This window comes from Streptomyces sp. NPDC001914, assembly GCF_042891215.1.
GTDB lineage: Bacteria > Actinomycetota > Actinomycetes > Streptomycetales > Streptomycetaceae > Streptomyces.
This window is the reverse complement of the sequence record NZ_JBIASW010000002.1, coordinates 511,856-567,457: the sequence shown is the minus strand read 5'-3', so window position 1 is coordinate 567,457 and position 55,602 is coordinate 511,856. Positions and strand designations below refer to the sequence as shown.

Below are 55,602 nucleotides of genomic sequence, written 5' to 3'. Positions count from 1 at the left end.
GCCGGATCACCGCCCTCGCCCACCACCGCGACCTCCCGGGGACCGTCGAGCAGCGCCTCGGCCACCGCGAGCCCCCACCCGATGAAACGCGGCGCCCGCGGCCCGAGCGCCTTCACCACACCGAGCGCCCGCTCGGCGGCGGTGCGATGGGGCTCCGCGCCGGTCTGCGCGGCGTACGACAGCAGCGCCCCGGCCGCCGCGCTCCACCCCGAGGGCGTGGCGTTGTCGGTGGGGTCCTGCGGGCGGCGGATCAGCCGCTCCGCGTCGGCCGCCGTGTCGTACAGGGCACCCGACTCGGCGTCCGTGAACTGCGCGAGGACGTGGTCGAGCAGGAACCCGGCGAACTCCAGCCAGACCCCTTCCCCGGTCACGGACGCCAGCGCGAGGAAGCCCTCGGCGACGTCCGCGTAGTCCTCCAGCACCCCGGCATGGGCGCCGGCCCGGCCGTCCTTGCTGGTACGGGCCAGCCGCGCCCGGTCGTCCATGTGCAGCCGTACGAGGAGGTCGGCGGCGCCGATCGCGGCCTCCACCAGGTCGGGGCGGTCGAAGTAGGCGCCGGTCTCCGCGAGCGCGGCCACCGCGAGCCCGTTCCAGGCCGCCACGACCTTGTCGTCGCGCCCCGGGGCGGGACGCCCGTCCCGCGCCGCGAGCAGCCGCTCGCGAACCGAGGCGAGCCGGCCGGCGTCGAAGACCTCCTCCTGCTGCGGCAGCTGGAGGACGGAGGCACCCTCCTCGAACGTGCCCTCCTCGGTGACCCCGAAGTACCGCGCCGCGAACCCGGCGTCCGCGTCCCCCAGCACCTCACGCAACTGCGCCGGCGTCCACACGTAGTAGGCACCCTCGACGTGCCTGCCCGTACCGTCGTCACTGTCCGCGTCCAGCGCCGAGGCGAACCCGCCCTCAGCAGTGCGCAGTTCACGCACCATGAAGTCCGCGGTCTCCAACGCGACCCGCCGCGCGAGCTCGGACCCGGTGGCCCGCCACAGATGCGCGTAGACGCGACAGAGAAGAGCGTTGTCATAGAGCATCTTCTCGAAGTGCGGCACCACCCAGTCCCGGTCGACGGAATAGCGGGCGAAGCCGCCGCCGAGCTGGTCGTAGAGACCGCCGCGCGCCATCCGCTCACAGGTGTCCACGGCCATCTGCAGGGCGCCCTCGGAGCCGGTCCGCGCGTGGTGGCGCAGCAGGAACTCGATCACCATCGACGGCGGGAACTTGGGCGCGCCGCCGAATCCCCCGCGCGCCGCGTCGTAGTCCCGGGTGAGTCCGAGCAGCGCTCCGGCCAGCTCCTCCTCGCCCGGCACCCGGCTGTCCCCGAAGGACATCTCCCGCTCGGCCAGATCCCGGGTGATCTTCCCCGCGACCTCGGCGACCTCGTCGCGCCGCTCGGTCCAGGCGCTCGCCACACCCTCCAGCACCTGCCGGAAGGACGCCATGCCGTGGCGGGGCTCGGGCGGGAAGTAGGTGCCGAAGTAGAAGGGCTCGGCGTCCGGGGTCAGGAACACGGTCATCGGCCAGCCGCCCTGCCCGGTCGCCGCCTGCACCGCCTCCATGTAGACGGCGTCGACGTCCGGCCGTTCCTCACGGTCGACCTTGACGCTGACGAAGTGCTCGTTCAGATAGGCGGCCGTCGCCTCGTCCTCGAAGGACTCGTGGGCCATGACATGGCACCAGTGGCAGGCGCTGTAGCCGACGCTCAGCAGAACGGGCCGGTTGCTTCTGCGGGCCTCGTCGAAGGCCTCGGCCGACCACGGCCACCAGTCGACTGGGTTGTCGGCGTGCTGGAGCAGATACGGGGACGTCTCATCGGCCAGTCGGTTCACCCTGCCACTCTCCCACGGTGTCCCGGACGGCACGAATGATCGACGCCCCCTCGCGTTCGCGTCGTCGCCGAAGGACACTCGTAGGCCAGGGAGTTGCTGCCGGAGGGGGACGTGACATGCGGGACGGCCATCGGGCGGAGGCCGAGACGCTGTTGGTCCGGGCCGTCGAGGAGGAGGTGCGGCGCACAGGGGGGCGTGCGGACGGCAGTGCCCTGTTGTCGCGGGCGCGGGCCTCGCTCGACGCGATGGCGGAGACGGCCGCCGAGGAGTACACGGCCTACGCACGCGCGCTGGAGGAGTCCGAGGCCGGACGGCAGACCTTCGGGCAGCGCTTCGCCCGCGAGGGATCCGGAACTCCGCTGCTGGTGGCCGCGGTCGGCGCGCTCGCGGCCGTCGCCTGCGACCTGGCCCTGGGCACCGGCGCCGGCACCGCCGTCGGCACCGGCGCGACCGTGGCCGTCGCGGGCGCGACCGCCACCGTCCTCAAGGTGACCGCCGCGCACCTGCCCGCCGCGAGCCGCCGCGCCGGAGCACTGGGGCAGCCCGGCGGCCCCGAGCAGCTGCGCCTCCAGTGGCTGACGGCCCTGGAGGTACGGGGCGTACGCCCGTTCCTCGACCAGCAGCGGGTGCTCAGCGCCACCACCGGCGCCAAGAAGGGCGCCCCCCAGCTGCGGCGCACCGACAAGAGCGCGGCCGCCCGGCGGCGCAGTGTGCTGGAGCAGTCGTTCGGTCAGCTCCCGGAGCAGGAGGGCCCGTTCACCGGGCGCCGCGGCGAACTGTCACGGATCGCGCAGTGGGTCCACGCGGCCCGGGCGAGCACGGAGACGAAGCCGACCGTCGTCGTGCTGCACGGCGCCCCCGGCTCCGGCCGCAGCACCCTGGCGGTCCGGGCGGCGCACGCCCTCAAGGACCAGTTCCGCGGCGCGTGCGTGGTCGACCTGCGGGGCGACAGCCCGGACGATCCGCCGCTCACCACCCGCGACGCGCTGCTCCACCTGCTGAACCGGCTGGGCGCCCCGCGCGAACAGCTCCTCTTCCGCGAGCGTTCCTCGCAGGACCAGCAGGTCAAGCGACTGAGCGAGCTGTATCACCAGCATCTGACGGGCCTGCCCGTCACGATCGTGCTGGAGGACGCGAGCGACGCCGAGCAGGTGCGCACCCTGGTCCCCGAGCGCTCCGACAGCCTGGTCCTGGTGACCGCGCGGAAGCCTCTCGGCCTGCCCGGCGATCTGGCCGCCTGGGTGCACCAGCTCCCCGTGGAGGCGCTGGACGCGGCGGGCTCCGAGGAACTGCTGAGCGCGGCGGCCCAGGACGCGTCGGGCCCGTACGACGGCGAATCCGCCGAACGGATACGGGAGTTGTGCGGCGGCCTGCCGCTGGCCCTGCGGGTCGCGGGCTCCTCGCTCGGCCCCCGCACCCCGCGCGCCCTCGCCGGCGACCTCGCGGCGTACGGCCCGGTGGAGCCCGTGGAGCGGGTGCTGTGGCTGCGGTACACGGACCAGTCGGACATGGCGCGCCGGCTGCTGCGCCGGCTGGCCCTGGCCGGCCGGGCCTCGCTGGGCGCGGCCGCGGCGGCCTCGCTGCTGGCGACGGACGAGGCCGAGGCCGTGCGTCATCTGACCGCGCTGTCCCGGGCGGGTCTGATCGACCACGTGCGCGGCAGCCGCTACCGCCTGCACGATCTCGTCCGGACCTTCGCCGCGGCCCGTCTCCTCGACGAGGAGGAGGCCTCGGAGCGCACGGCGGCGCAGGAGCGTCTGATCGTGAACTACGCGGAGCTCGCCGACTCGGTGATCCGCCTGGTGGACGGGAAGACGTCGACGCGCGCCGACCAGTTCGGGCCGCACGGCTTCACCTCCCTGGACGCCGCGCTGCGCTGGCTGGACGACGAGTCGAGCTTCATCACGGCGGCCCTCAGACACGCGGAGGGGGTGGACCAGGCGGCGGTGCTCCATCTGCTGGGCGCCCTGTGCGACTACTGCCTGCTGCGCGGCGACCTGTACCGGCTGGGTGAGATCAGCGAGCTGACCCAGGCCGTCGACCAGGGGCTCCTGGTCCGCTCGGTGCAGTGGCGCACCGGTATCGCGGCCCGCCAGCTCGGCGAGCTGGACAAGGCGCGGACGACCCTGGCCGCGGTGGTGGACCTGTATTTCGAGGCCCATCACGACGCGGGGGCGGCGAGGGCGCTGTGCTCGCTCGGCATCACGCTGCACCACCAGGGCGGTCTCGTCGAGGCGGCGGCCAAGCTCCAGGAGGCCATGGACCTGCAGGCCTCGCCCGAGCTGGCGGCCGACCGGGCCTGGACGATGCACGCGCTCGCGGCGGTGGAGCGCGACAGGTCCCGGCTCGGCCAGGCCCTCGCGCTCCTCACCGAGGCGCTGGTCCTGCACCGCGAGAGCGGCTCGGTGCACGGCGAGGCCTGGGCCCACTTCCAGCTCGGCCAGCTCGGTCTGCGGATGGGCGACGTGCCGCGCGCGGAGCGTGAGCTGCGCGAGGCGCTCGATCTGTACGGCCGTACGCGCGACGCCCGCGGGGAGGCATGGGCGCTGACGCAGCTGGCCCGGGCGAGGCTCGTCGAGGGGGACCCGTCCGCCGCGGTCGACGGGTTGCGCCAGGCGGCGTCCCGGCATCGCGAGAACGAGGACGCGCGCGGCGAGGCCTGGACGGTCTACTACCTGGGCCAGTCCCTGGAGGAGACCGGCAGCCTGGACCAGGCGGTGCGGGAGCTGGAGCGGTCCCGGACGATGTTCTCGCGCATGCGGGACGTCTACGGGCTCGCCTGCGCCCGCCACCACTCGGCCCGTGTGACCCGCGACCAGCGTGCCGCGCAGACGGGTTCCCTGCGGAACTCGGGCTTCGCCCGTCAGCTCCTGGTCGACGCCCGGGCGGACTTCCAGCGCATCGGGGTGGCGCACGGCGAGGCGTGGACCTGCCTGGAGCTCGCCGTCGTGGACGCGGGGAACGCCCGTACCCAGCAGGCGCTGACGCTGTGCGACGAGGCCGTCGGGCTGTTCGCCTCGTACGGCGACCGCCGCGGGGAGGACTGGGCCCGCTTCCTGCGCTGCACCCTGCTCCCCTACGCGGCGCCGGGCGGTCACGAGGTGGGTGCCGCGGTGGCCTTGGAGGAGTTGTCGCAGCTCGGCCGGGCCGGCCACGCCACCCGTGACGGCAGGCTGGACGACTTCATCGGGGCGTACCGGCTGCTGCTGGAGCGGGGGGTGGATCTGGACGCCGGCTGGCAGGCGTGGCGCCTGGGCATGGTGCCGGGCCGACACGCCCGCGACGTGATGGGCGTACCGGTGACGACGTGAGGCGGCCGGTCCCGCGGGGGCATGCCGAAGCCCGGTGTGCGCCCGCGGGGCTCACACCGGGTCGGCGGTCGTGCCTTGTGGTCCGGCGGAGGCCGGAGGCACCGCCGGGCTCGTGACCTGGGCCCCGCGGGTGCCGTGGTCAGGAGTCCCGCGGGTGCCGGTGCAGGGTCCCGCGGCGGGTGCCCACCGGACCCCTCGCGGGCGCCCTCTCAGCCCTTCGCGGGAGCGGTCCCGCCGGAGCCGTCGGCGGACACCGCCTTGTTCTCGGGGTCCTGCTCGAAGTCGACCTTGCCCATGTGCTTGCTCATGGACTTCATCAGGCCCCAGACGGCCAGGGCCATCACCGCGAAGACGATGAAGCCGAGGACGCCGGGGGTGACCTTGTTCTCGTCGACCTCCTTGGCGAGGGGGACGAGGTGCGTCAGTGCCAGGCTTGCGCTCATGTCAGGCATTGTCGCGGATGCCCGCAAAGAGGTCGTCCTCGGGGAGGGATGTGTCCACGAGCGACTTCGCGAGCTCGTACTCCTCGGTCGGCCAGACCTCCCGCTGGATGTCCATGGGGACCTTGAACCAGCCGCCGTCGGGGTCGATCTGCGTGGCGTGCGCGATCAGCGCCTTGTCGCGGATCTCGAAGAAGTCCGCGCACGGAACGTGCGTGGTCAGCGTGCGCTCGGTGCGCTCGAACTCGCTCCAGCGCTTCAGCCAGTCCCCGTACGGCGACTCCATCCCGCGGTCCAGGAGCGCGTGGTGCAGCGCCTCGGTGCGCGGGCGGTTGAAGCCCTGGTTGTAGTAGAGCTTCTGCGGCTGGTAGGCCGGTCCGAACTCGGACTCCGGGTACTTCTCGGTGTCCGTGGCGCCCTCGAAGGCCACCATCGTGATCTTGTGGGTCATGATGTGGTCGGGGTGCGGGTAGCCACCGTTCTCGTCGTACGTGGTGATCACCTGCGGGCGGAACGAACGGATCTGCTTGACGAGCTCGCCGGCCGCCTTGTCGACGTCCTCCAGGGCGAAGCAGCCCTCGGGAAGCGGCGGCAGCGGGTCGCCCTCGGGAAGACCCGAGTCGACGAAGCCGAGCCACTCCTGCTTGACGCCGAGGATCTCGCGGGCCTCGTCCATCTCCTTCTTGCGTACCTCGTGGATGTTCTCCTCGATGTACTTGTCGCCCTGAAGCTTGGGATTGAGGATGGAGCCGCGCTCCCCGCCCGTGCAGGTCACGACCAGCACGTCCACCCCCTCGGACACGTACTTCGCCATGGTGGCCGCACCCTTGCTCGACTCGTCGTCGGGGTGGGCGTGCACGGCCATCAGTCGCAGCTGGTCAGTCAAGACTCAATCCTCGGTCGTTCGGCTGTCGCCCCAGTGGGTCGGCTGTCGGCGCCCGGCGTGATTCCGCGCTGCGGGCGGCTTCTATAGTGACGGAATCGGGGGGCGATTAATTCCGGGGTCCGGTCCGGTGACCCCAGCCGAGAGGACGATCATGAGTACGTCGAGCACGCGCCTGCCCGAGGGCCGTTACGGCCGCTCCGCGGACGAGCGCGCCGACCGGAAGCTCAGGATCGTCGGCGGCGTCCTCGGTGTCGTCCTGATCGGCGTGGTCGGCTGGTTCGGCTACGACTACATCGCCGGGTCCAAGATCAGCGCGCAGGTGATCACCTTCAAGGCGGTCTCGGACCGCGCGGTCGAGGTGCACCTGGAGGTGCACAAGGACGCCGGTACGAAGGGTTACTGCACCCTGCGTTCGCAGGACGCCGACGGCCTGGAGGTGGGCCGCGCGGACTTCCGCTTCGACCAGGACTCCTCCCGCCTCGACAAGGTGGTCACCCTGCGTACGACGGCCCGGGGCACCACGGCGGAACTCCTCGGCTGCCACGCGGGCTGACCAGCGTTGATGCAATTCTGATGTCTTATGTCCTCCCCTCAGAGCCGCTGAATTGTTAGGCTCGTGGTTTCGCCCACCCGTGAGAGAACATGCTTCTGGGTAGGGCGATGCTTTGTATTCCCAGTACCTACGAGGAGCACCTGTGACCCAGACCAGTGAGAACGTCACCTGGCTGACCCAGGAGGCGTACAACCAGCTGAGGGCCGAGCTGGAGTACCTGTCTGGTCCTGCGCGCACGGAGATCGCCGCCAAGATCGCGGCCGCGCGCGAGGAGGGCGACCTGCGCGAGAACGGCGGGTACCACGCGGCCAAGGAAGAGCAGGGCAAGCAGGAGCTCCGTGTGCGCCAGCTGACCCAGCTCCTGGAGAACGCCAAGGTGGGCGAGGCTCCCGCGGCGGACGGCGTGGTCGCACCGGGCATGATCGTGACCATCGCCTTCGACGGCGACGAGGACGACACCCTGGACTTCCTGCTCGGCTCCCGCGAATACGCGAGCTCCGACATCGAGACGTACTCTCCGCAGTCGCCGCTGGGCGCCGGAGTGAACGGCAAGAAGGTCGGCGAGGACGCCCAGTACGAGCTGCCCAACGGCAAGCTCGCCTCGGTGAAGATCCTCAAGGCCGAACCGCACCGGGGCTGATCCCGGGACCAGCGACGACGATGCCCCCGGCAGCACGCCGGGGGCATCGTCATGTCCGCGTCGATCGCGTCCCGTCAATCGCGTCCCGTCGATCGCGTCCCTTTCACGCGGTCGCCGGGCGGGACCTCACGCCGTCGCCGAGCGGTACTTGCGGACGGCGAGCGTCCGGAAGATCACCACGATCAGGACGGAGTAGATCACCGAGGCCCAGACGGGGTGCTGCATGGGCCAGGCCTCGGACGTCGACACGCCGGGGTTGGCGAACAGCACCCGGCATGCCTGCACGGTGGCGCTGAACGGGTTCCAGTCGGCGACATGGCGGAGCCAGGGGGTCATGTTGCTGGTGTCCACGAACGCGTTCGAGATGAACGTGACCGGGAAGAGCCAGATCAGCCCGCCGGAGGTGGCCGCCTCGGGCGTCCGCACGGACAGGCCGATGAGCGCGCCGATCCAGGTGAACGCGTACCCGAGGAGGAGCAGCAGCCCGAAGGCCCCGATGACGCGGAACGCGTCGGTGCTGCCGTTCGAGCCGACCCGCCAGCCGACCAGTACGGCGACCACCGCGAGGACCAGCAGGGTCAGCGCGGTCTGCACGAGGTCGGCCAGGGTGCGGCCGGTGAGCACCGCGCCCCGCGCCATGGGCAGCGACCGGAAGCGGTCGATGAGGCCCTTGTGCATGTCGTCCGCGATGCCCGCGCCGGCGCCCGCGGTCGCGAAGGTGACCGTCTGGGCGAAGATGCCGGCCATCAGGAAGTTCGTGTACGCGGTGGCGCTGGTGCTGCCGCCGATCTTCATGGACCCGCCGAAGACGTACGTGAACAGCACCACGAACATGATCGGCTGGATCAGTCCGAAGATGACCATCTCCGGGATCCTGGACATTCTGATCAGGTTCCGTCTGGCGATGACCAGGGAGTCCCGGATGGACTGGTAGACCGGGTTCGAGGGTGCCGTGACCTGCACGGCGTCGCTGACGGCGCTCACTTCACGGCCTCTTTCCCGCTCTTGTCGGTCCGGGCGTCCTTGCCCTTGGTGCCCCGGCCGTCCGCCCGGCCGTCGTCCTCCGCCGCCTTCTCCTCGGCCACGTGGCCGGTGAGCGAGAGGAAGACGTCGTCCAGGGTGGGGCGGCGCAGGCCGATGTCGTCGATCTCGATGCCGCGGACGTCCAGCTCGCGGATCACCTCCGCGAGGAGCTTGGCGCCGCCGGTGACGGGCACGGTGAGCTTGCGGGTGTGTTCCTCGACCGTCGTCTCGCCCTTGCCGAAGCCGGCCAGCACCTCGGATGCGGTCGCGATGTGCTCGCGCTCGTGCACGACGACCTCGACGCGCTCGCCGCCGGTCCGCGCCTTGAGCTCGTCCGCGGTGCCGCGGGCGATGACGCGGCCGTGGTCGACGACGCAGATGTCGTGCGCCAGGTGGTCGGCCTCCTCGAGGTACTGGGTGGTCAGCAGCAGGGTCGTACCGCCGGAGACGAGCTGCTTGATGACGTCCCACAGCTGCTGGCGGTTGCGCGGGTCCAGACCGGTCGTGGGCTCGTCCATGAACATCACCGGGGGCGACACGACCAGGGCCGCCGCGAGGTCCAGACGGCGCCGCATGCCGCCCGAGTACGTCTTCGCGGTGCGGTCGGCGGCGTCGGCGAGGTTGAACTGCTCCAGGAGCTCGTCCGCGCGGACCTTCGCGGCCTTGGCCCGCATCTGGTAGAGCTGGCCGACCATCTGGAGGTTCTCGCGGCCGGTCAGGTATTCGTCGACCGCCGCGAACTGTCCGGACAGGCCGACCCTGCGCCGGACCGCGTCGGGGTCCTTGAGCACGTCGACGCCCGCGACGACGGCCTTGCCGCTGTCGGGGCGCAGCAGGGTGGTCAGACAGCGGACCGCGGTCGTCTTGCCCGCGCCGTTCGGCCCGAGCAGGCCGAGCACGGTGCCTTCCGGGACATCGAGGTCGACGCCGTCCAGAGCCCTTACGTCACCGAAGGTCTTCACCAGGCCTTCGGCGTAGATGGCGCCTGGCATGAGTGTTCTCCACGTCGTTGGGGATTTTCGGATGTGCGCGTGTTTTTCGGCTGTGCGCGTGCTTTCGGATGTGCGCGTACTGGGGACCTGTGCACGACGAGAAACTCATCGGCCCGGCCCCGCCGACGCCGATCCGACACCCACCGTAACGCGATGTATCGCGTCACTCAATGGATTTTCCCCGAGTGGGACGACCGGGCTCCGCGGACGGCTCCGGCGTCAGTCGATGACCGTGTACCCCGCCTCGCGCAGCGCCGCGTTCACCTCGGCGCAGTGCTCGTGCCCCTTGGTCTCCAGGTGCAGCTCGACCTCCACCTCCGTGAGCCCGAGCCGCGGATCGGTCCGTACGTGGCTCACATCGAGGACGTTAGCGTCCGCCACTGACAACACCCCGAGAAGCGTGGCCAGGGCGCCGGGCCGGTCGGTGAGCCGCAGCGTGACCGCCAGGTAGCGGCCGCCCGCGGCCATGCCGTGCCGCAGGATGCGCTGCATCAGCAGCGGATCCACGTTCCCGCCCGACAGCAGCGCCACGACCGGCCCCTCGAAGGCGCCGGGGTCGCGCAGCAGGGCCGCGACGGAACTCGCGCCGGCCGGTTCGACGACCAGCTTGGCGCGCTCCAGGCACAGCAGCAGCGCGCTGGACAGGTCGTTCTCGGAGACCGTACGGACCTCGTCGACCAGCTCCTCGACCAGCCGGAACGGCACGTCGCCGGGGCGGCCGACCTTGATGCCGTCGGCCATCGTGGCCGGGTTCTCGACCGACATCGGCCGCCCGGCCGCGAGCGAGAGCGGATAGGCCGCCGCGCCCTCCGCCTGCACACCGATGATCCGTACGTCCGGGCGCAGCGACTTCACGGCGAGGGCCACGCCCGCCGCGAGCCCGCCGCCGCCGATCCCGAGGACGATCGTGCGCACCTCCGGGCACTGCTCCAGGATCTCCAGGCCGACCGTGCCCTGCCCCGCGATGACGTCGGGGTGGTCGAAGGGGTGGATGAACACCGCGCCGGTCCGCCGCGCGTACTCCTGCGCGGCGGCCAGGGTCTCGTCGACCACCTGCCCGTGCAGCCGCACCTCGGCGCCGTACTCGCGGGTGGCCGCGACCTTGGGCAGCGGGGCGCCGTTCGGCATGAACACGGTGGACCGCACCCCGAGCAGCGAGGAGGCGAGCGCGACGCCCTGCGCGTGGTTGCCCGCGCTCGCGGCGACGACACCCGCGGCGCGCTCCTCCGGCAGCAGGCCCGCGATCCGCACGTACGCGCCGCGCAGCTTGAACGATCCCGTCCGCTGCAGGTTCTCGCACTTGAACTGCACCGGCGCGCCCACGAGCTGCGACAGATACCTGCTGCCCTCCATCGCGGTCACCCGCGCGACACCCGAGAGCATCTTCTGCGCGCCGCGCACGTCGTCGAGAGTCACACTGGGAAAGGAGTCAGCCGTGCTGTAGCTCATGACCGTCAGTCTCGCAGTTCACGCGGGCGCACTCCCGTGGTGACCACGCTCCGAGACTCGGTTTGCGCAGCGCCGGTACGGCCCGCGCCCCGGCCGCGTAACCTGTCCCCCAACCCAGCTCCCCACGCATGAATTGAGCCCCCGGCCATGCCCACTACACCAGAGATGTCGATGGACATGACGACCGTCGGTGACACCGGTCTTCTCGAAGCCCTTCAGCACGAGGTCGCGGTCTTCGCGCGCCGCGCGGAACAGACCCGGCTCGGCGGGGTGGGGCAGGTGCGCAACTCCATGGACCGGGCCGCCTACCTGCTGCTGAACCGCCTGGACAAGGAAGGCCCGATGGGCGTCAAGGCGCTCGCGGCGAGCATGGGGATCGACTCCTCGACGGTGACACGGCAGGTCGCGCCGCTGGTCGACACGGGGCTCGTCAAGCGCACCTCGCACCCCGAGGACGGGCGCGCCGTGGTGCTCCAGCTGTCCCCGCGCGGTCAGTCCCGGCTCGACGAAGTGCGCACCTCCCGGCGTCAGTTGATGGCCGAGCTGACACACGATTGGGCGCCGGAGGAGCGCGAGGCGTTCTGCGCGCTCCTCACCCGCTTCAACGGCGCGCTCTCCGCCCGCCAGGCGGCCCAGGGCCTGCCGGCGCCGGAGGCCGAGCCGGCTTCCTGAGCCGCGCCGGGGGCGGGCGGTGGACGGCACCCGGGGCCCGGGGTGTCCGCCGCCCGGCACGCGCGCGTGCATGTGCTCCGAACTCTTGACCGGAAGGTACCGCCTGGCCTCATATGAGACCGGGTCCTCGTCGTACGGGGTGCGACGGGTCGCACGCGGCCGCGGGCCTTCTCAAGGTCACCTCAGGCGGGAGGCAGGGTGCGAGAACGACGTGCCTCCCAAGGCGTTCGCCGGGCCCGGGAGTTCGAGGCGTTCGTGGCCGGTGCGGCGGGGCGGCTGCTGCACACCGCCACGCTGCTCACCGCGGAGCCCCGGGACGCCAACCCGCGCGCGCGGCGGCTGCTGACCCAGTCCCTCGCCCACACGTACGCCTCCTGGGACCGGCTGCACGGGGAGGACCCCTACGACAGCGCCCGCCGGCAGCTGGCCGCGCGCTTCCAGCGCACCGCCTGGCACCAGTACGGGAGCTTCGGTCGGCGGCGCACCTCCCCGGACCACGTCCTGGCCGCCCTCACGCCCCAGGAACGGCTGATCCTCGTCCTCAGGCTGTACGAGGGAGTGGCCGAGGAACAGGCGGCGGCGCTGCTCGGGCTCCCCGCGGAACGGCTGCGGGCGATCTGCGCCCGCGCCATGGCGACGCTGCTGCATCCGCCCCGCGGCCCGGCGCAGGCCCTGGAGGTGGCGCCGTCGTGAATCTGTCGGAGCGCGAGGCGACCGTGCGGCGGATGCTGGAGCAGACACCCGCGCCCGTGGTGCCGCCCGACCTGTACGGCGAGGTCGTACGCCGCGGCAGGCGTGTGCAGCGCCGTGCGAGGGCGGTGCGGCGGCTGCTGTGGCTGGCGCTGCTCGGCGCGGTCGTCGTCTTCGCCGTCTGGGCGGCGACGGCCCGCCCCTGGGTGGAGCCGCCCTCGGAGACGACTCCACCACTGACGGGTTGGTGACCGGGTCTCGCGGCCGACTGGCGGGGGACCCGGATCTCGACACTGACCGGCAGGTGACGGTCCAGCCGCCGACCTGCAGGTGACCCGGGTTCGCGTCCGACCGGACCGATGACCGGGGCTCGCGGCCGATCAGGCGGGCGGGCAGGCGCCCAAATCTCGCAGCTGACCGGGCGGATGACCGTCTCGCTGAGCGACGGATGACCGGTCTCGCCGCCGACCGGGCGGGCGGATCGCACCCCTGACCGGCGGGGGACCCGGATCTCGATGCTGACCGGGCGGTGGGTGACGGTCCGGTCGTCGGCCGGGCGGCGGGTGACCGGTCCGCGACCCTGACGGGCCCGTGACATGGCACCGCCGCCCACGCCGGTGGTGCGGCGCGCGGGCGGCGGTGTCGGTTGTTCTGTGTTCCAAGGGCGGGCGGTGCCGGGGGCCCGGGAGCCGCCGCCCTCCGCTCAGCCCAGGGCCTGCTGCAGGTCCTGGAGGAGGTCGTCGACGTTCTCGATGCCCACGGAGAGACGGACGAGGTCGGCGGGGACCTCCAGCGCCGAACCGGCGGCCGAGGCGTGCGTCATGCGTCCCGGGTGCTCGATCAGGGACTCCACCCCGCCCAGCGACTCACCGAGCGTGAACACCTTGGCGCGGTTGCAGACCTCGACGGCCGCCTCCTCGCCGCCCTCGACCTGGAAGGAGACCATGCCGCCGAACGCCTTCATCTGCTTGGCGGCGATCTCGTGACCGGGGTGCTCCGGGAGACCGGGGTAGAGAACACGCGTCACGCGCGCGTGCCGGGTGAGCATGTCGGCGATCCGGCCCGCGTTCTCGCTGTGCCGGTCCATGCGCACGGAGAGCGTCTTCGTGCCGCGCAGCACCAGCCAGGAGTCGAAGGGCCCGGCGACCGCGCCCATCGCGTTCTGGTGGTACGCCAGCTCCTCGCCGAGTTCCTGGTCACCGGTGATCAGCGCGCCGCCCACGACGTCCGAGTGGCCGCCCATGTACTTGGTCAGGGAGTGCACGACGACGTCCGCGCCGAGCGCGAGCGGCTGCTGGAGGTAGGGGGTCGCGAAGGTGTTGTCGACGACGAGCCGGGCGCCCGCCTCGCGCGCGATCTGCGCGACCACGGCGATGTCGGTGATGCCGAGGAGAGGGTTGGAGGGCGTCTCGACCCAGACGACCTTGGTCTTCGGGGTCAGTGCGGCCCGTACGGACTCGGGGTCGCTGGTGTCGGCCACCGACCATTCCACACCCCACCGGGAGACGACCTTGGCGAAGAGCCGGAAGGTGCCGCCGTACGCGTCGTTGGGGATCACCACGTGGTCACCGGGGCTGAGCAGCGTACGCAGCAGGCAGTCCTCGGCCGCGAGTCCCGACGCGAAGGCGAGACCGCGGCGGCCGCCCTCCAGGGCTGCGAGGTTCTCCTCCAGTGCGGTCCTGGTGGGGTTGGCGCTGCGGCTGTACTCGTAGCCGCCGCGCAGGCCGCCGACGCCGTCCTGCTTGTAGGTGGAGACCTGGTAGATCGGCGGGACGACCGCTCCCGTGAGGGGATCGGCGGTGTTGCCCGCGTGGATCGCGAGCGTCTCGAAATGCTGACTGATGTGCCTGTCGCTCATGAGTCCCGAGCGTAGTGCTCCCCGCGGGTTCGTGACGGCGTACACCCCTCGGCGGAGCGGACCTTCGCCCACAGCGTGACGGACCGGGTTGGCCAATTGTCCGACCGGTCTGGTTCGCTTGAGGCATGCAGATTCTCTGGGTCCTGATGGCGCTGGCCATGTTCAGCATGGTCCTGCTGCCGGTGTTCCGGCGCAGGCGCTCCGGTATACAGCTCGTCACGCCCGGTGACCCGGACGCCGCGGACCCGGCGAACTACGGCTTCCTGCGCCAGGAGGAGCTGGACATCCGCATGCCGGGACCGGACGCGGACCTGCTGAACGTCCTGGACGTGGTGCAGCGGACCCAGGACTACCGCGCGGCCTCGCAGCTCCTGGCCGGCACGGAGACCGAGGGGGAGCTCCGCTGGCAGCGGGTGCAGGCCTTCGCGGGCGCCGCGTCGCTGGAGCTCCAGCAGCGGCCCGGCGGGGTGAGCGAGACGCCCGGCGGACAGTGGCTGCGGGTGTGGCGTGCCGAGGCCCCCAAGGACGCGGGCGGCGCCGCGGTGCACGCCGAGTTCCTGGTGCAGCAGGCCTGGCGGACGTCGACGCCGGGAACCGACGACTTCCGGATCATCATGGAGGAGGCGCGGTCCGCGTGCGGCGACGCGGCACTGCTGGCCCCCGGTGACCCGATCCCGTACGTCGTCGAGCTGTCCGTGGCCCGTGGACTGAACTACTCCCAGCCGGAGTTCGAGAAGCTCTGGCTGAAGATCCTGGACCGCGCGCCCTCCCACATGGGAGCGCATCTGGCGGCCCTGCACTACTGGTGCGAGAAGTGGCACGGCTCGCGGGAGACGGCGTACGCGTTCGCGGAGGCCGCGGCGGCACGCGCCCCGGAGGGCTCCCTCCTCGCGGCGATGCCGCTGTTCGCGGTCTTCGAGCACCTTCCCGAGGTGAACCTGGTCCGCGGCTTCTACCAGAGCGAGGTCGTGACCAAGGCCGTCCACGGCGCGCTGTACGCGGTCCACGCGGCCCGCCCCGACGACCCGATGCTCGCCCACGTCCGCCATCTGCTGATCTGCTTCCTGGTCCGCGGCGAGCGCTGGTCCGAGGCGATGAACCAGCTCGTGCACGTGGACGGCCACGTCGGCGCCCTGCCCTGGACGCTGAGCGCCGACCCGGCCTCGGACTACGCGATATACCGCGCGCTGGCGGTGGCGGGATACGAGGCCAACGGCGGCAGCCCGGCGACGCTGTCGCACTGACGGCGCCGCGCGAGGCGAGAGCCCGCGGTCACCCCGGTGCGCCAGGGTGCCTGCGGGCCGGGGTGACCGCGGGCCCGGGGATACGGTTGCCTTCGCGGCACCCCCGGGCTACAAACCACACATGGCCGACATCCAGGGCTCGTACGACGACCTCTTCATCGCTGTGCCCAACGCCTTGTCCACGATGCTGGACGAGGGCGACGCCGGTGCCTCGGTGGCCGTCTTCGTGGACGGCGAACCGGTGGTGGACGTCTGGGGCGGCTTCGCCGACGCCGGCCGTACGGTCCCGTGGCAGCGGGACACGATCACCAACGTCTGGTCCGTGACGAAGACGATGACGTCGCTGTGCGCGCTCGTCCTGGTCGACCGGGGCGAGCTCGACCTGGACGCTCCGGTCGGCCGCTACTGGCCGGAGTTCGCCGGGGCGGGCAAGGAGAAGGTGCTGGTGCGGCACGTGCTCGCGCACACCGCGGGCCTGCCGGACTGGGACGGAACGGTCGGGGACCTGTACGACTGGCCGTCCGTGACGGCACGCCTGGAGGCGCAGACCCCGCAGTGGGAGCCGGGCACCGCGGCCGGGTACCACTCGCTGACCCATGGGTTCCTGGTGGGCGAGCTGGTCCGCCGGATCACGGGCCGCACCGTGGGCGAGTTCTTCGCGCGGGAGGTGGCGGGCCCGCTGGGCGCCGACTTCCACATCGGGCTGTCCGCCGAGGACGACCACCGGGTGGCCCTCACGATCCCGCCGCCCGGCCGGGACGAGGACTACACCGCGAGCGCGCCCGGCGGCACGGACCCGGTCACCACGACCGCGAGCGTACGGGTCCGTGACGGCAACGGCGTGGCCTGGCGCCGCGCGGAGATCCCCGCGGCGAGCGGCTTCGGCAACGCCCGCTCGGTCGCCCTCGTGCAGTCGGTCATGGCCTGCGACGGAGCGGTGCGCGGCACCCGGCTCCTGTCACCGGCGGGCTGCGGGCTCGCGCGGCGGGAGCAGTTCAGCGGCGAGGACCGCCGGCTGGGCATGCCCGTCCGCTGGGGCCTCGGCTACGGCCTGTTCGACACCGGCCTCGGCTGGGGCGGCTGGGGCGGTTCCCTGGTCGTGGTCGATCCCGGACACCGGATGGCGGTGGCCTACGTGACCCACGCGATGCGCGAACCGTCGAACGACCAGCGGGGCATGGAACTGCTTGCGGCCGCCTACGACGCCCTCCAGGCCCCGCCCCCCTGACGGACACCCACCGGCCCTCGTTCTCCCCTGCCACTCAGGAACTCATCGGGATGCAGTCCGCGGACGTAATGCGACAGGCAGGCATGACGCAGCGCCCAGTCGAAGCCGTCACGCGTGATCTCGACGGCGAGGACGGTCTCCTGTCCCCCCTTCGTCCCCCATCCGGAGCGGTACATCATCCACAGGAAACTGGGCTTGATCCACCACGCAAGCCGCGCGCATAGACCTTTGCAGCAGGTTCAAGGGGCCGACCGGACGGATGGAGCTGATCCCGTCACCAGCCGACCTGTGCGTCTCCCAGCACGGTGCTGCCGAGGTGTGCGGCGAGTTTCTCCGCCCGTGGAAGATCGCCCCATTTGCCCACATGGACAAAAACGGTGTGGTGGTCGGCCGGCTGAGACAAGTGGACATCGTCGCCGTTGAAGACGACTTCCACGCCGTCGTAATTGGCGGCGCCGGGCAGCTCCGCCTCGGCGTCGTCCGGCCATCTGCCGCCCCAGCCGATCGAAGCCATTCCTTTCCCAACGGCCCGCACGAACTGCTCCTCCACGGTGCCTGGTCGAACGTAGTGCAGGACTTCCAGGGGCAGTTCTGGCTCCAGCGTGGAATCCTCCGCGGTGGCGATCGCCAGGTTGAACTCCGTGTAGTCGTGTGTCACGGGGTCCCTCCGGGGGTGGACGTAGCAGAACTCGGCATCGGGAAGCACCGCCGCCATCCGTCGTGTGTCCTCGACAGTCAGCATGTCGGCCATCAGGATCACCTCGTCGTCGTGCTCCTCCAGCAGAGCTTTCAGGCGCAGCGCCTGCGTCCATGCCTCGACGGCGTCGCTGGTGCGGAAGACGGGATACGCCCGCGAATTACCCATGTGCCCCACTCTCACACTGGGCAAGAATGCGGTGCTATCGGATTCTGCCGGGGCGTCCTGTCAGCTTCGGCACTGTGAGGGTCGCGATGCTCGACCCTCTGAGGTCCGCCGCCTTGCGGTCACGTCGGTGCCTCGCGTGCGGCATTGCCAAGATGTCGCTCAATGCGCCGGACGCGATTGGGCTCGCACAGGCGACTGTTGGATTGAGCAGCGGGTGGAAAATCGGTGGTCCGTCGAGCCGGCCTGGGCCCACGCTGTACGCCATGGAAGAACCGCTCCGCAGGATCCGCGCGCTCCACACGGCGTCCACGATCACCGTCTATCAGGCCTACCGCCCGGAGATCGGCGGCCCCGCCGCCCGAAAGGGCCGTTTCCCCGCCGCGTGGAAGCCCGACCGCATGACGTGGATCAAGCCCAGTTTCCTGTGGATGATGTACCGCTCCGGGTGGGGGACGAAGGAGGGACAGGAGACCGTCCTCGCCGTCGAAATCACGCGTGACGGCTTCGACTGGGCGCTGCGCAACGCGTGCCTGTCGCACTACGTCCGCGGACTGCATCCCGATCGCAGCGCCTGGCAGCGTGACCTCAAGCGCGCTCCGGCCCGCGTCCAGTGGGATCCCGAACGCGATCTGCACCTGCGTCCCCTGCCGTACCGCTCGCTGCAACTGGGGCTCTCGGGCGAGGCGTCCGCGCGGTACGCGGACGAGTGGATCGTGTCCATCAGTGACGTAACCCCGCTCGCCCACGAGATCCATGCACTCGTCAAGGACGGAGACCTGGACGCGGCGAGCCGACTGCTTCCCCAAGAGCAGGAATACCCCGCCGGTGACGAACTCCTGGCCCACCTGAGCTCCTGACCGGCAGCAGGGGCACAACCGCCGGGACCACCAACGGGCCGCACGCGGCAAAGGTCTGCGAACGCTGCTTGATGATCCACGTCAAGCAGCGTTCACAGACGTCATTGCTGCCGACGCGCCTCGCGGGATCAATGATGTGACGGGCGACCGCGTGGGCACTGCGGGCCTGTACGACCCTGGAGGTTTCATGCGGCCGGTCCGCACGCCGTCATGCGGAAGCCACTACCTCGCCGGCCATGACGTGGGGAGGATTGGGGAGCAGTGACGCAAGGTTGTCCCGCACGAAGTCCGCGGCCCTCGAGATCGATTCCTCGGCACCGGCCTGGTCCTGGAAGACGCTGGTCGAGACCATCACGCCGTCCCCGGCATCGATCCAGTAGTAGGCCACGAAGCCGGGGACCCGGCGCATGAGTGCCACGAACCCCTCGTTCACGAGACGTGCCGCCTCGGCCGAATCGGTCACCCCTTCGTACCGCCGGACTGCTGCGTACATCGCCAAGCTCCTCACGGCGTTCCGGGTTCGTTCCCTGCCGAGACGTCGTACCCCTGCGGCGGCCGCCTGGCTCATGAGACGTCCGGCAGTCACCTGAAGGGCCGCCTCGGGTGATCCGAACGGCGGCCGCCGGCCTGGACACACGACCCTGCGCATGTCTGCCACGAGACGGCCTCGACGTGAAGTGGAACAGCCTCGGACGGTGACTGCCCTCAGCACGGAAGAGGCTGTGAACGCTGCATGATGATCCACGTCACGCGGTCGGGCTTCCACGCGGCGGGGAAACGGTCCTTGCGGGCGGCGGGGGCGCCGATCTCCGGGCGGTAGGCCTGATAGACGGTGATCGTGGAGTCCGTGTGGGCCGCGCGGATCTGACGTTGCGGTTCTTCCATGAGGTACGGCGTGGGCCCGGCCGGCTCGGGTGACCACCGATTTTCGACCCGGCGTTCGATCCGACGAGGCACTCGGGCGGGCGGAGGCACCCGAGTCGCGGCCCTCCTTCTCGCGTGCGAGCCTGAATTCATGATCAGGCGAACGCCTGTCTGCCCGTTCGGGTGAGGGCAGCTGTGGATGGCCGCCGGGCGGGGACGCCCGAAAGGAGTTTGGCCACATGATTCCTGGCACCGCGTCATCCGTACGAGTCGAGGCGTTCGTCGATCCCCGGCTGTCCAGGTGGATGTGGCTGGTGAAGTGGTTCCTGGCCATCCCGCACTACATCGTGCTGTTCTTCCTGTGGATCGCGTTCTCCGTCGTGACCTTCGTCGCGTTCTTCGCCATCCTGTTCACCGGCCGCTATCCCCGGTCCCTCTTCGACTTCAATGTCGGCGTGCTGCGCTGGAACTGGCGTGTCGGCTATTACGCCCACACCGCGCTCGGCACCGACCAGTACCCCCCTTTCACCCTCGCGGACGTACCCGACTACCCGGCGCGTCTCGACGTCGCCTATCCCGAGCGCCTCTCGCGCGGTCTGGTCCTGGTGAAGTGGTGGCTGCTGGCCATCCCGCAGTACATCGTCGTCGGGATCCTGGTCGGCGGCTGGGGCTGGGGCGACGAGGACAGCTGGCGCGGCGTCGGCCTGATTCCCTTTCTCTCCCTGGTCGCCGTGATCATCCTGACGTTCACCGGCCGGTACCCGGCTCACCTCTTCGACTTCCTGCTCGGCCTGGTCCGCTGGGTCGCACGGGTAGCCGCCTACGCCGCGCTGATGACCGACGAGTACCCGCCCTTCCGCCTCGACCTGGGCGGCCGGGAATCCCCTCTCACGAAGATCCCGCCGACCGAATCCCCTCGGTAGTACGAGCGGGGAAGGCACCCACGGCGGAGGAGATGAGACAGGTCAGTGGGTCTGGAGCAGGCCCGTTGCTCCGCCGATGAACGCGCTGGTCAGCATCGCGGTGATCAGTACGCCCAGCAGGACCCGCAGTGCGCGGGAGCCGGTCCCCGGGCCGGGTCGGGCTCGTGCGGCCGTGGCCGTGGCCATGGCGCCCAGGAGCAGCACCACCAGGCCGAGCAGGGAGAGTGCCAGCCAGCCGAACGTGGCATCCACGCCGATCTGTTCGTAACCGCCGGAGGACGTCCGCCGCAGTGTCGCCGTGCTGCCGACGGGCAGTTCGGTGTCGACCGTGGCGTCGGTGTCCACCACGGTCCCGTCGTCGGAACGGAAGATGCCGTGGCAGTGCGGGTACCTGTGGGCTCCCGTCTCGGTGTACGAGCACGACTGGACGCTGAGGTGACCGGAGGTGCCCGCCACCCCCGTGGCGTAGGCGAGATGCGTCACCGCGAGCCAGGTGACGCAGGTGCCCACGGCGAACAGTCCCGCGATCACGAGCAGCGGGCGTCCCTCTCGCGCCCCTTCCCGCACTCCTTCCCGCGCCTCTGCCATGGGACGGGCCCGGGGCACGGCCCTGAACAAGCCCCGGAGCCGGGTCCAGCGCTTCGTCCGTCCGTTCATCACGTCCCCCTCGCGTCCCCGACCCTCCGGTAACCGGCGGTCCCTCGCGGTACCCGGCGGTCCCTCGCGGTACCCGGCGGTCCCTCGCGGTACCCGGCGGTCCCTCGCGGTACCCGGCGGTCCCTCGCGGTACCCGGCGGTGCCTCGGCGGGCCCCGATTCCCGCGGCGTACAGCAGACACACGAGTGCGGCCGATGGTTGCGGGCCGCGGCGACCGGCGGCACGTCCCGGCTCCCCGTGGCTCCGATCGAGTGGACTTGCCGGAACGCTGATCGGACCGGAGCCCGTGGCGGGGGCGCGGATGGTGGTGTTGCCGTCTGTTCCCGTGACCTGGACCTGATCCGGAAGAGGCGCCCCCATGCGACGTACCTCCTACCGCCGTCCGTTCGCCGCGGCACTGCTCGCGGCGTCCGTACTGGCCCCGATGACGACGACGCCCGCCGCGGCCTTCCACGCGACGGACGTCCGCCCGGCCGGAGCCCACACGGCCGGCGTCCGCGCGACGGGCGCGGGCGGATACGGCGACGACGGCACGGGCAGCAGCCTCGGCCCGGCGCTGACCGCCCGGCTCGACAAGGCCGTCGCGGACGTGCGCAAGCAGGCCGGCATCCCGGGCGTCGTCGTCGGACTGTGGATGCCCGGCAAGGGGAACTACGTCCGCGCGACCGGAGTCGCCGACAAGCGCACCGGCAGGCCGATGTCCGCCGGCGACTACGTCCGGATCGGCAGCGAGACCAAGACCTTCACCGTCACCGCGCTGCTCGAACTCGTCGACCGGCACAAGGTCCGGCTGGACGACCCGATCTCCCGCTACGTCCCCGGCGTGCCCGGCGGCCGCCGGATCACGCTGCGCCAGCTCGCCGAGATGCGCAGCGGACTGTTCCCGTACACCTCCGACGCGGACTTCGAGCACGACCTGCTCAGCGACCCCCAGCGGGTCTTCACCCCGCGCGAGCTGCTGGCGTACGGCTTCAAGCATCCCAACACCTTCGCCCCGGGCGCGCAGTTCGAGTACTCCAACACCAACCTCATCCTGCTGGGCCTGGTCGTGGAGAAGGTCACCGGCCACAAGCTCCGGGACGTCATCGAGCGGCGGGTCCTGCGCCCGGCGCAGCTGCGCCACACGCTGTTCCCGAAGGGGAACGAGTTCCCCAAGCCGCACCCGCAGGGCTACACCAACCAGACGCTGAGCGGCGAGGTCGAGAACTCCACCAACTGGAACCCCAGTTGGGCCTGGGCGGCCGGAGCGATGATCTCGAACCTGCAGGACCTGCGGCACTGGGCCAAGGTCGTCGCCACCGGCACGCTGCTCAGCCCCGAGACCCAGGCACAGCGCCTCAGGACGCTCCCGACCGGCTTCCCGGGAACGACGTACGGCCTCGGCATCTTCAACGCCAGCGGCTGGATCGGGCACAACGGCTCCCTGCCGGGGTACGAGACCGTGACCGTCTACCTGCCCTCGAAGAAGGCCACCCTGGTCGTCATGCTCAACACCGACATCACCTACCAGGGCCAGGAACCGTCCACGCTGGTCGCCAGGGCCGTCACCGAGATCGTCACCCCCGACAACGTCTACGCCGGCGCCGTCGTCAACCCCTGAGACCCGCATCCGAACCCCTGAGGCCCGCATCCGGCAGAAGGGCGCCGTCCCGGTCGTACGACCGGGACGGCGCCCTCGTGGATCACGCTCGGTGAGGCGGCCCGAGCGGCCGCCCCCGGCCGGGGCTAGCGGATCGTGGCCGTGTCGATCACGAAGCGGTAGCGCACGTCGCTGGCCAGGACCCGCTCGTACGCCTCGTTGATCTCGGACGCCTCGATCAGCTCGATCTCGGCGCCGAAGCCGTGCGCGGCGCAGAAGTCCAGCATCTCCTGGGTCTCCTGGATGCCGCCGATGCCGGAGCCCGCGAGGGTCTTGCGGCCGCCGATCACCGAGAACAGGTTGAGCCGGACCGGCTCCTCGGGCGCGCCCACGTTCACGAAGGCGCCGTCCGTGCGCAGCAGCGCGAGGTAGGCGTCCAGGTCCAGCGGGGCCGAGACGGTGGACAGGATCAGGTCGAACGTGCCGCGCAGCGCCTTGAAGGTCTCCGGGTCGCTGGTGGCGTGGTAGTGGTCGGCGCCGAGCTTCAGGCCGTCGTCCTTCTTGCGCAGCGACTGGGAGAGGACGGTGACCTCGGCGCCCAGGGCGTGCGCGATCTTGACGCCCATGTGGCCGAGACCGCCCATGCCGAGAACGGCGACCTTCTTGCCGGGACCGGCGTTCCAGTGCTTGAGCGGGGAGTACGTGGTGATGCCGGCGCAGAGCAGCGGCGCGGCCACGTCCAGGGAGATGCCGTCGGGGATGCGCAGGGTGTAGTTCTCGTCGACGACGATCTTCTGGGAGTAGCCGCCGTAGGTGGGCTCGCCGTCCTTGCCGACGGAGTTGTACGTGCCGACGCCGCCGCCGGTGCAGTACTGCTCCAGACCGGCCAGGCAGTTGTCGCACTCGCGGCAGGAGTCGACGAGGCAGCCGACGCCCACGCGGTCGCCGACCTTGAACTTGGTGACGCCGGGGCCGACCTCTTCGACGATGCCGGCGATCTCGTGGCCCGGGACCATCGGGAAGGCGGCCTTGCCCCAGCCCTCGCGGGCCTGGTGGATGTCGGAGTGGCAGATGCCGGCGAACTTGATGTCGATCAGGACGTCGTGCTCCCTGACCGCGCGACGCTCGATGGTGGTGCGCTCCAGCGGAGCCTTGGCGGCGGGCGCGGCGTACGCAACGACAGTGGTCATGCCGGGGTTCTCCTCGGGAGGGGGGTGGTCCGTGCCCGGCTGTCTCGTCGGGCACGGCGTCCAGCCTGCCCGATCCCCCGCCTGTCACCCAGACCACGGTTCTGCGTACGTTCGCCGGTCCTACCACTGGCAGGGTCAGGCTCGGCGGCGTACGACCCGTTGATACTGGAGGCATGGATGAACAGCCCTCCGCAGAGCCCGCCGGGGAGACGGCCCTCCCCCTGGACCGGCGTGCCGAGCTGAGCGAGTTCCTGCGCAGCCGCCGTGCCCGGCTGAAGCCGGAGGACGTCGGGATGCCCGACTTCGGGCGGCACCGCCGGGTGCCCGGTCTGCGCCGTGAGGAGCTGGCCCAGCTCGCCGGGGTGTCCGTCGCGTACTACACGCGTCTGGAGCAGGGGCACGGGCGCAATGTGTCGGCGGAGGTGCTGGACGCCATCGCGAAGGCGCTGCGGCTGACGGACGCCGAGCACAACCACCTCACGCACCTCGCGAAGCCCAAGCAGCACAAGAAGAAGCAGGCGGCGCGGCCGCAGCAGGTGCGGGGCTCCCTGCGCCAGCTCCTCGACACCCTCGACGGCGTCCCGGCGTACATCACCGGACGGCGCTCCGACGTGCTCGTGTGGAACCGGATGGCCGCGGCCGTCTTCGGCGACTGGTCGGAGCTGCCGCCGCAGGAACGGAACTGGGCGCGGATGGTCTTCCTGCGGCCCGAGTACCGGGACCTGTTCGTGGAGTGGGAGCAGAAGGCGATCGACATCGTGTGTCTGCTGCGCATGGACGCGGGCTGCCATCCGGACGATCCGCGGCTGGCCGCCCTGGTCGGGGAGCTGTCCGTGAAGAGCGAGGACTTCCGGCGGCTGTGGGCGACGCACGACGTGAAGGAGAAGAGCCACGGGGTGAAGCTGCTGCGGCATCCGCTGGTGGGTGACCTGGCGTTGCAGTTCGAGTCGTTCCGGCTGGTCGGTGACAGCGAGCTGGCGCTGGTCACGTATCACGCGGAGCCGGGGTCGGGCTCGGCCGAGGCGCTGCGGCTGCTGGCGTCGTGGGGGACGGACGCGACCCGCGCGGGCACGTCCTCACCCCACTGACGGGGCCCGGCCCACTGAGACGGGGCCCGGCCCACCGACCGGGCCCCCGCGGGCAAAGGCGCGCCCGGCTCAGGGCCGGTACGGCGGCGCGGCCCCCCACGTCCACTTCGGTACGGGCTGCTCCGCCGGCGGCGTCGCGTCCGGGCCGGAGAAGTACACGGCGAGTCTCGTGCCCCACTCGGCGTAGGCGAGGAAGGCGGAGCGGAACTCGGCGTCGGTGGGGAGTCCCGCCTCGTCGGCGGCGTCCTGGAGGAGGTTCACCCAGCGGCGGCGCTGCGGCTCGGTGATGCCCTTGCCCAGGTGTTTGGCGACCATGTGGCCGTGGCCGCCCTGGGTCTCGGAGTATGCAGGGGGTCCGCCGAAGACCTCGCCGAGCCAGAGGGCGACATGGGCGGCGTGTTCGGGCGCGAGGTCCGCGAACAGCGGCGCGAGGAGGTCGTCCTTGAGGACCTTGTCGTAGAACGCCTCGGTGAGACGGGCGAAGGCCTCGGCGCCGCCCGCCCAGGCGTAGAGCGTGGGCACGGAGGCGCCCTGCCCCCGCACGGAGGTCGGTTTGTAGTGGCGCATCTCCTCGATGCTGCCGATGTACGGGCGGATCTCGGCGAGGAAGTCCGCGAAGAGCTCGGAGGCGCGGAAGCCCTCGATGTGGTCCTCGGTCGAGGTCCAGGTGATCCTCAGGATGAAGTGCTCGAAGTCCTCCTCGCAGCGGGCGAGTTCGTAGTCGACGCACTGCGGGGCCGCGGCGAGCTGGACGGCGGCGCGGGTGTAGGCGGCCAGGAACGCGGCCGACTGGTCCTCGGGAATGCGGTACCGGATGTATTCGACTGTCGAGACGGTCATGTCCCCACACAAACACGGAAGGGCCACCGGAAGCTCTGTTTCCGGTGGCCCTTTCGCTGCGGGCTCACTCCAGCGCCGAGGGGCGCGCGAGGCTCACTCCGAGGGGGAGCGAGGCTCACTCCCGCGCCGAGCCGGGCGCGTGCCGCGCTACCGTGCCGCGTTCTCCTTGACGGTGATCTTCCCCTTGCGGATCGTCGCGAGGCGCGGAGCCTTCTTCGCGATCGCGGAGTCGTGCGTGACCATGATGAAGGTCAGCCCGTGCTCCTTCCACATGGCTTCGAGCACCTCCATGATCTCGTCGCGCATGCCCTCGTCGAGGTTGCCGGTGGGCTCGTCGGCGAGCAGCACCTTGGGCTGCTTGACCAGGGCGCGGGCGATCGCCACGCGCTGCTGCTGGCCGCCCGAGAGCTCGGCGGGCAGGTGTCCGAGGCGCTCGGCGAGCCCCACGGACTCCAGGGCCGCGGCGGCCCGCTCACGCCGTTCCTTCGCCTTGATCCGCAGCGGTACGAGCGCGGTCTCGACGTTCTCCTGCGCGGTGAGCGTGGGGATCAGGTTGAAGCTCTGGAACACGAAGCCGATGTTCTCGCTGCGCACCTTGGTGAGCTTGGCCTCGGACAGCTTCGCCATGTCGACGCCGTCGAGTTCGACGCTGCCCGCGGTGGGGCGGTCGAGCCCGCCGAGCATCTGGAGCAGGGTGGACTTGCCGCCGCCGGTGGGGCCCTGGATGACGAGCCGGTCGCCGTCACCGATCGTCAGGTCGATCCCGGCGAGCGCGCTGATCGATTCCTTGCCCCGCGTATAGCGCTTGGTGACGCCTCTGAGTTCGTACATGGTGTTACTCCTGGGATACGTAAGTACGTAAGGGGCGGGGCTTATTCGACGCGGCGCAGCGCGTCGGCGGGACGCAGCCGGGAGGCGCGCCAGCCGCCGAAGGCACCGGCGATCAGGCCACCGGCCACGGCCAGGCCGACCGCGATGACGATGGTGTTGACGCTGACGGGCGCGGTGAGCGCGACGTCGAGGGCCTTGGACGCGCTCTGCCGCGCCGGGCCGCCGAAGCCACCGCCGCCGCCGGGACCGCCACCGCCGGGGCCGCCGCCGAGACCGCCACCGCCGCCCGTGCCGCCCACCTGGGCCTGGAGGGTGGGGCTGATCTCGGTGACGACATAGGCGCCCGCGAGGCCGAGGGCGATGCCGAGGACGCCGCCGACCAGTCCGTTGACGATGGCCTCGCCGACCACCTGGCGGGTCACGCGGCCGGACTTCCAGCCGAGCGCCTTGAGGGTGCCGAACTCGCGCACGCGGCGGGAGACGGCGGAGGAGGTGAGCAGACCGGCGACCAGGAACGCGGCCACGAGCACCGCGATCGACAGCCACTTGCCGACGTTCGAGGCGAGGTTGGAGGCGGTGGACAGGGAGCCGGAGACCGTGTCCGCGAGGTCGGCGGAGGTGGTGACCGTCGTGCCCGAGATGTTCTTCTGGATGGTGCTCTTGACGCCGTCGATCTGCTGCGAGTCGGAGGCCTTGACGTAGATCGTCGTGACCTTGTTCTTGGAGTCGCTGAGCGTCTGCGCCTGCTGGAGCGGGATGTAGAGGTTGGCCGCCGCGTCGCCGCTGTCGGGCGTCGCGATGCCGACGATCTTGAACTTGACGCCCTTGATGGTGACGGTGCCGCCGAGCTTGAGCTTCTTCTCCTTGGCGTACGACTTGTCCGCGACGACGACCTTGGCGTTCGTCTCGGAGGTCTTGAACGTACGACCGCTGGTGATCTTCGACGAGGTCAGCGGGCCCAGGGCCGGCTTGGTGACGTCGGTGCCGTAGACCGAGTAGTTGTTGACGTCGAAGTTGGCTCCGCCGCCCTCGACACGTCCCTGCGGGGACTGCTGGGCGCCGGGGCCGCCCTGCCGGTTGCCGCCGCCGCTGTTCGGGTCCTGCTTGAACTGACCGCGGGTGAACTGGCCGTTGATGCGGATGACCTGGAGGCTCAGGCCGCCGACGGAGTCCGCGACGCCCTTCTGCGCGTCGACCTTGGAGACGGTCGAGGAGGCCAGGGTCTGGAAGCCCTGGACCATGACGCGGTCGCTGCTCTGCTCCTTGTCGGAGTCGCTGTCGTTCGCGTCGAAGTTGAAGCGGGGGCGGTCGCTGGTGTTCTGGGCGGCGGCGGCCTTGGTGACCGTCATGTCGGTACCGAGCCCGTACAGCGACTGCAGGACCTTGCCCTGGGCCTTCTCCATGCCGGAGGACACGGAACTGACCACGATGACCAGGGCGATGCCCAGGGCGAGCCCGGAGGCGACGACGAGGGCCGCCTTTCTGCGGCGGCGCAGTTCGCGCCTCAGGTAGGTGAAGAACATGCGCCGCAAGTTAGTTACGGCGCGTGATGAAGGAATAAGGCCGAAATAAGAGAACCATGAGAAGGCTGTGGCCGGGCCCAGAAATCTTTGGGAGACGCCGATGCGGCGGCGGCCCCTGGGGGCCGCCGCCGCATCGGTGTTCGCTCGCCCGCTGGCGCCCCGGCCTCGGCCGGGCGGTCGCGGCCCTGGGTCAGACGGCCGAACCGGCCTTCCAGGCCGCCCAGTCCAGGTTCCAGCCGTTGAGGCCGTTGTCCGGGGCGATGGTCTTGTCGCCGGTGTTCTTGACGACCACGACGTCACCGATCAGCGAGTGGTTGAAGAACCAGGAAGCCGGGGTGTTGGGGTCGTTGGCGCCCTTGGTGTCGGACAGGCCGACACAGCCGTGGCTGGTGTTGACGGAGCCGAAGATGGACTTCGCGCCCCAGTAGTTGCCGTGGATGAAGGTGCCGGAGTTCGACAGACGCATCGCGTGCGGCACGTCCTTGATGTCGTACTCGCCCTTGCCCTTGTCGTCCGTGAAGCCGACGGTCGAACCGTCCATCCGGGTCTCCTTGAACTTCTCGGAGATCACCATCTGGCCCTGGTACGTCTTGTTCTCGGGAGCGCCCGCGGAGATCGGGATGGTCTTGACGACCTTGCCGTCCTGGGTGACCTTCATCGTCTTGGTGCTGGCGTCGACGATGGAGACCTGGTTACGGCCGATCTTGAAGGTGACCGTCTTCTGCTGCACGCCGAAGACGCCGCTCGCCCCCTCGACCCCGTCGAGGTTCAGCTTCAGGGTGACGGTGGAGCCGCCGGTCCAGTAGTCCTCGGGGCGGAAGTCCAGGCGGTTGGCGCTGAACCAGTGCCCGACGACCTCCTGGCCGCTGCTGGAGCTGACCGTGATCCCCTTCTGCACCGCGGCCTTGTTCGTGATGGCCTTGTCGAAGTTGATCGAGACCGGCATGCCGACGCCGACGGTGGAACCGTCCTCGGGCGTGAAGTTGCCGATGAAGCTGTTGGCCGGGGAGACCGTCGTGAACGACGCGTTCTCGTGGGCCGTGCGGCCCTCGGAGTCGGCGGCCTCGGCGGCGATCTTGTACGTGGTGGCGCGCTCCAGGCGGTTCAGCGGCTTCCAGCTCTTCTTGTCCGCCGATATCTGACCGGCGACGGCGGTGCCGGACGCGGTCTTCATCGTGACGGACGTGAGCGAGCCCTTGCTGACCGTGACGGCGGTGCCGTTGTTGATCGAGGCGTTGTCGGAGCCGTCCTTGGGCGTGATCTTGATCAGGGCCTCGGACGTCTTCTTGGCCGCCGCCTCGTCGACCTTGGCCTGCGACGTGGAGTCGCCGCCGTCCGATGCGCCGGCCTTGTCCCCGTCCCCGCTGCACGCAGAGAGCACCAGCACCCCGCCGAGCAGTGCGGACGCCGCCACAAGACGCTTGCGCCGCTTACTGATCGTCATCACACGCTTCTCCATCGTCGCCGATTCCCAAAAGGACCACGGGACTCCCGTAACCAGTTAGAACGCCGCAACCGGTTACCTCCGTTCCACTTCCCGCAGAAGTGTGTCCCACGCCACGCCCCCTTTCCGGGGCACGGTCCGAAAACGGTACGGAGGCGTGATGCGGGGGTGGTTCGGAGGCGGCCCGGGCCGCGCCGGGGGTAAAGGGCCCCGGACGGCGGCCACCGGCCGGGGTCGTGACTCCCGGACCGCGTCAGCCGCGCACGTCCTCCTCGTCGTCCTCTTCGGCATCATCCTCGTCGATGTCCCAATCCGGCGAATCGGGGTCGTAGTCGATGGGCTCGCTGCTCCACGACGCCTGCGCGAGCTCGACCCCGGGCACCGCACTGACCAGGTCGAACGGGTCCACGAGATAGGCCAGGGCCTCCGCAGTGTCTTCCGTCACTGCGCCCTCGGCGTGCGCCCTCTCGTCGGCCGGCATGTCCGCGTCGTCGCCGATCCGGCCCAGCGCGGCCCGGGTGACGGCGTCGGCATCGTCGATCTCCAGGACGAGTTCGACACGAAGCCGGACAAACTGTGAAGTCTCAGGGGTACTCATGGGAGGGAGCGTACGGCCCGTGGTCTGCGCGACTTTCCCGCGACCCGCGCCTTTCACTAGCATCGGCCCGCACGGCCAATTCGCAAGCGCCACAAGGGGATCGATATTTCGTGTCCGCCGCACGTCGATCGTTGCTGACCGCCACCGCAGCGGGGACCCTCCTGGGTGCCCTGTGGTTCGTCCCGTCCGCCAACGCGACCCAAGACGTACCGTCACCGGCCGCGACGGCGTCGGCGTCCGCGGCACCGACCGACACGTCGACGACGCGGATGTCCGCCGGTCCGGGCACGGCCCGTACGGTCTCCGACGGCGACGGGGCGGACAGCCTTGCCGGCCAGGACGGTCCGCGCACGCTCTCCGGCGACGACGGGACCCGGCTCGCGGACACCGGCGCCGTGAACACCACGCCGTACGTCGTCGGCGGCACGCTCTTCCTCTGCCTGGGCGCCGGATTCGTGGCCTATTCCGTGCGCCGAGAGCGCATGATTGCCTACTGAGCGCATCGACCGCGTCACGGACAACCCACGGGGAAGCCATGCGAGAGCTGAGCGAGCTGACCGACGTCGAGGAACCGGCCTGGCCGCTGCTGTCCAAGACGCTCGCCGCCAGCGGGGTGTCCATGGAGGTTCCTCCCGTGGACCCGGACCTGGCCCGCGCGAGCCTGCTCCAACTCCAGGTCACGGCAAGGTCCTGGCTGGGCGGGATGGTGCTCAACTGCGGCGGCGTGGTGTTGGACAGCGGATGGCTGCGGATCTACGGCAGTCCGGCCGAGGACTCCTCCACGGGACTGCCGGGCGGCTCGACGGACCTGCCCTCGCTGGCCGAAGTCAACGAGTTCCCCGAGTACTTCGATCCCGGCTGGCGCCCGCGGGACGGCGGGCTCGTCGTCGGCCACGACGTGCTGGGCGGGGTGTTCGTCCTCAACGGCGCCGACCCGGAGTCGGTGGGACGTCCCGGTCATCCCGGCGAGGTCGTGTACTTCGCGCCGGACTCACTGAAGTGGGAGGCGCTCGAAGTGGGCCACGGGGAATGGCTCCAGTGGCTCCTGCGCGAGGGCACGGACCATTTCTACGACACTCTGCGCTGGCCCGGCTGGCGGGCCGAGTCCGGCGCCCTCACGGGCACGCAGGGGCTGTCCGTGGTGCCGTTCCTGTGGTCGGCGGAGGCGCGGCGCGACCTGATGTCGACCAGCCGCCGGGCGGTGCCGCTGGCCGAAGTGCTGAGCCTGCACCGGGACTTCGCCCTCAAGCTGGACGGAGTGGACCCGGGCTTCCTCGGCGACGTCTGAACGCCCGCGGCACGAGGCCCGGTCAGGGCGGCAGCGGCAGCGGCAGCGGCAGCGGCAGCGGCAGCGGCACGCAACGATCCATCGCCCCCCGGCAGCCACGGAGACCGAACCGTCTGCTCGGGCGGCCACGGAGACCGAACCCTCTGCTCCGCCGGCCACGGAGACCGAACCCTCCGCTCGGGCAGTCGCGGGGCCGATCCCCGGCTCCAGCAGCCACCCCGCCGGTCCGCGGGCCGGGAGCGGGCCGTTCACGCGACGGCCCCGCAACCCGGGGCGTGAGCCGATGGGTTGCGGGGCCGCGGCGAAGCCGGACGGATCCGGCCGGTCGGGTCAGGCGGCCCTGCGGCCGCCGCCCTGGGCGCCGTTCTGGCCGCCGCGCTGCGAAGCGCGACCGCGCCCGCCGGAGCGACCCGCACCCGCGCCACCACCGGCGTCCGTACGGCGACCGGCGCCGCCGGAGGACTCGCCACGACGACCCGCGCCGGCACCGGCGTCCGCACGACGGCCTCCGGTGCCACCGGTCTCGGTGCGGCGGCCCGCGGCCGCTCCGCCCGCTTCCGCGCGACGGCCGGCACCGGTGCCCGTGCGGCGTCCGGCGGGAGTGCCGCCCGTCGCGGCACCCGCGTCCGTGGCCGGACGTCCGGCGCGCCTGCGGCGCGCCTGACCGTCGGAACCGGTGCTCGCGCGTCCGACCGTGCCGCCGTCGGCGGCGGCCGGGCGCCTGGCCCCGCCGCCGGTGGCCCGCCGCGTCTTGGGCCGTGCCTTCGGCTGCTCGACCGGCTGCGGGACCTCGATGACGACCGGGACGCCGGAGGGCTCGCGGGCGCCGGTGAGACGGGCGAGTTCCTCGTCGCTGGACTTCACGCGGGCGGTGCGCGGCGTGATGCCCGCGTCCGCCATGAGCCGCGTCATCTCACGCTTCTGCTCGGGGAGCACCAGGGTGACGACGCTGCCGGACTCTCCGGCGCGGGCGGTACGGCCGCCGCGGTGGAGGTAGTCCTTGTGGTCGGTCGGCGGGTCGACGTTGACCACGAGGTCGAGGTCGTCGATGTGGATGCCGCGGGCCGCCACGTTGGTGGCCACGAGCGCGGTGACCTGACCGTTCTTGAACTGGTCGAGGGTGCGGTTGCGCTGCGGCTGGCTGCGCCCGCCGTGCAGGGCGGAGGCCCGGACACCGCTGGCGAGCAGCCGCTTGGTGAAGCGGTCCGCGCCGCGCTTGGTGTCGACGAAGAGGATGACCCGGCCGTCGCGGGCGGCGATCCGCAGGGCGACGGCCTTCTTGTCGGTCTCGTCGGCGACGTGCAGCACGTGGTGCTCCATGGTGGTCACCGCGCCCGCGGACGGGTCGACGGAGTGCACCACGGGGTCGGTGAGGAACATCTTGACGAGCCGGTCGATGTTCTTGTCGAGCGTGGCCGAGAACAGCAGCCGCTGGCCGCCGGGCTCGACCTGGTTGAGCAGCGCGACGACCTGCGGCATGAAGCCCATGTCGGCCATCTGGTCGGCCTCGTCCAGCACGGTGATCGCGACCTGGCCGAGGGCGCAGTCGCCCCGCTCGATGAGGTCCTTGAGCCGGCCCGGCGTCGCGACGAGCACCTCGGCTCCGCGGCGCAGGGTGCCGGCCTGCCGGCCGATCGACATCCCGCCGACGGCCGTGGCCACGCGCAGGTTGACGGCGGTGGCGTACGGCGTCAGCGCGTCGTCGACCTGCTGGGCGAGTTCGCGGGTGGGGACGAGGACGAGCGCGAGCGGGTGACGCGGCTCGGCGCGGCGGCCCGCGGTGCGGGCGAGGAGCGCGAGCCCGAAGGCGAGCGTCTTGCCCGAGCCGGTACGTCCGCGGCCGAGCACGTCGCGCCCGGCGAGGGAGTTGGGCAGTGTGGCGCCCTGGATCGGGAACGGCTCGGTGACGCCCTGGGCCGCGAGGGTCTTCGTCAGGGCGGCCGGCATGTCCAGCGCGTCGAACGAGTCGACCGCGGGCAGCGCCGGTGTGATCGTCTCGGGCAGGGAGAACTCCTGCGGAGGCGCGACCTTGCGGGCGCCGGCGCGGCCTGCGCCCCGGCCCGTGCTCCGCGCGGAGCCGCCGGACTGTGCGGCACGTGCGTTCGCCGGCCGCTTACGGACGGGACGTTCGGATCGAGTCATGCTGGATCTGGATTTCCTTCCTGGGCCCACGGACTGCACACACAGCGCTCACCGACTGCATGAGCTGTCACAGCGCTGAGCCGGGACCCGCACCCGAAGGCGCGGGACCCGGCTCTGGAAAAGCGCGTTCGAACTAGGCGGGAACGATGTTCTCCGCCTGCAGGCCCTTCTGGCCCTGCGTGACCTCGAAGGAGACCTTCTGGCCCTCGATGAGCTCACGGAAGCCGGAGCTGGCGATGTTCGAGTAGTGGGCGAAGACGTCCGGGCCGCCGCCGTCCTGCTCGATGAAGCCGAAGCCCTTTTCCGAGTTGAACCACTTCACGGTGCCAGTAGCCATGTTGTTCTCCTGAACAGGTAGTTGGGCCCCCATCCGGAGATGCACCGGGTAAAGCCGGAGATGCCGGTAAAACAAAACGCGCCTGCGGAGGATTCCGATCAGGCGCACAAAGTAAATGGGTACCAAAAACGTATCAATGAGACAGTAGCACACCCTGGTGCGGAGGGGCGAGGAGAGGCATGTGGGCCGGGACACACCCGGCCCACATGCGGGAACTCCGTCAGGCGAGCGGGCCGGTGACCGGCTCCACCGCGGCCACCACACCGCCCGCGCGCACGAACGCGTCGGCCGCCTCCAGGTCGGGGGCGAGGAAGCGGTCCGGGCCGGGGCCCTGGACGCCGGCCGCGCGGACCGCGTCGATGACCGCCCGCGAGGCCGGGGCCGGGGTCAGACCCTCGCGCAGTTCGATCGCGCGGGTGGCGGCGTACAGCTCGATCGCCACGATCCGGGTCAGGTTGTCCACGGAGGTGCGCAGCTTGCGCGCCGCCGACCAGCCCATGGAGACGTGGTCCTCCTGCATGGCGGAGGAGGGGATCGAGTCCGCGGACGCCGGGACGGCGAGCCGCTTCATCTCGCTGACCAGCGCGGCCTGCGTGTACTGGGCGATCATCAGGCCCGAGTCGACGCCGGCGTCGTCCGCGAGGAACGGCGGCAGGCCGTGGCTGCGGTTCTTGTCGAGCAGCCGGTCGGTGCGGCGCTCGGCGATCGAGCCGAGGTCGGCGGCGGCGATGGCGAGGAAGTCGAGGACGTAGGCGACGGGGGCGCCGTGGAAGTTGCCGTTCGACTCGACGCGCCCGTCGGGCAGCACGACCGGGTTGTCGACGGCGGCGGCCAGCTCGCGCTCGGCGACCGTGCGGGCGTGCGCGAGGGTGTCCCGGCCGGCGCCGGCGACCTGCGGGGCGCAGCGCACGGAGTAGGCGTCCTGGACGCGCGGGGCGTCGTCCTGGTGGTGGCCGGTGAGCTCCGAACCCTTCAGCACGGCCAGCATGTTGGCGGCGCTGGCGCTCTGGCCGGGGTGCGGGCGGATGGCGTGCAGCTCGGGGGCGAGGACCTTGTCCGTGCCGAGGAGCGCCTCGAGGGAGAGCGCGGCGGAGACGTCGGCCGACTTGTACAGCGTCTCCAGGTCGGCGAGGGCCATGACCAGCATGCCGAGCATGCCGTCGGTGCCGTTGAGGAGGGCGAGGCCCTCCTTCTCGCGCAGCTCGACGGGGGTGATGCCGGCCTCGGCGAGCAGCTCGCCCGCGGGGCGCACGACGCCGTCGGGGCCTTCGGCGTCGCCCTCGCCCATCAGGGTCAGGGCGCAGTGGGACAGCGGTGCCAGGTCGCCGGAGCAGCCGAGCGAGCCGTACTCGTGGACGACGGGGGTGATGCCCGCGTTCAGGATGTCCGCCATGGTCTGGGCGACCTCGGGCCGCACACCGGTGTGTCCGGAGCAGACGGTCTTGAGGCGCAGGAACATCAGCGCGCGGACGACCTCGCGCTCCACGCGCGGGCCCATGCCGGCGGCGTGCGAGCGGACGATGTTGCGCTGCAGCTGGGCGCGCAGTTCCGGGCTGATGTGCCGGGACGCCAGGGCGCCGAAACCGGTGGAGACGCCGTAGACGGGCTCCGGCTTCGCGGCCAGCGCGTCCACGATCTCGCGGGCCGCGGCGAGGGCCGCCACCGCCGCGTCGGAGAGCTCGATCCGGGCGCCTTCGCGCGCCACGGCGAGAACGTCGGACGCGGTCACTCCGGACGTCCCCACCACCACAGTGTGCATATCCATATTCAGGAGCGTACGCAGTGAATTCGATGGTGTCACTAGTGGGCGGCGGGTTGACCCCTTACTCCGGCGTACGTCACAACGGCGGCTCCGTACGTCGCGACGGCGGCCTCATGGGCCACGGCAGCGGCCTCGTACGTCACCGAGGGCACGGGGTCCGGGGCGGCGGGCACGTCACGCGCGGGGCCTGTCGCGTCCGCGGAACCTGCGGCGTTCGCCCGCCGTGGGCGAGGGCGCGTCCGCGAGGCGTACGACGGGATCGTCGGGGCCCTCGCGCCCGGCGACCACGGGCTTCGCGGCCCGGACGGCCTTCGCGCGGTACTGGGCCGCGTCCGCGAGCCGGAACAGGCGGCGCGCCGACCGTACGGGGCCGATCGCGTCCCCCGTCGAGGCGACCCCGCACGCCACTCCTTCGCCGAGCTCCAACTCGGCCGCCCGGCAGCAGAGTTCGCCGGCGATCCGGACCACGTCGTCCGCCGGCGGGCCCACCGCGAGCAGACAGAACTCGTCGCCGCCCAGCCGTGCCGCGAGGGTGCCGGGGAGCATGGCCCCGCACAGCGAGAGCACCGACCCGAACCGTTCGAGGAGCCGGTCGCCGACGGCGTGCCCCCGGGTGTCGTTGACGCGCTTGAGCCCGTTGAGGTCGCAGACGACCAGACTGACCACGGCGCCCTCCTCCTTGTGCCGCTCCACGGCCTCGTCGAGCCGTACGTCCACGGCCCGGCGGTTGGCGAGCCCGGTCAGGGAGTCGGTGTAGGCGAGACGCCGGGCCTCCTCCAGACGCTCGGTCTGGGCGATCCCGGCCGCGACGACGGAGGCGAGGACGGTCGCGAAGTCGGCGTCCTGCGGGCCGAACACCGGCGCGCCCGCCGCGCGGGCCACGTAGAGCTCGCCCCAGGCCCGGCCGTGCAGCACGATCGGCGCGACGACGCAGCAGCCGCGGCCGCGCCGGCGCAGCGCCGCCACGCGCTGGTGGCAGTAGCCGAAGGCGCCGACCGCGGGGCCGTCGGCGGTCTCGACCCAGGCGTTCGGCTCGCCGCCGCCCGCCCAGCGCTCGTGCAGGAACTCGGTGATCTCGGGGAACTGGTGCACCGGGTAGGCCTCCCCGTCGGGGAACTCGTCCTCGTCCGGGGCCCGGTCGCCCACGTTGGCCAGCACGCGCAGCCGCCCGAGTTCGCGCTCCCACACGGAGAGCGCGGCGAAGCTCCCGGTCAGCGCGTGGCACGCACCGAGCGCCGCGGCGCGCCACGACTCCCGCGGGGTGTGCGCCGCCGCCATCCCCTGCGCCAGCGTCACCACGGCCCTCAGCCGACTGTCCTCACCGCCCATCACCCCAGGCTAGGTATATTTGCCCACAATTGGGATATCGGCGGGGCGAACAGGGGTACGTCCGGCGAGGTCCGGATCCCGGGACTACTCCCCCGGCCACTCCGGCTTGCGCTTCTCGTTGAACGCGGCGACCCCCTCCGCACGGTCCCCGGAGAAGGCGACCGACCGCCAGGCCGCGTCCTCGACCTCCAGACCGGCCCGCAGGTCGAGTCCGTGGCCGAGGCGCAGCGCCCGCTTCGCGGCGCGCAGGCCGACCGGCGAGTTGGCGGCGATACGGGCGGCCAGGGCGAGCGCTTCCGCCGTGTCCCGCCCCGCCTCCACCAGCTCGTCCACCAGCCCCAACTCCCGCGCCTCGGCGGCCTCCAGACGCCGTGCCGAGAAGATGAGCTCGGCCGCGCGCGCGGCCCCGACCCGGCGCGGCAGAAGCTGCGTGCCGCCACCGCCGGGAATCACGCCGACGGACACCTCGGGCAGTCCGACGACCGCGGAACGGTCGGCCACGATCAGGTCGCAGGACAGCGCCAGCTCGAACCCGCCGCCCAGCGCGAAGCCGTGGACGGCGGCGACGGTCGGCATCGGCAGTTCCAGGACGCCGGTGTACGCGGCTCGCGCCAGGGGCCGCTGCCGTACCAGTTCGGCGTCCGTGAAGGAGTTCCGCTCCTTCAGGTCGGCGCCGACGCAGAAGGCACGCTCGTGCGTGGAGGTCAGGACGACCACGCGTACGTCCCGGTCCGCGGCGAGGGCGTCGCAGGCGCCGGCGATCGACCGCGCCATGTCCGTTGACACGGCGTTCATGGCCTTCGGCCGGTCGAGGACCAGCTCGGCGACATGCCCGTGCCGCCGCACGGCCACGAACTCACCGAACCTCCGCTCCCCCGGCTCCGCCACCTGGTCCGCCTCGTGCTGCGCCATGACACCCTCCCGGTTAACGCGGGTTAACAATCGACGCCCCGATCATCGCAGCCGGGGCCGTCCGGCGAAACCCGCCCCCTCGGGACGTACCTCCCCGTTCGAGTGACATGTCGTCGAACTTCGTTTCGCCGCCCTCAGCGGGTGCATAACCTGCGCACCGCCGCAGCGCACCAGGGACACCGGCTCACCGGGGAGGGACGACCATGACGAACCGCGAAACACCGCAGGCCACCAGCACCCGGCCGGGGCCGCGACCCGCACTCACGCGGCCGCCGGCCCAGCGGACGGCCTCCGAGGCCACCGCCGGGGCGGGCGCCTCGCCCGAGCGGCGGTCCGACTCCACGACGGCGGCCGCCGCGCGGACCGGGTCCGCCGCGTCCCCGGCCGCCGGGACGGCACCGGCGGACACCCGGTGGATCCGCGTCAAGCCGCTCAGCAGGGCGATGCGCGCCCCCGCGCCGCCCGACGCCGCCGCCCAGGACGCGCCCACCGCGAAGACGCCCGCCGTCGGAACGCCGGACAGAGCCGCGAAGGTCTGGGCCCCCGCCACCGGGGCGGCGCCGAGCACCCACGGAACGAAAGCCGGGACACGGGCCCAGGAGACCGCGACGCAGACGCGGAAGGCCGGGGCGCAGGCGCCGGGAGCCGGGGCGCAGGCGGCCGAAAAGCGGGCACCCGCACCGGACACCCAGGAGGCCGTGACACAGGCCCTGGAAGCCGGGGGTGCGGCCCGGGAAACCGGGCGTGCGGCTCCGGAAGCCGGGACCACGGCTAGGGAAGCCCAGGCTGAGACCCGGGAAACCAAGACCCTGGCTCCGGAGGCTGGGGCCCTGGCCCGGGAAACCCGGGGTGCGGCCCGGGAAATCGGGGTCGTTTCTCAGGAAACCAAGGCCGTGGCTCAGGAAGCTGGGGCCCTGGTCCGGGAAACCCGGGGTGCGGCCCGGGAAAGCCGGGCCGTACCTCAGGGAACCAAGGCTGTGGCTCCCGAGGCTGGGCCCGTGACCCAGGAATGCCCGGGTGCGACCCGGGACATCGGGGGTGTGGGTTCGGAGGCCCGGACTGCGGCTCGGGGAGCCGGGGGTGCGGGTTCGGAAGCTCGAAGCGGGGCCCCTGTGGACGGGGGTTCGGTAGGTGTTCCGGGGGCGGAGGGTGCTGGTCGGGGGCGAGGGATCGTTCCGGCGCCGCGGGCCGGGGGCGCGAGCGGCACCGCGTACACGTCCGTCGACGACGAGCCCGCACCCGTCCGGCTGCGTACCGTCCGGGGCCGGCACCGCAAGCCCCGCAGGCGCCGGGTGCTCTTCGCCGCGGGAGGGCTCGCGCTCGCCGCGGGGGTGCTGAGCCTCACCCGGATGACGCCGGACGCGGTGACCGGCAGCGCGGGCGGCGGCAACGCGGAGGCCGAACCGGTCGCGACGGCCACGGACAACGGCAAGGCGGACGACGCCGTCCCCACCGTCGCGGCGATGCCCACACCCACACGGGCCGGAGCCGCACCGGCGAGCCCCGCGATGGGCGGGACGAGCCCGGCACCCACCTCGGACACGAGCGGGGTCCCGGCGTCGGTCCGGACACCGGCCGCCACGGCACCGACGGCCCGTGGCGCGGCCCCCGCCGCCACGGCACCGGGCACCACCGGCATCCCCACGGCCCCCGCGACGACACCGCCGCCCGCGCGGCCGACACCGGCGGCCACGGCGCCCGCCGAGGTGCCGCGGCACACCCCGTCCCCGAGCCCGAGCGCCACGGCACCGGGCCACCAGCAGCCGGGCGTGTGCGTACCGATCGTGGGGATCTGCGTGAACGGGCTGCTGTCGTCGGGCCAGGACGGACAGTGACCGGCGGCGGCACCGCGCGGTAACCGCGAGGGGCTACGCGTCGTCGGACCGGCGGGCCAGCAGCCACGGCTCGATGACGCCGAGACCTCGGACGGGCCGCTGCCACATCGGCTGGAGCGCGAAACGGTACGAGGGGGGTTCCTCGCCCTCCTTCTCCGCCGCGGCCGCCGCCTCGGCGGCCTCCGCCTCGGAGGCGGGCGCGTCACCGGTGCGGGTCAGCTCCTCGGCGAACGCGCCGTCGACGAGGACGGCGTCGCGCGGCGCTATCGAGGTGAGCCGGCTCGCCAGGTTCACGGTCGTACCGAACACATCGCCCATCCGGGTGGTGACCGTGCCGAAGGCGATGCCGACGCGCAGCTCCGGCATGGTCTCGTCGTTGGCCATCGTTTCGATGAGCCGCAGCGCGATCTCGGCGGCGACACCGGCGTCGTCCGCGGAGTAGAGCACCTCGTCGCCGAGGGTCTTGATGAGCCGGCCCCCGTGGGCGGCGACCAGGTCGGCCGCGGTGGTCTCGAAGGCCTCGACGAGCTCGCCGAGCTCCTCCTCCTCCATGCGGCGCGTCAGCCGCGTGAAGCCGACCAGGTCGGCGAAGCCGACGGCGAGACGGCGGTCGACCATCTCCTCGTCGTCCGCCGCCTGCACGACCCGGCCGGTGGCCGCGGCGAGCTGACGGCGCCAGACGTAGACGAGGAACTCCTCCAGCTCGGGCAGGAGCAGTTCGATCAGGGGGTACGTGACCTCGGTGCGGGTCATTCCCGGCTCCGGGGGCTCGGTCAGGCCCTCCAGGAAGGAATCGATCTGCCATTCGGCCAGACGGGCGGTGGTCTGTCCCGTGGAGCGGGCGACCTGCACGGCCATGGCCTCGCTCAGCAGGCCCGCCTCGACGAGACCGGCGAGGCGGCGCAGGGCCAGCACGTCGGCCTCGGTCAGCGCCTTGGCCTGGCCGATGTCCGCGAAGCCCATGGCCCGCCAGAAACGGGAGGCCAGCTCCATGGAGACGCCCGCGCTGCGGGCCGCCTGGAACGGGGTGTACCGCCGCTCGGCGCCGAGGATCAGCCCCTCCAGGCGCAGCGCGAGCGGGTCGTCCTCGGATTCCGGTTCGGCCTGGGGGTCCACCCGGCCGTTCGCCTCGTGGCGTGCGTCGGGCCGGACGTCCGGCCGCGCACCGCCGCCCTGGCCGTCCCCGCGGGGGTCGCTGCCCGTGGCGTAGCGGTCGTCCCCGGGACGGCCGCCTCCCGCGTCCTGGCGGTCGTCCGGACGGTGGTTCGGGTGGTTCGGGCGGGTGCCGGTCCCGGCGTCGGGACGGGCGTCCTGCCGGGCCTCGCCGGCCGCGGCGGCCCGTGCGGATGTCGCGTCCGTGACCGGCCCGGCCGTACGGCCGGGCTCGCCGCCGGGGGCGGGGTGGGCACCCGTGCCGGAGCCGGTGTCGTCGACGGTCACTCCTGCTGCCCTTCCGATCTGCCGTGGTCAGGTTCGACCGCGCTCAACTCTACGGCAGGTGTGCGCTGGCTCACTCCCGATGGCGGGACCGGGGCCGACGACGGCGCCGAAGGACTGGACCACTCGCCGTCCCGTGCCGCCCCACGCCCCCGCCGGCCCACACCCCGCCCCACCCGCCGCACCGGGCCGCCGGGCCTCCCGGCGCCCGGTCGGGGCGTGACGCGTCGGGGCGTCGCGCCATGGCGTGCGTCGGGGTGTCGGGTCATGGCGTGCTTCGGAGCGCGCGTCGGGTGTCGGGTCATGGCGTGCGTCGGGGCGCCGGCTCAGGCGGGGCGCAGGTGCACCACGTCTCCGGCCCCCACCGGCTCCCGGGTGCCGTCCGCGGTCGCGATGACGAGCCGGCCGTCCCCGTCCAGGGCCACCGCCTCACCGACGACCGCGCGGCCGCCGGGCAGTTCGGCCCGCACCGAGCGTCCGAGCGTCGCGCAGCCCGCCGCGTACGTCTCCTGGAGGCCGGAGGCGACGGGGTCGCCGCCCGCGTCCCGCCAGCGCACGTACCACTGCTCCAGGGAGCGCAGCACGGCCCGCAGCACGGTGTCACGGTCCGTGGTCGTCGCGCCCGCCATCACCAGCGATCCGGCGCCGGGCACGGGCAGTTCGTCGGCGCGGAGCGAGACGTTCACGCCGATCCCGACGACGACCGCGTCGCTTCCCGCGCGCTCGGCGAGGATGCCGCCGGCCTTGCGTTCCTCACCGTCCACGGTGACCAGCAGGTCGTTGGGCCACTTGAGTGCCGTGTCGACCCCGGCGGAGCGCGAGAGGGCCGTGGCGACGGCGACTCCGGTGAGAAGCGGCAGCCAGCCCCAGCGTTCGACGGGGACTCCGGCGGGCTTCAGCACCACGGAGAAGAAGAGGCCGGAGCGGGCCGGAGCGGTCCACTGGCGGTCCAGGCGTCCGCGCCCGGCGTTCTGTTCCTCGGCGACGAGGACGGCACCCTCGTCGGCTCCCTTCTCACCGGTGACGAGCGCGGCCAGGTCGGTGTTGGTCGACCCGGTCCGTTCCACCACCTCCACGTCGCACCACAGGCCGCCGTCGCGGACCAGCGCCCTGCGCAGGGCGGCCCCTTTCAGCGGCGGGCGGTCCAGGTCGGACCACCGGTTGTCGTTCGCGTCTGCTGCATCTCGCGGCGTCATGCAACCCAGCCTAGGTGTGGTAAACGCCGCACTGCCGATCGGTAGGCCCGCCACTACGCTACGGATGAGTAGCAAGCCCCCCTTCTGAGCACCCGCTTCTGAGCACCGCGTTTTCCGAGCAGTCACCCTCACGTCCCCTTAGATCAGGCAGGGAGCCGCAACCCGATGTCCGAGCCGGAAGAGCTGCACCACCCCGACATCCACACCACCGCGGGCAAGCTCGCGGATCTGCAGCGCCGCATCCAGGAAGCGACGCACGCCGGCTCGGAGCGCGCCGTCGAAAAGCAGCACGCCAAGGGCAAGTTGACGGCTCGTGAGCGCATCGAACTGCTGATGGACGACGGTTCCTTCGTGGAGTTCGACGAGTTCGCGCGGCACCGGTCGACCGACTTCGGACTGGAGAAGAACCGCCCGTACGGCGACGGTGTGGTCACCGGCTACGGCACCGTCGACGGCCGCCCGGTCGCCGTGTTCTCCCAGGACTTCACCGTGTTCGGCGGTGCTCTCGGCGAGGTCTTCGGCCAGAAGATCATGAAGGTGATGGACTTCGCGCTGAAGACCGGCTGCCCGGTCATCGGCATCAACGACTCGGGCGGCGCCCGGATCCAGGAGGGCGTCAGCGCTCTCGGCATGTACGGCGAGATCTTCCGCCGCAACGTGCACGCCTCGGGTGTCATCCCGCAGATCAGCCTGGTCGTCGGCCCCTGCGCGGGCGGCGCGGTGTACTCGCCGGCCATCACGGACTTCACGGTGATGGTCGATCAGACCTCGCACATGTTCATCACGGGACCGGACGTCATCAAGACGGTGACCGGTGAGGACGTCGGCTTCGAGGAGCTGGGCGGCGCCCGGACGCACAACGCCGTGTCGGGTGTGGCCCATCACATGGCGGGCGACGAGAAGGACGCGATCGAGTACGTCAAGCAGCTCCTGTCGTACCTGCCGTCCAACAACCTCAGCGAGCCCCCGGTGTTCCCGGAGGAGGCGGACCTCGCCCTCACGGACGAGGACCGCGAGCTGGACACGATCGTGCCGGACAGCGCGAACCAGCCGTACGACATGCACGCGGTGATCGAACACGTCCTGGACGACGCCGAGTTCTTCGAGACGCAGCCGCTGTTCGCGCCGAACATCCTCACCGGCTTCGGCCGGGTCGAGGGCCACCCGGTCGGCATCGTCGCCAACCAGCCGATGCAGTTCGCCGGTTGTCTGGACATCGACGCGAGCGAGAAGGCCGCGCGGTTCGTGCGGACCTGCGACGCGTTCAACGTGCCCGTCCTGACCTTCGTGGACGTGCCCGGCTTCCTCCCGGGCGTCGACCAGGAGCACACGGGCATCATCCGCCGCGGCGCCAAGCTGATCTACGCGTACGCCGAGGCGACCGTCCCGCTGATCACGATCATCACCCGCAAGGCCTTCGGCGGCGCCTACGACGTCATGGGCTCCAAGCACCTGGGCGCCGACCTCAACCTGGCCTGGCCCACCTCCCAGATCGCGGTCATGGGCGCGCAGGGCGCGGTGAACATCCTGCACCGCCGCACCATCGCGGCCGCCGAGGACCAGGACGCGACCCGGGCCCGGCTGATCCAGGAGTACGAGGACACGCTGCTGAACCCCTACACGGCGGCCGAGCGCGGCTACATCGACGGCGTGATCATGCCGTCGCAGACCCGCTCCCACGTCGTACGCGGTCTGCGTCAGCTCCGCACGAAGCGGGCATCACTGCCTCCGAAGAAGCACGGCAACATCCCGCTCTAGAACCCCCCGCAGACCCGGATCCTGGGAGCAGACATGACGATCAAGGTCGTACGGGGCAATCCGACCCCGGAGGAGCTGGCCGCCGCACTGGCGGTGGTCCGCGCACGCGCCGCGGCGGTGGCGTCCGCCCCGTCCGGCGCGTCCGGACCGCGTGACTCCTGGTCCGACCCCGCCCGCATCGCCGCGCACCGGCTCCCGCAGCCGGGCCCGACGTCGTGGGGCCGCAGCTACTGGCCGGGCTAGCCCGCGCCGGCACGCGACACCCCTTGATGCCCCCGTGGACCCTGTCCACGGGGGCATCTCGGTTTCACAGGATGTCCGCAAGTTGAGTACGGGTACTCAGGCGCCGAAGGGCCCTCCCGTCGCACGATCGGGAGCATGCTGTGGTCCGACCCCGAGAACGAACCCCCCGAGGATCTCCGCGACATGCAGGACATGCTGCGGCGCCTGGGCGTTCTCCTGGCGCTGGCCATGGTGGTCGCCATGATCCTGGTGGGCGTCCGCTGAACCTGCCCGGCAGCCGAGGCACGGGCGGATCGGCGCCGATACCCTGATCGCATGACCGATCAGCCGCGCCGCCGTCTCGTCCTCGCCTCCCAGTCTCCCGCCCGGCTCAATCTGCTGCGGCAGGCCGGACTCGACCCCGAGGTGATCGTCAGCGGGTTCGACGAGGACGCCGTCACCGCTCCGACCCCCGCCGAACTGGCCCTCGCGCTGGCCGAGGCGAAGGCGTCCGTCGTGGCGGCGCGCCCCGAGGTCCAGGGCGCGCTGGTGATCGGCTGCGACTCGGTGCTGGACCTGGACGGCCAGGCGCTCGGCAAGCCCGCCGACGCCGAGGAGGCCACCGCGCGCTGGAAGGCGATGCGCGGCCGGGCGGGCACGCTCCAGACGGGGCACTGCGTCTGGGACACCGCGCAGAAGCGGTGGGAGTCCGCGATCGCCTCGACCGTGGTCCGCTTCGGCGAACCCACCGACGAGGAGGTCGCCGCGTACGTCGCCTCGGGCGAACCCCTGCACGTGGCGGGCGCGTTCACCCTGGACGGCCGCTCGGCTCCCTTCATCGAGGGCATCGACGGCGACCACGGCAACGTCATCGGCATCTCACTGCCGCTGATCCGCCGGCTGCTGCGCGAACTGGGCGTGGGCATCACGGAGTTGTGGACACCCAGGGAGGCCTGAGAACCACGGCCCCGGGCGCCCGGCCAACACGACCCGCGGCCCGGCCACTCCGGGAACGTCCTTACGGCACAGGGTGGTTGATCAACGGATGGGTCCCGCAGCGACACGGGGCGGTTGAGACGCGGTCGCGTGCCCCGCACGGCACGGGTGGTTGAGACGCGGACACGCCCCCGTACGGCACGGGGTGGTTGAGGCACGGACACGCCCGTACGCCGAGCGTCCGCGCATCGGTGCGTCCGCGCATCCGTGGATCCGTGCGTCCGTAGCTCAGAACTCCGGACACCCGGCCGCCGGCACGTCTAAGGCCCCGGACGCCCTGCCGCTCAGGCGCCCGAGCCGCCAGGCACGGCAAGGCACCTCCGAGGCCACCCGGACGTCGGCGCACCCGACTCCGGGCACGCCTGAGCGCCCCGGCACCCGGGGACGGCGTCGCCGGAACGCCCGAGGGCGGCCGGAGAAGCCGGGAGAGCGGCGGGAGGCCGTCAGGAGGCCGAAGGAGCCGCCGCCGCGACCGCGGGTTCCTGCTCGACGGCGTCCACGGCCTCGACGCTCGCAGCCTCGGCACCCTTCGGCTCGGCGGCCTTCCCCAGGTCGACGGTCCCCGCGGCGACGCCTTCGCCCGCACGGGTGCTCTCGTCCGCGTCGGCGCTCCCGTCGGCTCCCGTGTCCCCGGCGTCGGCCGCGTCGCCCTCGCCGTCACCCGTTCCGCCGGCCTCCGGCGCGGCGTCGACGGGGCCGGTCTCGCGGCCGTCGTACGCCAGAAGGGTGAACACGATCAACGCGAGCCCCACCATCATGAAGGTGAATGCTCCCCAGCCCACCAGGCCCACCGTGAAGGCGCCCAGCAGGACGTGCACCACGGCGGCGCTGATCAGCAGGACACGCCCGAACACGCCCGGGGGGCGCTGCCGGAGCGCGACCAGCAGGGCCGACACGGCACAGGCCAGGAAGTAGAGGCCGAAGACCAGTCCGCCGATCTTCGACGACCGCGCCATCATGTCGGAGTCGAGCCCGGCCATGGACATGTCCTGGCGGTCGACCACCACCCCGAGGAACCAGTTGAGGAGAGCGATACCTATCGCCTCCACGAAAAGCACGATCGCCGCCACCCACACCAGCGGTCTCCGTACCACCGGCCCCACCCACTTCCGCGTGCTGTTACCCCAAGTACGACTCAGACATCCCGAACGCTACTAACGGGTAAACCCAGGGACAAGGGTTCCGCCCAGGGCAAAGAATCGTTGGGCCATTCGTAGGGACTCGACAAAGAATCGTTGTGGGCCGCAGCACGGAGTCACAGAGACCTTGGCCACACCGGAGGGCTAGGGTTCAGGGAAGGATTCCCGCGTGCCTTGGCACGACAAGGGTTTTCGCGGGTAGGGCGAGCCTCGTATCACGCTCCGTGTGGGCAAGCTCACCACTGGGGACAGCTCGAAGTGTCGTGTTGGCTGTCCCTAAACTCGGCTTGTTTTCAAGGAGGGAGCCATCGTGCGCAAGGTGCTCATCGCCAACCGTGGCGAAATCGCTGTCCGCGTGGCCCGAGCATGTCGGGATGCCGGGATCGCGAGCGTTGCCGTGTATGCGGAACCGGACCGGGACGCTCTGCATGTCCGTGCGGCGGACGAGGCGTTCGCGCTGGGCGGTGACACTCCGGCCTCCAGTTACCTGGACTTCGCCAAGGTGCTGCAGGCCGCCAAGGACTCGGGCGCGGATGCCATCCATCCGGGTTACGGCTTCCTTTCGGAGAACGCGGACTTCGCCCAGGCCGTTCTCGACGCGGGCCTGATCTGGATCGGTCCGCCGCCGCAGGCGATCCGCGACCTGGGTGACAAGGTCGCCGCCCGGCACATCGCGCAGCGCGCGGGCGCGCCGCTGGTGGCCGGCACCCCGGATCCGGTCTCGGGTGCCGAGGAGGTCGTCGCGTTCGCCGAGCAGCACGGTCTGCCGATCGCGATCAAGGCCGCCTTCGGCGGCGGCGGACGCGGCCTGAAGGTCGCCCGCACCCTGGAAGAGGTACCGGAGCTGTACGACTCGGCGGTGCGCGAGGCCGTCGCGGCCTTCGGGCGCGGCGAGTGCTTCGTGGAGCGCTACCTCGACAAGCCCCGGCACGTGGAGACCCAGTGCCTGGCCGACCAGCACGGCAACGTGGTCGTCGTCTCCACCCGTGACTGCTCGCTCCAGCGCCGCCACCAGAAGCTGGTCGAGGAGGCTCCCGCCCCGTTCCTCTCCGAGGCGCAGGTGGCGGAGCTGTACGCGTCCTCCAAGGCGATCCTGAAGGAGGCCGGCTACGTCGGCGCGGGAACCGTGGAGTTCCTGGTCGGCATGGACGGCACGATCTCCTTCCTGGAGGTCAACACCCGCCTGCAGGTCGAGCACCCGGTCACCGAGGAGGTCGCCGGCATCGACCTGGTCCGCGAGATGTTCCGCATCGCGGACGGCGAGGAGCTGGGCTACGGCGATCCCGAACTGCGCGGCCACTCCATCGAGTTCCGCATCAACGGCGAGGACCCGGGCCGCAACTTCCTGCCCGCCCCCGGCACGGTCACGGCCTTCGCCGCGCCGACCGGCCCCGGTGTCCGGCTGGACGCGGGTGTCGAGTCCGGCAGTGTCATCGGCCCGGCCTGGGACTCCCTGCTCGCCAAGCTGATCGTCACCGGCGCCACCCGCAAGCAGGCCCTGCAGCGCGCCGCTCGCGCGCTGGCCGAGTTCACCGTCGAGGGCATGGCCACGGCGATCCCCTTCCACCGCGCGGTGGTCGAGGACCCGGCGTTCGCCCCCGAACTCACCGGCTCCGAGGACCCGTTCACGGTCCACACCCGCTGGATCGAGACCGAGTTCGTCAACGAGATCAAGCCGTTCGCCGCCCCGGCCGACGCCGAGACCGACGACGAGCCCGGCCGCGAGACGGTGGTCGTCGAGGTCGGCGGCAAGCGCCTGGAGGTCTCGCTCCCGGTCTCGCTGGGCATGTCGCTGGCCCGCACCGGTCTGGCCGCCGGCGCCAAGCCCAAGCGTCGCGCCGCGAAGAAGTCCGGCCCGGTCGCCTCGGGCGACACCCTCGCCTCCCCGATGCAGGGCACCATCGTCAAGGTGGCCGTCGAGGAGGGCCAGGAGGTCAAGGAGGGCGACCTGATCGTCGTCCTCGAGGCCATGAAGATGGAACAGCCCCTGAACGCGCACCGCTCCGGCACCATCAAGGGCCTGAGCGCGGAGGTCGGCGCCTCCGTCACGTCCGGCGCCCCCATCTGCGAGATCAAGGACTGAGACCGAGCACCGAGGCCGAGCACCGAGGCCAGGGACTGAGGCCGACGGCCGCAGTCGAGGGCTGAGGCCGACAGCCGAGGTCAAGGGCTGAGATCAAGGGCCGATCGGCACGGACGGGCTTCGCGCCCGTCCTGTCGCCTCCGAAGCGCCCGGTGGACCGCGACCGCGGTACGCCGGGCGCTTCGCCGTACGGGGTGGAACGGGCCCGCGGCGGCGCTCGCCCTCCCGCGCAACCGTCCATGATGCTTCGAGCCGTCCGGCCCGGAGCCCGCGGGCGTCCGCCCGAGAGCCGCCGGTGGCATCCTGGAGCGCAGCCGGACGGTGGGAGAGGGCAGGTGGAGGCCATGGTGGGCGCGACCGCGAAGGAGCGGGCCGGGACGTCCGGCCCCGCCCAGGACCCAGGAGCGCCGCGGGTGATGCGGGCGGACGCCCGGCGCAACCACGGACGGCTGCTCGCGGAGGCGCGGGCGGCGTTCGCCGAGCACGGCACCGACGCGTCCCTGGAGGACGTGGCCCGGCGCGCGGGCGTCGGAATCGGCACGCTGTACCGGCACTTCCCCAATCGCCACGCCCTGATGAGCGCGGTCTTCGAGGACGCCGTGAGCGATCTGCTGGCCCGCTCGCGCGAGTTGCTCGACGCTCCGCAGCCGTGCACCGCGCTGGTGGAGTGGCTGCGCGAGATCGTCTCGCACGCGGGTGCGTACCGAGGACTCGCGCGCGCCCTCATGTCGGCCTCGCAGGACGACGGTTCGCACCTCGCCCGGTGCAGCGGCCCGATGCGTGAGGCGGGCGGCGCGCTGCTGCTCCGCGCCCAGGAGGCGGGGGCCGTACGCCCCGACGTGTCGATCGGGGACCTTCTCCAGCTGACCAACGCCATCGCGCTGGCGGCAGAGGAGACGCCGGCCGACCCCGCGCTGGCCGACCGTCTGCTGAACCTGACACTGCGCGGCCTGAAGCCCTGAACGGGCCTGGCCCCCGGCGAACCTGACGCCGTGAAGGCACCCGCCCGCGAGGACCGGGACGCCTTGAGGCGACCTGACGCCTCATGCCGGCCTGCCCACACGGAACTGGGACGCCTGACCGACCCGCCCGCGGAAACCGGGGGCGCCTTGGCGGCGTGCCCGCAGGATCCGGGACGCCTCAAGCCGGCCTACCCCTGGACCCGAGACGCTTCAAGCCGACCTGCCCCAGGATCGGGACGCTTCAAGCTGGCCTGCCCCGGGATCCGAGACGCCTCAAGCCAGCCTGTCCGCGGAACCCCGGGACGCGGTGAACCGGCCTCCCGTGGAGGGCGACGCCGTGAACCGGCCCGGCTCGCGGTCCGGACCCGTGAGCCGGTGGAGCCGGTCGGCCGAAGGAATCGGCCGTCCGCGTCGGCGTCCCGCGGCGTCGCTCAGCGACGTCGCAGATCGGCCACTCGTGCGCGTTCGGCCGGGGGCTGGTCCCCCATCACCGTCGCGCTCCGTAGTTGCGGCCCCGAGCCCGGGACCACCTGGCCGCGGCGCGGACCCGGGAGCGGTACGTCCCGACGCGGCTGGCGCCCCGCCGGGAGCGGATCCCCTCCCGCACCCCCCGACGCCGATGACCCGGCCACCGCGATCTGCACGCCCTGATCGGCCAGTGCCTGCAGTTCGGTGGCGGCCCGGTCGTCATGGGCGGGCGGCTCGTCCGTGACCAGCCGGGTGATGAGGTCGGTCGGCACGGTCTGGAACATGGTGTCCGTCCCGAGCTTGGTGTGGTCCGCGAGGACCACGACCTCCGCGGCGGCCTGGACGAGAGCGCGGTCCACGGACGCCGAGAGCATGTTGGACGTGGAGAGTCCGCGCTCGGCGGTCAGACCGCTCCCGGAGAGGAACGCCCGGGAGACGCGCAGCCCTTGCAGGGACTGCTCCGCACCCGAGCCGACCAGGGCGTAGTTGGAACCGCGCAGGGTGCCACCGGTCATCACGACCTCCACGCGGTTGGCGTGGGCCAACGCCTGGGCCACCAGAAGGGAGTTGGTGACGACGGTCAGACCGGGCACCCGCGCGAGCCGGCGGGCCAGCTCCTGCGTGGTGGTCCCCGCCCCCACCACGATGGCTTCGCCCTCTTCGACGAGACCCGCGGCGAGATCGGCGATGGCCGTCTTCTCGGCGGTCGCGAGATGCGATTTCTGCGGAAAGCCGGACTCCCGCGTGAACCCGCCCGGCAATACCGCACCGCCGTGCCGGCGGTCGAGGAGTCCTTCTGCCTCCAGCGCGCGCACGTCCCGCCGTACGGTCACTTCGGAGGTCTGGACGACGCGGGCGAGCTCACGGAGCGACACGGCCCCATTCGCTCGCACCATTTCGAGGATCAATTGGCGACGTTCTGCAGCGAACACGAAACTGACAGTAACCCCAACGACCGTCTGCTTTCAGCAGTTTGCGCCGAATAACAGAAGTTGTTCGCATGGCGGGGTGCTCAGTGGTATACGTGCCCACTCCGGGCATCCCCGCACCGCGCCGCGCCACCAACTCCCTGTGACCAGCGGGGAGTCGGCACAGGTGTCAGCCCTCGCCGTTGGTCTTCCGAGTGTGGAGCTGGCGTGCCACCTCGGCGATCGAGCCGGACAGGGACGGGTACACGGTGAACGCGTTCGCGATCTGTTCGACCGTCAGATTGTTGTCGACCGCGATCGAGATCGGATGGATGAGCTCCGAGGCGCGCGGGGAGACGACCACACCGCCGACGACGATGCCGGTGCCGGGGCGGCAGAAGATCTTGACGAAGCCGTCGCGGATGCCCTGCATCTTGGCGCGCGGGTTGCGCAGCAGCGGCAGCTTCACGACCCGGGCGTCGATCTTGCCCCCGTCGACGTCCGCCTGCGTGTAGCCGACCGTGGCGATCTCGGGGTCGGTGAAGACGTTCGAGGAGACCGTCTTCAGGTTCAGCGGGGCCACCGCGTCGCCGAGGAAGTGGTACATGGCGATGCGGCCCTGCATGGCGGCGACGGACGCGAGGGCGAAGACGCCCGTCACGTCACCGGCCGCGTACACGCCCGGGGCGGTGGTGCGCGAGACCTTGTCGGTCCAGATGTGCCCGGAGTCGCGGACCTTGACGCCGGCCTCCTCCAGGCCCATCCCGCTGCTGTTCGGGATGGCGCCCACGGCCATCAGGCAGTGCGTGCCGCTGATGACCCGGCCGTCGGCGAGCGTGACCTCGACCCGGTCGCCGACGCGCTTGGCGGACTCGGCGCGGGAACGGGCCATGACGTTCATGCCGCGGCGGCGGAAGACGTCCTCCAGGACGGCGGCGGCGTCCGGGTCCTCGCCCGGCAGCACGCGGTCGCGGCTGGAGACGAGGGTGACGCGGGAGCCGAGCGCCTGGTAGGCGCCGGCGAACTCGGCACCGGTGACACCGGAACCGACCACGATGAGCTCCTCGGGCAGCTCGTCGAGGTCGTAGACCTGGGTCCAGTTCAGGATGCGCTCGCCGTCCGGCTGCGCGTCGGGCAGCTCGCGCGGGTGCCCGCCGGTGGCGATGAGCACGGCGTCGGCGGTGAGGGTCTCCTCGGTGCCGTCCGCGGCGCTCACGACGACCTTGCGGGAGCCGTCCAGGGACTGCATGCCCTCCAGGCGTCCGCGGCCCCGCAGGACCCGGGCGCCGGCACGGGTCACCGAGGCGGTGATGTCGTGCGACTGGGCGAGCGCGAGGCGCTTCACACGGCGGTTGACCTTGCCGAGGTCGACACCGACCACACGGGCGGCCTGCTCCACGTGCGGGGTGTCGTCGGCGACGATGATCCCCAGCTCCTCGTACGAGGAGTCGAAGGTCGTCATCACCTCGGCCGTGGCGATGAGAGTCTTCGACGGCACGCAGTCGGTGAGCACCGACGCCCCGCCGAGACCGTCGCAGTCGACGACGGTCACCTCCGCGCCGAGCTGCGCGGCCACCAGCGCCGCTTCATATCCGCCGGGTCCGCCACCGATGATCACGATCCGAGTCACGTACTCCATTGTCCCGCACGCTTCAAGGTGCTTCCGCCCAGGGGCCCCGAGTCCGGCGCATCCGAGCCACTTTGTTACGCGAGAGGCCCGCGTGCCGCTGACGTACCCTCGACCACATGTCGCTCTACGCCGCGTACGCCGGCAATCTCGACCCGCGGCTCATGACGCGCCGCGCCCCGCATTCGCCGCTGCGCGCGACGGGCTGGCTGAACGGCTGGCGGCTGACCTTCGGCGGCGAGCACATGGGCTGGGAGGGGGCGCTGGCCACGATCGTCGAGGCGCCGCGGTCCCAGGTCTTCGTGGCGCTGTACGACATCGCCCCGCTGGACGAGGACTCCATGGACCGCTGGGAGGGCGTCGGCCTCGACGTCTACCGCCGGATGCGTGTACGTGTGCACACACTGGAGGGTGAGGAGGGCGCGTGGGTCTACGTACTGAACGGGTACGAGGGGGGACTGCCCTCGGCGCGTTATCTGGGCGAGATCGCGGACGCCGCCGAGTCCGCGGGGGCGCCGCACGACTACGTCATGGAGCTCCGCAAGCGTCCCTGCTGACGCCCGCTCCACCGGCGCGCCCCGCCGCTCCGCGAGGGAATCCCCGCCGCTCCGCGGCGTCTTCCCGCACCCGTCCGGCCGTCCCGCTCCGTGGCGAGGGCGCACTCGTCGCCCCGCCGCGCCGCGGCGTGTCCCCCACCCGCGCGCCCGTCCCGCCCCCTCGCGCCGGGAGCCTCGTGGTGACCTCACAGCGGTCTCACAGCTCCGTCCGCCTCGCGCATTTGTCGGAAACGACAAGACAACGATCGCAAGACCGTGAGCACTGTCATCTACGCGCGTAGGCACAAACCGGCTACGCTCTTGCGCGTGAACGCATCTCTTCTTCCGGACGACATCCAGGGCGACCCGCACGCCGCCGCCGACGCCGCCGCCACGCGCCTGCGTGAGCTGACGGGCGCCGAGACCCACGACGTGGCCCTCGTGATGGGCTCCGGCTGGGCCCCCGCGGTGGACGCCCTCGGTACCCCCGAGGCCGAGTTCCCCGTCACCGAGCTGCCCGGCTTCCCGCCGCCGGCGGTCGAGGGGCACGGCGGCAAGATCCGCTCGTACCGGATCGGCGACAAGCGCGCCCTGGTCTTCCTCGGCCGTACCCACTTCTACGAGGGCCGCGGCGTCGCCGCCGTCGCGCACGGTGTCCGTACCGCCGTCGCCGCCGGCTGCAAGACCATCGTGCTCACCAACGGCTGCGGCGGTCTGCGCGAGGGCATGCGCCCCGGTCAGCCCGTGCTGATCAGCGACCACATCAACCTGACGGCCACCTCGCCGATCGTCGGCGCGAACTTCGTCGACCTCACCGACCTGTACTCGCCGCGGCTGCGCGCGCTGTGCAAGGAGGTGGACCCCTCCCTGGAGGAGGGCGTCTACGCGCAGTTCCCCGGCCCGCACTACGAGACCCCCGCCGAGATCCGGATGGCCCGTGTCATCGGCGCCGACCTGGTGGGCATGTCGACGACGCTCGAGGCCATCGCCGCGCGCGAGGCGGGCGCCGAGGTGCTCGGCATCTCCCTCGTCACCAACCTCGCCGCCGGCATGACGGGCGAGCCCCTGAACCACGAGGAAGTCCTCCAGGCGGGCCGCGACTCGGCCGCGCGCATGGGGGAACTCCTGACCCAGGTGCTGGATCGTCTGTAGGCGACAGGGTCGCGCGTCCCCGGGGCCGGGGGCTGAACGACCCGGGCACACGGAAGCCGTACGACCGAAGAGAGGTGCACCCCAGGTGCAGGACGACATCGTCGCGCGGGCCGAGGCGTGGCTGGCCGAGGACCCCGACGCGGAGACCCGTGACGAACTCGCCAAGCTCGTCGAGGCGCAGGACGTCGCCGAGCTGACCGCCCGCTTCAGCGGGACGCTCCAGTTCGGCACCGCGGGTCTGCGCGGTGAGCTCGGCGCGGGGCCGATGCGGATGAACCGCAGCGTGGTCATCCGGGCCGCGGCCGGACTCGCCGCCTACCTCAAGGCCAAGGGGCAGACCGGCGGACTCGTGGTGATCGGCTACGACGCCCGCCACAAGTCCGCCGACTTCGCCCGCGACACGGCGGCCGTGATGACGGGCGCGGGCCTGCGGGCCGCCGTCCTGTCCCGGCCGCTGCCCACCCCCGTCCTCGCCTACGCCATACGGCACCTCGGCGCGGTCGCGGGCGTGGAGGTCACCGCCAGCCACAACCCGCCCCGGGACAACGGCTACAAGGTCTACCTCGGCGACGGCTCGCAGATCGTCCCGCCGGCCGACGCGGAGATCGCCGCCGGGATCGACGCGGTCCGCGCGCTGGCCGACGTGCCCCGCCCCGACTCCGGCTGGGAGACCCTCGGCGAGGAAGTCCTGGACGCCTACCTGGCCCGTACGGACGCCGTCCTCGCCGAGGGCTCGCCGCGCACGGCCCGTACCGTCTACACGGCGATGCACGGCGTCGGCAAGGACGTGCTGCTCGCGGCCTTCGCCCGGGCCGGGTTCCCGGAGCCGGTGCTCGTCGCCGAGCAGGCCGAGCCCGACCCGGACTTCCCGACCGTCGCGTTCCCCAACCCGGAGGAGCCCGGCGCGATGGACCTCGCCTTCGCGGCGGCCCGCGCGGCGGAACCCGACCTGATCATCGCCAACGACCCGGACGCCGACCGGTGCGCCGTGGCCGTGAAGGCCGGCGCCGACTGGCGCATGCTGCGGGGCGACGAGGTCGGCGCGCTGCTCGCCGAGCACCTGGTGCGGCGCGGGGCGCGCGGTGTCTTCGCCGAGTCGATCGTCTCCTCCTCGCTGCTCGGCCGGATCGCCGAGGGCGCCGGCCTGCCGTACGAGGAGACGCTCACCGGCTTCAAGTGGATCGCCCGCGTCGAGGGACTGCGCTTCGGGTACGAGGAGGCGCTCGGCTACTGCGTCGACCCCGAGGGCGTACGCGACAAGGACGGCATCACCGCGGCCCTCCTGATCACCGAGCTGGCCTCGGAGCTCAAGGAGCAGGGCCGGACCCTGCTGGATCTCCTCGACGACATCGCCGTCGCGTACGGGCTGCACGCCACCGACCAGCTCTCGGTGCGGGTGGAGGACCTCTCGGTCATCGCGGACGCCATGCGACGGCTGCGCGAGC

General features: G+C 71.8%; 51 protein-coding genes and 2 pseudogenes (2 of these 53 only partly in view). 24 read left to right on the top strand and 29 right to left on the bottom strand.

Annotated elements, in window-relative coordinates:
• A protein-coding gene (locus ACFYYF_RS07555) for a thioredoxin domain-containing protein (protein ID WP_388772390.1) crosses the window boundary here: on the bottom strand, window positions 1–1,823 show its 5' portion. The gene continues 214 nt to the left of window position 1, outside the view; 1,823 of the gene's 2,037 nt are visible here — the first part of the coding sequence; it begins with the start codon at window positions 1,821–1,823; the stop codon falls past the left edge of the window.
• A 116-nt stretch (window positions 1,824–1,939) separates the two neighbouring features.
• Between ACFYYF_RS07555 and ACFYYF_RS07550 the strand changes: the two genes are divergently transcribed.
• Window positions 1,940–5,134 carry a tetratricopeptide repeat protein gene (locus tag ACFYYF_RS07550; RefSeq protein ID WP_388772387.1) on the top strand — a complete coding sequence of 1,065 codons (3,195 nt, stop codon included), beginning with the start codon at window positions 1,940–1,942 and terminating at the stop codon, window positions 5,132–5,134.
• A 209-nt stretch (window positions 5,135–5,343) separates the two neighbouring features.
• Here the strand turns inward: ACFYYF_RS07550 and ACFYYF_RS07545 are convergent, their stop codons facing one another.
• Together ACFYYF_RS07545 and mca are read right to left on the bottom strand one after the other, a co-directional pair.
• The gene (locus ACFYYF_RS07545; protein ID WP_388772383.1) at window positions 5,344–5,577 is read right to left on the bottom strand and encodes a hypothetical protein; all 234 of its coding nucleotides are present in this window, start codon (window positions 5,575–5,577) and stop codon (window positions 5,344–5,346) included.
• 1 nt (window position 5,578) lies between these two features.
• Window positions 5,579–6,439 (bottom strand): mycothiol conjugate amidase Mca, encoded by an 861-nt coding sequence (gene mca / locus ACFYYF_RS07540; protein ID WP_361686008.1) that lies wholly within the window; start codon window positions 6,437–6,439, stop codon window positions 5,579–5,581.
• A 172-nt stretch (window positions 6,440–6,611) separates the two neighbouring features.
• Here mca and ACFYYF_RS07535 point away from each other — a divergent pair, with 172 nt between their 5' ends.
• On the top strand, window positions 6,612–7,013 hold the full coding sequence (locus tag ACFYYF_RS07535) for a DUF4307 domain-containing protein (RefSeq protein ID WP_361685840.1): 402 nt from the start codon (window positions 6,612–6,614) through the stop codon (window positions 7,011–7,013).
• Between the two features lie 142 nt (window positions 7,014–7,155).
• Entirely contained in the window at window positions 7,156–7,653 is a 498-nt protein-coding gene (gene greA / locus ACFYYF_RS07530) for a transcription elongation factor GreA (protein ID WP_361685838.1), read from the top strand.
• A gap of 126 nt (window positions 7,654–7,779) precedes the next feature.
• Here the strand turns inward: greA and ACFYYF_RS07525 are convergent, their stop codons facing one another.
• The 3 genes from ACFYYF_RS07525 to ilvA form a co-directional block, all read right to left on the bottom strand.
• Window positions 7,780–8,637, bottom strand: a complete 858-nt coding sequence (locus ACFYYF_RS07525; protein ID WP_365480355.1) for an ABC transporter permease — start codon at window positions 8,635–8,637, stop codon at window positions 7,780–7,782.
• The gene (locus tag ACFYYF_RS07520) at window positions 8,634–9,668 is read right to left on the bottom strand and encodes an ATP-binding cassette domain-containing protein (protein WP_361685834.1); all 1,035 of its coding nucleotides are present in this window, start codon (window positions 9,666–9,668) and stop codon (window positions 8,634–8,636) included. Before ACFYYF_RS07520 ends, ACFYYF_RS07525 begins: the two co-directional genes overlap by 4 nt.
• A 219-nt stretch (window positions 9,669–9,887) precedes the next feature.
• Complete coding sequence (gene ilvA, locus ACFYYF_RS07515) at window positions 9,888–11,117, bottom strand: threonine ammonia-lyase (RefSeq protein ID WP_361685832.1); 1,230 nt, start codon at window positions 11,115–11,117, stop codon at window positions 9,888–9,890.
• Between the two features lie 165 nt (window positions 11,118–11,282).
• On the opposite strand from ilvA, the gene ACFYYF_RS07510 reads away from it, so the two are divergent.
• The 3 genes from ACFYYF_RS07510 to ACFYYF_RS07500 all read left to right on the top strand — a co-directional run bounded on the left by ACFYYF_RS07510 (window position 11,283) and on the right by ACFYYF_RS07500 (window position 12,730).
• Window positions 11,283–11,789 carry a MarR family transcriptional regulator gene (locus ACFYYF_RS07510; RefSeq protein WP_365480903.1) on the top strand — a complete coding sequence of 169 codons (507 nt, stop codon included), beginning with the start codon at window positions 11,283–11,285 and terminating at the stop codon, window positions 11,787–11,789.
• 198 nt (window positions 11,790–11,987) lie between these two features.
• Window positions 11,988–12,482 carry a sigma factor-like helix-turn-helix DNA-binding protein gene (locus ACFYYF_RS07505; protein WP_388772377.1) on the top strand — a complete coding sequence of 165 codons (495 nt, stop codon included), beginning with the start codon at window positions 11,988–11,990 and terminating at the stop codon, window positions 12,480–12,482.
• Window positions 12,479–12,730, top strand: coding sequence for a hypothetical protein (locus tag ACFYYF_RS07500; RefSeq protein ID WP_361685826.1), 252 nt, complete (start codon window positions 12,479–12,481; stop codon window positions 12,728–12,730). The genes ACFYYF_RS07505 and ACFYYF_RS07500 overlap by 4 nt, the downstream gene beginning before the upstream one ends.
• A 452-nt stretch (window positions 12,731–13,182) precedes the next feature.
• Here the strand turns inward: ACFYYF_RS07500 and ACFYYF_RS07495 are convergent, their stop codons facing one another.
• Window positions 13,183–14,337, bottom strand: coding sequence for a cystathionine gamma-synthase (locus ACFYYF_RS07495; protein WP_361685824.1), 1,155 nt, complete (start codon window positions 14,335–14,337; stop codon window positions 13,183–13,185).
• Window positions 14,338–14,462: 125 nt separating this feature from the next.
• Between ACFYYF_RS07495 and ACFYYF_RS07490 the strand changes: the two genes are divergently transcribed.
• Window positions 14,463–15,581: a hypothetical protein gene (locus ACFYYF_RS07490; protein WP_388772373.1), complete on the top strand. Its 1,119-nt coding sequence runs from the start codon at window positions 14,463–14,465 to the stop codon at window positions 15,579–15,581.
• Between the two features lie 121 nt (window positions 15,582–15,702).
• Window positions 15,703–16,809, top strand: coding sequence for a serine hydrolase domain-containing protein (locus ACFYYF_RS07485; protein WP_388772371.1), 1,107 nt, complete (start codon window positions 15,703–15,705; stop codon window positions 16,807–16,809).
• Window positions 16,810–16,853: 44 nt separating this feature from the next.
• Here the strand turns inward: ACFYYF_RS07485 and ACFYYF_RS07480 are convergent.
• Both ACFYYF_RS07480 and ACFYYF_RS07475 read right to left on the bottom strand, forming a co-directional pair.
• Window positions 16,854–17,012, bottom strand: a pseudogene (locus ACFYYF_RS07480) (DUF4291 family protein); the annotation flags it as partial.
• A 71-nt stretch (window positions 17,013–17,083) separates the two neighbouring features.
• Window positions 17,084–17,674: a hypothetical protein gene (locus ACFYYF_RS07475; protein ID WP_388772368.1), complete on the bottom strand. Its 591-nt coding sequence runs from the start codon at window positions 17,672–17,674 to the stop codon at window positions 17,084–17,086.
• A gap of 263 nt (window positions 17,675–17,937) precedes the next feature.
• Between ACFYYF_RS07475 and ACFYYF_RS07470 the strand changes: the two genes are divergently transcribed.
• A complete protein-coding gene (locus tag ACFYYF_RS07470; RefSeq protein ID WP_388772365.1) occupies window positions 17,938–18,531 on the top strand; it encodes a DUF4291 domain-containing protein in 594 nt (197 codons plus the stop codon).
• 208 nt (window positions 18,532–18,739) lie between these two features.
• Here the strand turns inward: ACFYYF_RS07470 and ACFYYF_RS07465 are convergent, their stop codons facing one another.
• Both ACFYYF_RS07465 and ACFYYF_RS07460 read right to left on the bottom strand, forming a co-directional pair.
• Window positions 18,740–19,024, bottom strand: a complete 285-nt coding sequence (locus ACFYYF_RS07465) for a hypothetical protein (protein WP_388772362.1) — start codon at window positions 19,022–19,024, stop codon at window positions 18,740–18,742.
• A gap of 245 nt (window positions 19,025–19,269) precedes the next feature.
• Window positions 19,270–19,548, bottom strand: a pseudogene (locus ACFYYF_RS07460) (DUF4291 family protein); the annotation flags it as partial.
• Between the two features lie 86 nt (window positions 19,549–19,634).
• On the opposite strand from ACFYYF_RS07460, the gene ACFYYF_RS07455 reads away from it, so the two are divergent.
• Entirely contained in the window at window positions 19,635–20,318 is a 684-nt protein-coding gene (locus ACFYYF_RS07455; RefSeq protein WP_388772361.1) for a DUF4389 domain-containing protein, read from the top strand.
• A gap of 42 nt (window positions 20,319–20,360) precedes the next feature.
• Here the strand turns inward: ACFYYF_RS07455 and ACFYYF_RS07450 are convergent, their stop codons facing one another.
• A complete protein-coding gene (locus tag ACFYYF_RS07450; protein ID WP_388772359.1) occupies window positions 20,361–20,975 on the bottom strand; it encodes a hypothetical protein in 615 nt (204 codons plus the stop codon).
• 358 nt (window positions 20,976–21,333) lie between these two features.
• Here ACFYYF_RS07450 and ACFYYF_RS07445 point away from each other — a divergent pair, with 358 nt between their 5' ends.
• Entirely contained in the window at window positions 21,334–22,575 is a 1,242-nt protein-coding gene (locus ACFYYF_RS07445) for a serine hydrolase domain-containing protein (RefSeq protein WP_388772356.1), read from the top strand.
• Window positions 22,576–22,700: 125 nt separating this feature from the next.
• Here ACFYYF_RS07445 and ACFYYF_RS07440 read toward each other — a convergent pair whose 3' ends face one another.
• The gene (locus ACFYYF_RS07440) at window positions 22,701–23,744 is read right to left on the bottom strand and encodes an NAD(P)-dependent alcohol dehydrogenase (protein WP_361691319.1); all 1,044 of its coding nucleotides are present in this window, start codon (window positions 23,742–23,744) and stop codon (window positions 22,701–22,703) included.
• Between the two features lie 173 nt (window positions 23,745–23,917).
• On the opposite strand from ACFYYF_RS07440, the gene ACFYYF_RS07435 reads away from it, so the two are divergent.
• Window positions 23,918–24,832 (top strand): helix-turn-helix domain-containing protein, encoded by a 915-nt coding sequence (locus ACFYYF_RS07435; protein ID WP_388772353.1) that lies wholly within the window; start codon window positions 23,918–23,920, stop codon window positions 24,830–24,832.
• Between the two features lie 69 nt (window positions 24,833–24,901).
• On the opposite strand, the gene ACFYYF_RS07430 is transcribed toward ACFYYF_RS07435, so the two are convergent.
• From ACFYYF_RS07430 to ACFYYF_RS07410, 5 genes are all read right to left on the bottom strand, one after another.
• Window positions 24,902–25,672, bottom strand: a complete 771-nt coding sequence (locus ACFYYF_RS07430; RefSeq protein ID WP_361691324.1) for an antibiotic biosynthesis monooxygenase — start codon at window positions 25,670–25,672, stop codon at window positions 24,902–24,904.
• Between the two features lie 147 nt (window positions 25,673–25,819).
• Window positions 25,820–26,503 carry an ABC transporter ATP-binding protein gene (locus tag ACFYYF_RS07425; RefSeq protein WP_388772349.1) on the bottom strand — a complete coding sequence of 228 codons (684 nt, stop codon included), beginning with the start codon at window positions 26,501–26,503 and terminating at the stop codon, window positions 25,820–25,822.
• Between the two features lie 41 nt (window positions 26,504–26,544).
• Window positions 26,545–28,026: an ABC transporter permease gene (locus ACFYYF_RS07420; protein WP_388772346.1), complete on the bottom strand. Its 1,482-nt coding sequence runs from the start codon at window positions 28,024–28,026 to the stop codon at window positions 26,545–26,547.
• Window positions 28,027–28,216: 190 nt separating this feature from the next.
• Entirely contained in the window at window positions 28,217–29,485 is a 1,269-nt protein-coding gene (locus ACFYYF_RS07415) for an Ig-like domain-containing protein (protein WP_361691333.1), read from the bottom strand.
• 238 nt (window positions 29,486–29,723) lie between these two features.
• A complete protein-coding gene (locus ACFYYF_RS07410; RefSeq protein ID WP_388772343.1) occupies window positions 29,724–30,068 on the bottom strand; it encodes a hypothetical protein in 345 nt (114 codons plus the stop codon).
• A 110-nt stretch (window positions 30,069–30,178) separates the two neighbouring features.
• Here ACFYYF_RS07410 and ACFYYF_RS07405 point away from each other — a divergent pair, with 110 nt between their 5' ends.
• Together ACFYYF_RS07405 and ACFYYF_RS07400 are read left to right on the top strand one after the other, a co-directional pair.
• Window positions 30,179–30,565 (top strand): hypothetical protein, encoded by a 387-nt coding sequence (locus tag ACFYYF_RS07405; protein WP_388772341.1) that lies wholly within the window; start codon window positions 30,179–30,181, stop codon window positions 30,563–30,565.
• Between the two features lie 38 nt (window positions 30,566–30,603).
• On the top strand, window positions 30,604–31,356 hold the full coding sequence (locus ACFYYF_RS07400) for a DUF2625 family protein (protein WP_361691342.1): 753 nt from the start codon (window positions 30,604–30,606) through the stop codon (window positions 31,354–31,356).
• Between the two features lie 330 nt (window positions 31,357–31,686).
• Here the strand turns inward: ACFYYF_RS07400 and ACFYYF_RS07395 are convergent, their stop codons facing one another.
• From ACFYYF_RS07395 to ACFYYF_RS07370, 6 genes are all read right to left on the bottom strand, one after another.
• Window positions 31,687–33,498, bottom strand: a complete 1,812-nt coding sequence (locus tag ACFYYF_RS07395; RefSeq protein ID WP_388772339.1) for a DEAD/DEAH box helicase — start codon at window positions 33,496–33,498, stop codon at window positions 31,687–31,689.
• Window positions 33,499–33,631: 133 nt separating this feature from the next.
• Window positions 33,632–33,835, bottom strand: coding sequence for a cold-shock protein (locus tag ACFYYF_RS07390; protein WP_361691350.1), 204 nt, complete (start codon window positions 33,833–33,835; stop codon window positions 33,632–33,634).
• Between the two features lie 220 nt (window positions 33,836–34,055).
• Window positions 34,056–35,594: a histidine ammonia-lyase gene (gene hutH, locus ACFYYF_RS07385; RefSeq protein ID WP_361691475.1), complete on the bottom strand. Its 1,539-nt coding sequence runs from the start codon at window positions 35,592–35,594 to the stop codon at window positions 34,056–34,058.
• Window positions 35,595–35,771: 177 nt separating this feature from the next.
• The gene (locus ACFYYF_RS07380; protein ID WP_388772336.1) at window positions 35,772–36,926 is read right to left on the bottom strand and encodes a diguanylate cyclase domain-containing protein; all 1,155 of its coding nucleotides are present in this window, start codon (window positions 36,924–36,926) and stop codon (window positions 35,772–35,774) included.
• Window positions 36,927–37,010: 84 nt separating this feature from the next.
• On the bottom strand, window positions 37,011–37,838 hold the full coding sequence (locus ACFYYF_RS07375) for an enoyl-CoA hydratase-related protein (protein ID WP_361691356.1): 828 nt from the start codon (window positions 37,836–37,838) through the stop codon (window positions 37,011–37,013).
• A gap of 184 nt (window positions 37,839–38,022) precedes the next feature.
• The gene (locus tag ACFYYF_RS07370; RefSeq protein ID WP_388772332.1) at window positions 38,023–38,406 is read right to left on the bottom strand and encodes a hypothetical protein; all 384 of its coding nucleotides are present in this window, start codon (window positions 38,404–38,406) and stop codon (window positions 38,023–38,025) included.
• 724 nt (window positions 38,407–39,130) lie between these two features.
• On the opposite strand from ACFYYF_RS07370, the gene ACFYYF_RS07365 reads away from it, so the two are divergent.
• A complete protein-coding gene (locus ACFYYF_RS07365; RefSeq protein ID WP_388772330.1) occupies window positions 39,131–39,673 on the top strand; it encodes a hypothetical protein in 543 nt (180 codons plus the stop codon).
• A gap of 33 nt (window positions 39,674–39,706) precedes the next feature.
• Here ACFYYF_RS07365 and ACFYYF_RS07360 read toward each other — a convergent pair whose 3' ends face one another.
• A complete protein-coding gene (locus ACFYYF_RS07360; RefSeq protein WP_388772327.1) occupies window positions 39,707–41,113 on the bottom strand; it encodes an adenylate/guanylate cyclase domain-containing protein in 1,407 nt (468 codons plus the stop codon).
• A 323-nt stretch (window positions 41,114–41,436) separates the two neighbouring features.
• On the bottom strand, window positions 41,437–42,306 hold the full coding sequence (locus tag ACFYYF_RS07355) for a biotin--[acetyl-CoA-carboxylase] ligase (protein ID WP_388772325.1): 870 nt from the start codon (window positions 42,304–42,306) through the stop codon (window positions 41,437–41,439).
• A 165-nt stretch (window positions 42,307–42,471) separates the two neighbouring features.
• On the opposite strand from ACFYYF_RS07355, the gene ACFYYF_RS07350 reads away from it, so the two are divergent.
• From ACFYYF_RS07350 to ACFYYF_RS07335, 4 genes are all read left to right on the top strand, one after another.
• Window positions 42,472–44,064: an acyl-CoA carboxylase subunit beta gene (locus ACFYYF_RS07350; RefSeq protein ID WP_361691371.1), complete on the top strand. Its 1,593-nt coding sequence runs from the start codon at window positions 42,472–42,474 to the stop codon at window positions 44,062–44,064.
• Between the two features lie 33 nt (window positions 44,065–44,097).
• Window positions 44,098–44,307: an acyl-CoA carboxylase epsilon subunit gene (locus tag ACFYYF_RS07345; RefSeq protein ID WP_103554379.1), complete on the top strand. Its 210-nt coding sequence runs from the start codon at window positions 44,098–44,100 to the stop codon at window positions 44,305–44,307.
• 135 nt (window positions 44,308–44,442) lie between these two features.
• Entirely contained in the window at window positions 44,443–44,571 is a 129-nt protein-coding gene (gene mmpB, locus ACFYYF_RS07340) for a morphogenic membrane protein MmpB (RefSeq protein ID WP_388772321.1), read from the top strand.
• Between the two features lie 51 nt (window positions 44,572–44,622).
• Complete coding sequence (locus ACFYYF_RS07335; protein WP_361691377.1) at window positions 44,623–45,243, top strand: nucleoside triphosphate pyrophosphatase; 621 nt, start codon at window positions 44,623–44,625, stop codon at window positions 45,241–45,243.
• Window positions 45,244–45,725: 482 nt separating this feature from the next.
• Here the strand turns inward: ACFYYF_RS07335 and ACFYYF_RS07330 are convergent, their stop codons facing one another.
• Window positions 45,726–46,331 carry a hypothetical protein gene (locus ACFYYF_RS07330; RefSeq protein WP_388772317.1) on the bottom strand — a complete coding sequence of 202 codons (606 nt, stop codon included), beginning with the start codon at window positions 46,329–46,331 and terminating at the stop codon, window positions 45,726–45,728.
• A 400-nt stretch (window positions 46,332–46,731) separates the two neighbouring features.
• On the opposite strand from ACFYYF_RS07330, the gene ACFYYF_RS07325 reads away from it, so the two are divergent.
• Window positions 46,732–48,504, top strand: a complete 1,773-nt coding sequence (locus tag ACFYYF_RS07325) for a biotin carboxylase N-terminal domain-containing protein (protein WP_361691383.1) — start codon at window positions 46,732–46,734, stop codon at window positions 48,502–48,504.
• Window positions 48,505–48,848: 344 nt separating this feature from the next.
• Window positions 48,849–49,466, top strand: a complete 618-nt coding sequence (locus ACFYYF_RS07320; RefSeq protein WP_388772314.1) for a TetR/AcrR family transcriptional regulator — start codon at window positions 48,849–48,851, stop codon at window positions 49,464–49,466.
• 431 nt (window positions 49,467–49,897) lie between these two features.
• Here the strand turns inward: ACFYYF_RS07320 and ACFYYF_RS07315 are convergent, their stop codons facing one another.
• Both ACFYYF_RS07315 and ACFYYF_RS07310 read right to left on the bottom strand, forming a co-directional pair.
• Complete coding sequence (locus ACFYYF_RS07315) at window positions 49,898–50,866, bottom strand: DeoR/GlpR family DNA-binding transcription regulator (protein ID WP_361691386.1); 969 nt, start codon at window positions 50,864–50,866, stop codon at window positions 49,898–49,900.
• Window positions 50,867–51,032: 166 nt separating this feature from the next.
• Window positions 51,033–52,481, bottom strand: coding sequence for an NAD(P)H-quinone dehydrogenase (locus ACFYYF_RS07310; protein WP_388772310.1), 1,449 nt, complete (start codon window positions 52,479–52,481; stop codon window positions 51,033–51,035).
• Between the two features lie 107 nt (window positions 52,482–52,588).
• On the opposite strand from ACFYYF_RS07310, the gene ACFYYF_RS07305 reads away from it, so the two are divergent.
• The 3 genes from ACFYYF_RS07305 to ACFYYF_RS07295 all read left to right on the top strand — a co-directional run.
• Entirely contained in the window at window positions 52,589–53,026 is a 438-nt protein-coding gene (locus ACFYYF_RS07305) for a gamma-glutamylcyclotransferase (RefSeq protein ID WP_361691392.1), read from the top strand.
• Window positions 53,027–53,332: 306 nt separating this feature from the next.
• Window positions 53,333–54,157: a purine-nucleoside phosphorylase gene (locus ACFYYF_RS07300; protein ID WP_361691395.1), complete on the top strand. Its 825-nt coding sequence runs from the start codon at window positions 53,333–53,335 to the stop codon at window positions 54,155–54,157.
• Between the two features lie 85 nt (window positions 54,158–54,242).
• Window positions 54,243–55,602 carry the 5' portion of a phospho-sugar mutase gene (locus ACFYYF_RS07295; protein WP_361691398.1) on the top strand. Its footprint extends 272 nt past the window's final position, so only the first 1,360 of its 1,632 coding nucleotides appear in the window; the start codon lies at window positions 54,243–54,245; the stop codon falls past the right edge of the window.

Coding starts and splice junctions, on each gene's coding strand:
- ACFYYF_RS07550 (WP_388772387.1), top strand. CDS start 1,940: ATGCGGGACGGCCATCGGGCGGAGGCCGAGACGCTGTTGGTCCGGGCC.
- ACFYYF_RS07545 (WP_388772383.1), bottom strand. CDS start 5,577: ATGAGCGCAAGCCTGGCACTGACGCACCTCGTCCCCCTCGCCAAGGAG.
- mca (WP_361686008.1), bottom strand. CDS start 6,439: ATGGCCGTGCACGCCCACCCCGACGACGAGTCGAGCAAGGGTGCGGCC.
- ACFYYF_RS07535 (WP_361685840.1), top strand. CDS start 6,612: ATGAGTACGTCGAGCACGCGCCTGCCCGAGGGCCGTTACGGCCGCTCC.
- ACFYYF_RS07520 (WP_361685834.1), bottom strand. CDS start 9,668: ATGCCAGGCGCCATCTACGCCGAAGGCCTGGTGAAGACCTTCGGTGAC.
- ilvA (WP_361685832.1), bottom strand. CDS start 11,117: ATGAGCTACAGCACGGCTGACTCCTTTCCCAGTGTGACTCTCGACGAC.
- ACFYYF_RS07510 (WP_365480903.1), top strand. CDS start 11,283: ATGTCGATGGACATGACGACCGTCGGTGACACCGGTCTTCTCGAAGCC.
- ACFYYF_RS07495 (WP_361685824.1), bottom strand. CDS start 14,337: ATGAGCGACAGGCACATCAGTCAGCATTTCGAGACGCTCGCGATCCAC.
- ACFYYF_RS07490 (WP_388772373.1), top strand. CDS start 14,463: ATGCAGATTCTCTGGGTCCTGATGGCGCTGGCCATGTTCAGCATGGTC.
- ACFYYF_RS07485 (WP_388772371.1), top strand. CDS start 15,703: ATGGCCGACATCCAGGGCTCGTACGACGACCTCTTCATCGCTGTGCCC.
- ACFYYF_RS07475 (WP_388772368.1), bottom strand. CDS start 17,674: ATGGGTAATTCGCGGGCGTATCCCGTCTTCCGCACCAGCGACGCCGTC.
- ACFYYF_RS07470 (WP_388772365.1), top strand. CDS start 17,938: ATGGAAGAACCGCTCCGCAGGATCCGCGCGCTCCACACGGCGTCCACG.
- ACFYYF_RS07465 (WP_388772362.1), bottom strand. CDS start 19,024: ATGTACGCAGCAGTCCGGCGGTACGAAGGGGTGACCGATTCGGCCGAG.
- ACFYYF_RS07455 (WP_388772361.1), top strand. CDS start 19,635: ATGATTCCTGGCACCGCGTCATCCGTACGAGTCGAGGCGTTCGTCGAT.
- ACFYYF_RS07450 (WP_388772359.1), bottom strand. CDS start 20,975: ATGAACGGACGGACGAAGCGCTGGACCCGGCTCCGGGGCTTGTTCAGG.
- ACFYYF_RS07445 (WP_388772356.1), top strand. CDS start 21,334: ATGCGACGTACCTCCTACCGCCGTCCGTTCGCCGCGGCACTGCTCGCG.
- ACFYYF_RS07440 (WP_361691319.1), bottom strand. CDS start 23,744: ATGACCACTGTCGTTGCGTACGCCGCGCCCGCCGCCAAGGCTCCGCTG.
- ACFYYF_RS07435 (WP_388772353.1), top strand. CDS start 23,918: ATGGATGAACAGCCCTCCGCAGAGCCCGCCGGGGAGACGGCCCTCCCC.
- ACFYYF_RS07430 (WP_361691324.1), bottom strand. CDS start 25,672: ATGACCGTCTCGACAGTCGAATACATCCGGTACCGCATTCCCGAGGAC.
- ACFYYF_RS07425 (WP_388772349.1), bottom strand. CDS start 26,503: ATGTACGAACTCAGAGGCGTCACCAAGCGCTATACGCGGGGCAAGGAA.
- ACFYYF_RS07420 (WP_388772346.1), bottom strand. CDS start 28,026: ATGTTCTTCACCTACCTGAGGCGCGAACTGCGCCGCCGCAGAAAGGCG.
- ACFYYF_RS07415 (WP_361691333.1), bottom strand. CDS start 29,485: ATGGAGAAGCGTGTGATGACGATCAGTAAGCGGCGCAAGCGTCTTGTG.
- ACFYYF_RS07410 (WP_388772343.1), bottom strand. CDS start 30,068: ATGAGTACCCCTGAGACTTCACAGTTTGTCCGGCTTCGTGTCGAACTC.
- ACFYYF_RS07400 (WP_361691342.1), top strand. CDS start 30,604: ATGCGAGAGCTGAGCGAGCTGACCGACGTCGAGGAACCGGCCTGGCCG.
- ACFYYF_RS07395 (WP_388772339.1), bottom strand. CDS start 33,498: ATGACTCGATCCGAACGTCCCGTCCGTAAGCGGCCGGCGAACGCACGT.
- ACFYYF_RS07390 (WP_361691350.1), bottom strand. CDS start 33,835: ATGGCTACTGGCACCGTGAAGTGGTTCAACTCGGAAAAGGGCTTCGGC.
- hutH (WP_361691475.1), bottom strand. CDS start 35,594: ATGCACACTGTGGTGGTGGGGACGTCCGGAGTGACCGCGTCCGACGTT.
- ACFYYF_RS07380 (WP_388772336.1), bottom strand. CDS start 36,926: ATGGGCGGTGAGGACAGTCGGCTGAGGGCCGTGGTGACGCTGGCGCAG.
- ACFYYF_RS07375 (WP_361691356.1), bottom strand. CDS start 37,838: ATGGCGCAGCACGAGGCGGACCAGGTGGCGGAGCCGGGGGAGCGGAGG.
- ACFYYF_RS07355 (WP_388772325.1), bottom strand. CDS start 42,306: ATGACGCCGCGAGATGCAGCAGACGCGAACGACAACCGGTGGTCCGAC.
- ACFYYF_RS07350 (WP_361691371.1), top strand. CDS start 42,472: ATGTCCGAGCCGGAAGAGCTGCACCACCCCGACATCCACACCACCGCG.
- ACFYYF_RS07345 (WP_103554379.1), top strand. CDS start 44,098: ATGACGATCAAGGTCGTACGGGGCAATCCGACCCCGGAGGAGCTGGCC.
- mmpB (WP_388772321.1), top strand. CDS start 44,443: ATGCTGTGGTCCGACCCCGAGAACGAACCCCCCGAGGATCTCCGCGAC.
- ACFYYF_RS07335 (WP_361691377.1), top strand. CDS start 44,623: ATGACCGATCAGCCGCGCCGCCGTCTCGTCCTCGCCTCCCAGTCTCCC.
- ACFYYF_RS07320 (WP_388772314.1), top strand. CDS start 48,849: ATGGTGGGCGCGACCGCGAAGGAGCGGGCCGGGACGTCCGGCCCCGCC.
- ACFYYF_RS07310 (WP_388772310.1), bottom strand. CDS start 52,481: ATGGAGTACGTGACTCGGATCGTGATCATCGGTGGCGGACCCGGCGGA.
- ACFYYF_RS07305 (WP_361691392.1), top strand. CDS start 52,589: ATGTCGCTCTACGCCGCGTACGCCGGCAATCTCGACCCGCGGCTCATG.